54 protein-coding genes (2 of these 54 only partly in view) are annotated in these 56,401 nt (G+C 62.1%); 39 read left to right on the top strand and 15 right to left on the bottom strand.

All coding sequences use genetic code 11. The features are described from left to right. The 5 genes from M5G18_RS14995 to M5G18_RS14975 form a co-directional block, all read left to right on the top strand. Positions 1-732 carry the 3' end of a PqiB family protein gene (locus tag M5G18_RS14995; protein WP_273899523.1) on the top strand. The gene continues 924 nt to the left of window position 1, outside the view, so 732 of the gene's 1,656 nt are visible here — the last part of the coding sequence; its start codon lies beyond the left edge, outside the window; the stop codon is at positions 730-732. 16 nt (positions 733-748) lie between these two features. After that, the gene (locus M5G18_RS14990) at positions 749-1,300 is read left to right on the top strand and encodes a PqiC family protein (RefSeq protein WP_273899524.1); all 552 of its coding nucleotides are present in this window, start codon (positions 749-751) and stop codon (positions 1,298-1,300) included. A gap of 213 nt (positions 1,301-1,513) precedes the next feature. Further along, the gene (locus M5G18_RS14985) at positions 1,514-2,527 is read left to right on the top strand and encodes an iron ABC transporter substrate-binding protein (protein WP_273899525.1); all 1,014 of its coding nucleotides are present in this window, start codon (positions 1,514-1,516) and stop codon (positions 2,525-2,527) included. A 3-nt stretch (positions 2,528-2,530) separates the two neighbouring features. Further along, a complete protein-coding gene (locus M5G18_RS14980) occupies positions 2,531-4,126 on the top strand; it encodes an ABC transporter permease (protein ID WP_273899526.1) in 1,596 nt (531 codons plus the stop codon). Next, positions 4,123-5,175 (top strand): ABC transporter ATP-binding protein, encoded by a 1,053-nt coding sequence (locus M5G18_RS14975; protein WP_273899527.1) that lies wholly within the window; start codon positions 4,123-4,125, stop codon positions 5,173-5,175. The genes M5G18_RS14980 and M5G18_RS14975 overlap by 4 nt, the downstream gene beginning before the upstream one ends. On the opposite strand, the gene M5G18_RS14970 is transcribed toward M5G18_RS14975, so the two are convergent. Next, positions 5,176-6,066, bottom strand: a complete 891-nt coding sequence (locus M5G18_RS14970; RefSeq protein ID WP_273899639.1) for a site-specific integrase — start codon at positions 6,064-6,066, stop codon at positions 5,176-5,178. It abuts the gene before it with no gap. A 431-nt stretch (positions 6,067-6,497) separates the two neighbouring features. Here M5G18_RS14970 and arnB point away from each other — a divergent pair, with 431 nt between their 5' ends. The 10 genes from arnB to M5G18_RS14920 are packed head-to-tail and all read left to right on the top strand — an operon-like array spanning position 6,498 to position 17,469. Further along, positions 6,498-7,646, top strand: a complete 1,149-nt coding sequence (gene arnB, locus M5G18_RS14965; RefSeq protein WP_273899528.1) for a UDP-4-amino-4-deoxy-L-arabinose aminotransferase — start codon at positions 6,498-6,500, stop codon at positions 7,644-7,646. Next, the gene (arnC, locus tag M5G18_RS14960; protein WP_273899530.1) at positions 7,643-8,677 is read left to right on the top strand and encodes an undecaprenyl-phosphate 4-deoxy-4-formamido-L-arabinose transferase; all 1,035 of its coding nucleotides are present in this window, start codon (positions 7,643-7,645) and stop codon (positions 8,675-8,677) included. Before arnB ends, arnC begins: the two co-directional genes overlap by 4 nt. Next, complete coding sequence (gene arnA, locus M5G18_RS14955) at positions 8,674-10,665, top strand: bifunctional UDP-4-amino-4-deoxy-L-arabinose formyltransferase/UDP-glucuronic acid oxidase ArnA (protein WP_273899531.1); 1,992 nt, start codon at positions 8,674-8,676, stop codon at positions 10,663-10,665. The genes arnC and arnA overlap by 4 nt, the downstream gene beginning before the upstream one ends. Continuing rightward, the gene (gene arnD, locus M5G18_RS14950) at positions 10,665-11,549 is read left to right on the top strand and encodes a 4-deoxy-4-formamido-L-arabinose-phosphoundecaprenol deformylase (protein ID WP_273899532.1); all 885 of its coding nucleotides are present in this window, start codon (positions 10,665-10,667) and stop codon (positions 11,547-11,549) included. Before arnA ends, arnD begins: the two co-directional genes overlap by 1 nt. Beyond that, positions 11,546-13,195 carry a lipid IV(A) 4-amino-4-deoxy-L-arabinosyltransferase gene (gene arnT, locus M5G18_RS14945; protein WP_273899533.1) on the top strand — a complete coding sequence of 550 codons (1,650 nt, stop codon included), beginning with the start codon at positions 11,546-11,548 and terminating at the stop codon, positions 13,193-13,195. Before arnD ends, arnT begins: the two co-directional genes overlap by 4 nt. Beyond that, positions 13,192-13,536, top strand: a complete 345-nt coding sequence (gene arnE, locus M5G18_RS14940; protein ID WP_221534923.1) for a 4-amino-4-deoxy-L-arabinose-phosphoundecaprenol flippase subunit ArnE — start codon at positions 13,192-13,194, stop codon at positions 13,534-13,536. The genes arnT and arnE overlap by 4 nt, the downstream gene beginning before the upstream one ends. Next, positions 13,533-13,937, top strand: a complete 405-nt coding sequence (gene arnF / locus M5G18_RS14935) for a 4-amino-4-deoxy-L-arabinose-phosphoundecaprenol flippase subunit ArnF (RefSeq protein WP_273899534.1) — start codon at positions 13,533-13,535, stop codon at positions 13,935-13,937. Before arnE ends, arnF begins: the two co-directional genes overlap by 4 nt. Beyond that, on the top strand, positions 13,934-15,313 hold the full coding sequence (locus M5G18_RS14930; RefSeq protein ID WP_273899536.1) for a UDP-glucose dehydrogenase family protein: 1,380 nt from the start codon (positions 13,934-13,936) through the stop codon (positions 15,311-15,313). Before arnF ends, M5G18_RS14930 begins: the two co-directional genes overlap by 4 nt. Then, complete coding sequence (locus M5G18_RS14925) at positions 15,286-16,905, top strand: ArnT family glycosyltransferase (RefSeq protein WP_273899538.1); 1,620 nt, start codon at positions 15,286-15,288, stop codon at positions 16,903-16,905. The genes M5G18_RS14930 and M5G18_RS14925 overlap by 28 nt, the downstream gene beginning before the upstream one ends. A 36-nt stretch (positions 16,906-16,941) precedes the next feature. After that, complete coding sequence (locus tag M5G18_RS14920; protein WP_273899539.1) at positions 16,942-17,469, top strand: GNAT family N-acetyltransferase; 528 nt, start codon at positions 16,942-16,944, stop codon at positions 17,467-17,469. Here the strand turns inward: M5G18_RS14920 and M5G18_RS14915 are convergent. Next, positions 17,453-18,418: a LysR family transcriptional regulator gene (locus M5G18_RS14915; protein ID WP_207982816.1), complete on the bottom strand. Its 966-nt coding sequence runs from the start codon at positions 18,416-18,418 to the stop codon at positions 17,453-17,455. The genes M5G18_RS14920 and M5G18_RS14915 overlap by 17 nt on opposite strands. 298 nt (positions 18,419-18,716) lie before the next feature. On the opposite strand from M5G18_RS14915, the gene argH reads away from it, so the two are divergent. The 11 genes from argH (at position 18,717) to M5G18_RS14860 (ending at position 30,634) form a co-directional block, all read left to right on the top strand. After that, positions 18,717-20,144: an argininosuccinate lyase gene (gene argH, locus M5G18_RS14910; protein ID WP_273899540.1), complete on the top strand. Its 1,428-nt coding sequence runs from the start codon at positions 18,717-18,719 to the stop codon at positions 20,142-20,144. Between the two features lie 61 nt (positions 20,145-20,205). Further along, positions 20,206-21,084: an amino acid ABC transporter permease gene (locus tag M5G18_RS14905; protein ID WP_011334265.1), complete on the top strand. Its 879-nt coding sequence runs from the start codon at positions 20,206-20,208 to the stop codon at positions 21,082-21,084. Between the two features lie 10 nt (positions 21,085-21,094). After that, a complete protein-coding gene (locus M5G18_RS14900) occupies positions 21,095-21,859 on the top strand; it encodes an amino acid ABC transporter ATP-binding protein (protein WP_039768627.1) in 765 nt (254 codons plus the stop codon). A 39-nt stretch (positions 21,860-21,898) separates the two neighbouring features. Next, positions 21,899-22,723, top strand: coding sequence for an ABC transporter substrate-binding protein (locus tag M5G18_RS14895; RefSeq protein WP_102686101.1), 825 nt, complete (start codon positions 21,899-21,901; stop codon positions 22,721-22,723). A 337-nt stretch (positions 22,724-23,060) separates the two neighbouring features. Further along, on the top strand, positions 23,061-23,909 hold the full coding sequence (locus tag M5G18_RS14890; RefSeq protein ID WP_273899541.1) for a polysaccharide deacetylase family protein: 849 nt from the start codon (positions 23,061-23,063) through the stop codon (positions 23,907-23,909). After that, on the top strand, positions 23,902-24,792 hold the full coding sequence (locus M5G18_RS14885; protein ID WP_273899542.1) for a polysaccharide deacetylase family protein: 891 nt from the start codon (positions 23,902-23,904) through the stop codon (positions 24,790-24,792). The genes M5G18_RS14890 and M5G18_RS14885 overlap by 8 nt, the downstream gene beginning before the upstream one ends. Continuing rightward, entirely contained in the window at positions 24,789-26,141 is a 1,353-nt protein-coding gene (locus M5G18_RS14880; protein ID WP_273899543.1) for an MmgE/PrpD family protein, read from the top strand. The genes M5G18_RS14885 and M5G18_RS14880 overlap by 4 nt, the downstream gene beginning before the upstream one ends. Positions 26,142-26,157: 16 nt before the next feature. Beyond that, positions 26,158-27,336: an MFS transporter gene (locus M5G18_RS14875; protein WP_273899544.1), complete on the top strand. Its 1,179-nt coding sequence runs from the start codon at positions 26,158-26,160 to the stop codon at positions 27,334-27,336. A 159-nt stretch (positions 27,337-27,495) separates the two neighbouring features. After that, the gene (locus tag M5G18_RS14870; protein WP_273899545.1) at positions 27,496-28,182 is read left to right on the top strand and encodes an HPP family protein; all 687 of its coding nucleotides are present in this window, start codon (positions 27,496-27,498) and stop codon (positions 28,180-28,182) included. Between the two features lie 190 nt (positions 28,183-28,372). Next, a complete protein-coding gene (locus tag M5G18_RS14865) occupies positions 28,373-29,479 on the top strand; it encodes an enoyl-CoA hydratase/isomerase family protein (protein ID WP_273899546.1) in 1,107 nt (368 codons plus the stop codon). Between the two features lie 3 nt (positions 29,480-29,482). Further along, the gene (locus tag M5G18_RS14860; protein ID WP_201818501.1) at positions 29,483-30,634 is read left to right on the top strand and encodes an acyl-CoA dehydrogenase family protein; all 1,152 of its coding nucleotides are present in this window, start codon (positions 29,483-29,485) and stop codon (positions 30,632-30,634) included. A gap of 212 nt (positions 30,635-30,846) precedes the next feature. On the opposite strand, the gene M5G18_RS14855 is transcribed toward M5G18_RS14860, so the two are convergent. From M5G18_RS14855 to M5G18_RS14830, 6 genes are all read right to left on the bottom strand, one after another. Then, positions 30,847-31,620 (bottom strand): enoyl-CoA hydratase, encoded by a 774-nt coding sequence (locus M5G18_RS14855; protein WP_085603440.1) that lies wholly within the window; start codon positions 31,618-31,620, stop codon positions 30,847-30,849. A 14-nt stretch (positions 31,621-31,634) separates the two neighbouring features. Beyond that, complete coding sequence (locus M5G18_RS14850) at positions 31,635-32,762, bottom strand: acyl-CoA dehydrogenase (RefSeq protein ID WP_007951274.1); 1,128 nt, start codon at positions 32,760-32,762, stop codon at positions 31,635-31,637. A gap of 20 nt (positions 32,763-32,782) precedes the next feature. After that, positions 32,783-33,973: an acetyl-CoA C-acyltransferase gene (locus M5G18_RS14845; protein ID WP_273899547.1), complete on the bottom strand. Its 1,191-nt coding sequence runs from the start codon at positions 33,971-33,973 to the stop codon at positions 32,783-32,785. 13 nt (positions 33,974-33,986) lie between these two features. Next, on the bottom strand, positions 33,987-34,748 hold the full coding sequence (locus tag M5G18_RS14840; RefSeq protein WP_114883253.1) for an SDR family NAD(P)-dependent oxidoreductase: 762 nt from the start codon (positions 34,746-34,748) through the stop codon (positions 33,987-33,989). A 15-nt stretch (positions 34,749-34,763) separates the two neighbouring features. Further along, positions 34,764-36,428, bottom strand: coding sequence for an AMP-binding protein (locus tag M5G18_RS14835; RefSeq protein WP_085603433.1), 1,665 nt, complete (start codon positions 36,426-36,428; stop codon positions 34,764-34,766). A gap of 139 nt (positions 36,429-36,567) precedes the next feature. Continuing rightward, entirely contained in the window at positions 36,568-37,584 is a 1,017-nt protein-coding gene (locus M5G18_RS14830) for an AraC family transcriptional regulator (protein WP_273899550.1), read from the bottom strand. A gap of 179 nt (positions 37,585-37,763) precedes the next feature. On the opposite strand from M5G18_RS14830, the gene efeU reads away from it, so the two are divergent. The 4 genes from efeU to efeO (M5G18_RS14810) are packed head-to-tail and all read left to right on the top strand — an operon-like array spanning position 37,764 to position 41,977. After that, positions 37,764-38,603: an iron uptake transporter permease EfeU gene (gene efeU, locus M5G18_RS14825; RefSeq protein ID WP_273899552.1), complete on the top strand. Its 840-nt coding sequence runs from the start codon at positions 37,764-37,766 to the stop codon at positions 38,601-38,603. An 8-nt stretch (positions 38,604-38,611) separates the two neighbouring features. Then, positions 38,612-39,811: an iron uptake system protein EfeO gene (gene efeO / locus M5G18_RS14820; RefSeq protein WP_273899553.1), complete on the top strand. Its 1,200-nt coding sequence runs from the start codon at positions 38,612-38,614 to the stop codon at positions 39,809-39,811. Between the two features lie 17 nt (positions 39,812-39,828). Beyond that, positions 39,829-41,127 carry an iron uptake transporter deferrochelatase/peroxidase subunit gene (gene efeB / locus M5G18_RS14815; protein WP_273899554.1) on the top strand — a complete coding sequence of 433 codons (1,299 nt, stop codon included), beginning with the start codon at positions 39,829-39,831 and terminating at the stop codon, positions 41,125-41,127. 25 nt (positions 41,128-41,152) lie between these two features. Then, a complete protein-coding gene (efeO, locus tag M5G18_RS14810; protein ID WP_201818493.1) occupies positions 41,153-41,977 on the top strand; it encodes an iron uptake system protein EfeO in 825 nt (274 codons plus the stop codon). A 63-nt stretch (positions 41,978-42,040) separates the two neighbouring features. Here efeO (M5G18_RS14810) and pssA read toward each other — a convergent pair whose 3' ends face one another. After that, entirely contained in the window at positions 42,041-43,384 is a 1,344-nt protein-coding gene (gene pssA / locus M5G18_RS14805; protein ID WP_273899555.1) for a CDP-diacylglycerol--serine O-phosphatidyltransferase, read from the bottom strand. Between the two features lie 205 nt (positions 43,385-43,589). Between pssA and M5G18_RS14800 the strand changes: the two genes are divergently transcribed. Then, the gene (locus tag M5G18_RS14800) at positions 43,590-44,156 is read left to right on the top strand and encodes a TetR/AcrR family transcriptional regulator (RefSeq protein ID WP_273899556.1); all 567 of its coding nucleotides are present in this window, start codon (positions 43,590-43,592) and stop codon (positions 44,154-44,156) included. Between the two features lie 53 nt (positions 44,157-44,209). After that, complete coding sequence (locus M5G18_RS14795; RefSeq protein WP_273899557.1) at positions 44,210-44,689, top strand: nuclear transport factor 2 family protein; 480 nt, start codon at positions 44,210-44,212, stop codon at positions 44,687-44,689. Between the two features lie 39 nt (positions 44,690-44,728). Here M5G18_RS14795 and sfnG read toward each other — a convergent pair whose 3' ends face one another. Then, positions 44,729-45,823: a dimethylsulfone monooxygenase SfnG gene (gene sfnG / locus M5G18_RS14790; RefSeq protein WP_273899558.1), complete on the bottom strand. Its 1,095-nt coding sequence runs from the start codon at positions 45,821-45,823 to the stop codon at positions 44,729-44,731. Positions 45,824-46,081: 258 nt separating this feature from the next. Between sfnG and M5G18_RS14785 the strand changes: the two genes are divergently transcribed. Continuing rightward, the gene (locus M5G18_RS14785) at positions 46,082-46,861 is read left to right on the top strand and encodes a TSUP family transporter (RefSeq protein WP_207982832.1); all 780 of its coding nucleotides are present in this window, start codon (positions 46,082-46,084) and stop codon (positions 46,859-46,861) included. On the opposite strand, the gene nudC is transcribed toward M5G18_RS14785, so the two are convergent. The 3 genes from nudC to M5G18_RS14770 form a co-directional block, all read right to left on the bottom strand. Then, positions 46,829-47,659 carry an NAD(+) diphosphatase gene (gene nudC / locus M5G18_RS14780; protein ID WP_273899559.1) on the bottom strand — a complete coding sequence of 277 codons (831 nt, stop codon included), beginning with the start codon at positions 47,657-47,659 and terminating at the stop codon, positions 46,829-46,831. The two genes, M5G18_RS14785 and nudC, sit on opposite strands and share 33 nt — an antisense overlap. Before the next feature lie 6 nt (positions 47,660-47,665). Beyond that, positions 47,666-48,478 carry a crotonase/enoyl-CoA hydratase family protein gene (locus tag M5G18_RS14775; protein WP_273899560.1) on the bottom strand — a complete coding sequence of 271 codons (813 nt, stop codon included), beginning with the start codon at positions 48,476-48,478 and terminating at the stop codon, positions 47,666-47,668. A gap of 82 nt (positions 48,479-48,560) precedes the next feature. Then, the gene (locus tag M5G18_RS14770; RefSeq protein WP_273899561.1) at positions 48,561-49,334 is read right to left on the bottom strand and encodes a class I SAM-dependent methyltransferase; all 774 of its coding nucleotides are present in this window, start codon (positions 49,332-49,334) and stop codon (positions 48,561-48,563) included. Positions 49,335-49,492: 158 nt separating this feature from the next. Between M5G18_RS14770 and M5G18_RS14765 the strand changes: the two genes are divergently transcribed. From M5G18_RS14765 to pncA, 4 genes are all read left to right on the top strand, one after another. Beyond that, complete coding sequence (locus M5G18_RS14765) at positions 49,493-50,026, top strand: tetratricopeptide repeat protein (RefSeq protein WP_007951256.1); 534 nt, start codon at positions 49,493-49,495, stop codon at positions 50,024-50,026. A gap of 62 nt (positions 50,027-50,088) precedes the next feature. Next, positions 50,089-50,574, top strand: coding sequence for a sigma-70 family RNA polymerase sigma factor (locus M5G18_RS14760; protein WP_420793317.1), 486 nt, complete (start codon positions 50,089-50,091; stop codon positions 50,572-50,574). Beyond that, complete coding sequence (locus M5G18_RS14755) at positions 50,571-51,329, top strand: anti-sigma factor family protein (RefSeq protein WP_273899562.1); 759 nt, start codon at positions 50,571-50,573, stop codon at positions 51,327-51,329. The genes M5G18_RS14760 and M5G18_RS14755 overlap by 4 nt, the downstream gene beginning before the upstream one ends. A gap of 50 nt (positions 51,330-51,379) precedes the next feature. Further along, positions 51,380-52,006: a bifunctional nicotinamidase/pyrazinamidase gene (pncA, locus tag M5G18_RS14750; protein WP_273899563.1), complete on the top strand. Its 627-nt coding sequence runs from the start codon at positions 51,380-51,382 to the stop codon at positions 52,004-52,006. Positions 52,007-52,049: 43 nt separating this feature from the next. Here the strand turns inward: pncA and M5G18_RS14745 are convergent, their stop codons facing one another. Further along, the gene (locus tag M5G18_RS14745; RefSeq protein WP_273899564.1) at positions 52,050-53,351 is read right to left on the bottom strand and encodes an ATP-binding protein; all 1,302 of its coding nucleotides are present in this window, start codon (positions 53,349-53,351) and stop codon (positions 52,050-52,052) included. 4 nt (positions 53,352-53,355) lie between these two features. Continuing rightward, positions 53,356-54,057 (bottom strand): response regulator, encoded by a 702-nt coding sequence (locus M5G18_RS14740; protein WP_007960391.1) that lies wholly within the window; start codon positions 54,055-54,057, stop codon positions 53,356-53,358. A gap of 184 nt (positions 54,058-54,241) precedes the next feature. Here M5G18_RS14740 and M5G18_RS14735 point away from each other — a divergent pair, with 184 nt between their 5' ends. Continuing rightward, positions 54,242-55,399 carry an efflux RND transporter periplasmic adaptor subunit gene (locus tag M5G18_RS14735; RefSeq protein ID WP_273899565.1) on the top strand — a complete coding sequence of 386 codons (1,158 nt, stop codon included), beginning with the start codon at positions 54,242-54,244 and terminating at the stop codon, positions 55,397-55,399. 15 nt (positions 55,400-55,414) lie between these two features. Beyond that, positions 55,415-56,401 carry the start of an efflux RND transporter permease subunit gene (locus tag M5G18_RS14730; RefSeq protein ID WP_273899566.1) on the top strand. 2,112 nt of this gene lie beyond the right edge of the window, so 987 of the gene's 3,099 nt are visible here — the first part of the coding sequence; it begins with the start codon at positions 55,415-55,417; its stop codon lies off the right edge, out of view.

Genomic DNA, 56,401 nt, shown 5'->3' with positions numbered 1-56,401 from the left:
GTCGATGCACCGGTGGAATTCCTCGGCATGGAAATCGGTCGGGTGGTCAGCATCAACCTCGATTTCGACGCGAAAAAACGCAGCTTCCCGCTCAACGTCGGCATCGTGATCTACCCGGCACGCCTCGGCCAGGCCCACGTGAAGATGCTCAAGGTGCTCAATCACAACCCGGATGACGAAGCCGCGGCCGTGCGCCTGATCGGCACCTTTATCGACAACGGCCTGCGTGCCCAGGCCCGCAGCGGCAACCTGCTGACCGGCCAGTTGTACATCGCGCTGGATTTCTACCCGAAAGCCGAGAAAGTCGCGTTTGATCCAACCGCCCGCCCGATCAGCATTCCGACCATTCCCGGCAGCCTCGAACAGTTGCAGGAAAAACTCGAAGCGATGATCGACAAGCTCAACAAGCTGCCGGTGGAACGGATTGCCGGCAACCTCGACAGCAACCTCGTGGAATTGCGCAAAGGCCTGACCCAGTTCAACGCCAAGACCCTGCCCGGCGTGCAGAACACCCTCGCCGACGTGAGCAAGACCCTGCAATCGGCCAGTTCGACCCTGGCCGAAGATTCGCCGCAACGCGAACAACTGACCGAGACCCTCGACGAGCTCGGGCGCATGTCCCGTTCTTTGCGTGAGCTGTCCGATTATCTGGGCCGGCATCCGGAATCGTTGATTCGCGGCCGCCCCGACAACGCCGCGCCGCTGGACCTCAAAGGACCACCGCGCAATTGAGCACAGGAGCTGTCCCATGGCTTTAAAGCTGAAGTTCACCGTGCTCGCGATCGGCCTGCTGCTGGGCGCCTGCAGCAGCGCCCCGATCAGCTTTCACACCCTGACGCCGACGCAACCGATGGCCGGACGCGCCGGTTCGGAAATCGCTATCGAAAGCATCAGCGTGCCGCCGCAGGTCGACCGGCCGCAGATCGTGATCCGCCAGGGCAACAGCGGCCTGGCGATTCTGGAGACCGAATGGTGGGGCGCCAGCCTGAGCGATGAATTGCGCAGCGCGTTGGTGGATCAACTCAGTAATGCCGGCGGCCCGCGCAAAACCTCGGTGCGCATCGATGTGCAACGCTTCGATTCGATTCCCGGGCAATACGGGCTGATCGACGTCAAATGGCGCCTGCGTCAGGCCAACGCCGGGGACGACGCCCTGACCGCCTGTCGCTCGCTGCTGCAAACCCCGTCCGGGCCGACCATCGATGATCTGGTGGTGGCTCAGCAAAACAACGTCAAGCGTCTGGCTGCGTTGATCAGTCAGGCCTCCACCGGCTCACGCGGCTGCCCGCCCTCCTCCTGATCCCTCCTCCCATCGGCAAGACGTACGGCCGCCGTGCAAGCGGCCAGACGCTGCTAATCTGAATGGCAATGACATTTATTAACGATTTCTTTGACGTATTTTTCTCGTTTGCCGCCCTACATTGCCGCGACTCTATTTTTGCAAAGCATTCGCATTTGAATCCCCTGCGGATACTCGCAAACCATAACGTCTAACAACAGGAGCTGCCCCGCCATGAGTCCATCCGTTCCGTCCGTTCTGAAACAGGCCGCACTGGCGACTGCGCTGCTCGCTGCCGGGCAGGCCTTTGCCGCCGATTCCGTCGGCCTGGTGGTCTACAACGCACAGCACGAAACCCTGACCAAGGCCTGGGTCGCCGGCTTCACCGAAGAAACCGGGATTCCGGTCACGGTGCGCAACGGCGATGACACGGAAATGGGCAATCAGATCGTGCAGGAAGGTGCGGCGTCGCCGGCGGATGTGTTCCTGACGGAAAACTCCCCGGCCATGGTGCTGGTGGACAACGCCAAGCTGTTCGCGCCCGTGGCTCCGGCGACTCTTGAGCAAGTCGACGCGGCCTATCGCCCCGCCCACGGCCAATGGGTCGGTATCGCCGCGCGCTCCACGGTGTTCGTCTACAACCCGGCCAAATTGCCGGAAAAGGACCTGCCCAAATCCCTGATGGATCTGGCGAACCCGGCCTGGAAAGGTCGCTGGGCCGCATCGCCTGCCGGTGCGGATTTCCAGGCCATCGTCGCCGCCGTGCTGGAGCAGAAAGGCGAAGCCGCCACCCTGGAATGGCTCAAGGGCATGAAAGCCAATTTCACCGCTTACCGTGGCAACAGCTCGGTGCTCAAAGCAGTGAACGCCGGGCAAGTCGACAGCGGTGTGATCTACCACTATTACGCGTTCGTCGATCAGGCCAAGACCGGTGAAAACAGCAAGAACACCGCCCTGCACTACTTCAAGCATCAGGATCCGGGGGCGTTCGTGAGCATTTCCGGCGGCGGCGTGCTGGCCTCCAGCAAACACCAGGAGGACGCGCAGAAATTCCTCCAGTACATCACCGGCAAGCAAGGCCAGGAAGTGCTGCGCACCGGCAAATCCTTTGAATACGCCGTGGGCAAGGACGCTGCTTCCAACCCAAAACTGGTGCCGTTGAAGGATCTGGACGCGCCGAAAGTCGATGCATCGAAGCTCGACAGCAAGAAAGCCGTCGAACTGATGACCCAGGCAGGACTGCTGTAATTGATGCCTGAACCGCTGCCCGCGGAGATCGCTGCGGCGCCCTCCGCCCATTTGTCACGCCGGACCCGCGCCCTCAATGGACGCGGGAGCCCGTGGGTGGTCGTGCTGGCCATCGGGGGTTCGCTGCTGTCGCTGGTGCCGATCGGCTTTGTGATCGGCGTGTCGTGGTACACCGGGTGGGCGACCATCGAAGCGTTGGTCTTCCGCCCTCGGGTCGCCGAGCTGCTGATCAACACCGTGCTGCTGGTGCTGATCACCCTGCCGATCTGCATCGTGCTCGGCACCACTCTGGCTTGGCTGACCGAGCGCACCGACTTGCCGGGGCGAAGGCTTTGGTCACTGCTGGCGGTCGCGCCGCTGGCGGTGCCGGCGTTCGTGCACAGCTACGCGTGGGTCAGCCTGATTCCATCGATCAATGGATTGCCGGCCGGGGTGCTGGTGTCGGTGATCGCCTATTTTCCGTTTCTGTACCTGCCGATTGCGGCGACGTTGCGTCGTCTCGATCCGGCGATTGAAGACGTCGCCGAATCCCTCGGCCTCAAGCCGTGGGCGGTGTTTTTCCGGGTGGTGTTGCCGCAACTGCGGCTGGCGATCTGCGGAGGTGCGCTGCTGGTCGGCCTGCATCTGCTGGCCGAATATGGCCTGTACGCGATGATCCGCTTCGACACCTTCACCACGGCGATTTTCGACCAGTTCAAATCGACCTTCAACGGACCCGCCGCCAACATGCTCGCCAGCGTTCTGGCGCTGTGTTGCCTGGCGATGCTGCTGGTGGAATCCGGCGCCCGTGGTCATGCGCGATACGCCCGCGTCGGCTCCGGCAGCGCTCGTGAACAACGCACCGTGCGCCTGCACCGACGCACCGCCGCGCTGGGATTGTGCCTGCAAGGCCTGACCTGCCTGCTGGCCCTCGGCGTGCCGTTGCTGACCCTCGGCAAATGGCTGATCGCCGGTGGTGCCGAGGTCTGGCAAGGCAACGAATTGCTGCCGGCGTTGTTGCAGACACTGTCGTTCGGCGTGGCCGGCGCGCTGTTGACCAGCCTCGCGGCAATCCCGATTGCGTGGCTGTCGATCCGCGCCCCCGGCAAGCTGCAACGCCTGCTCGAAGGCTGCAATTACATCACCAGCGCATTGCCGGGGATTGTTGTGGCACTGGCGTTGGTGACCGTAACCATCCACTTCGCCCGACCGATCTACCAGACCACGATCACCGTGCTGCTGGCCTACCTGCTGATGTTTCTGCCCCGGGCGCTGGTCAGTCTGCGCGCCGGGTTTGCACAGGCGCCGGTGGAGCTGGAAAACATCGCGCAAAGCCTGGGCCGCTCACCGTTGCGTGCCCTGTGGCTGATCACCTTGCGTCTGGCGGCGCCCGGTGCGGCGGCGGGCGCGGCGCTGGTGTTTCTGGCGATCGCCAATGAACTGACCGCGACCCTGCTGCTCGCGCCCAACGGCACGCGCACCCTGGCCACCGGTTTCTGGGCCATGACCAGCGAAATCGACTATGCCGCCGCAGCGCCTTATGCGCTGCTGATGGTGCTGCTGTCGCTGCCGCTCACGGCCATCCTCTATCACCAATCCAGGCGCAGTGCCGGCCGATGAACGCTCTCGACATCATCAATCTCAGCAAATCCTTTGGCGCGCAAACGGCGCTGGATACCATCAACCTGTCCGTTCCGACCGGCAGCCGCACGGTGATCGTCGGTCCGTCCGGCTCGGGCAAGACCACCCTGTTGCGGATGATCGCCGGGTTCGAATTCCCCGACGCCGGCAGCCTGACGCTGAACGGCCAGACCCTGGTCGACAGCACCCACGCCGTGCCCGCTTACCAACGGCAGATCGGTTACGTGCCGCAGGACGGCGCGTTGTTTCCGCACATGACCGTGGCCGACAACATCGGCTTCGGGCTGGCGGAAACCGGCAACACCCGAACCGAGCGCATTCAGGCGCTGATGGATAGCGTGGCCCTGAACGCCGACATGGCCGCGCGCTGGCCTCACGAACTGTCCGGCGGCCAACAGCAGCGGGTATCACTCGCCCGGGCACTGGCCCAGCGACCACGCCTGATGCTGCTCGACGAGCCCTTTTCCGCCCTCGACACCGGCCTGCGCGGCGCCATGCGCAAAATGGTCGCGCGCCTGCTGGAGGATGCCGGCGTGACCACGATTCTGGTGACCCACGATCAGGGCGAAGCGCTGTCGTTCGCCGACCAGTTGGCCGTCATGCGTGATGGGCGGCTGGTGCAGTCGGGGCATCCGATGGACCTCTACCGCTACCCCGACGATGAACAGACCGCGCGTTTTCTCGGCGAAGCCGTGGTCATGCCCGCCCGGATCGAAGCCGGTTGGGCCCATTGCGATCTGGGCCGGGTGGCGGTCAACACCAACGGTTTTTCCGGCGCTGCGCAGATCATGTTGCGGCCCGAGCAGCTGCAACTGTCGGACATTCCCGCCGACCCGGACGGCTGCCACGCAGTGGTCACCGATCGGGACTTTGGCGGCAACGTCTGCACCCTGACCGTGGAACTTCGCTCTCAGGCCCGCCCCGGTCGCTCACTGCTGGTGCGCAGCTCCGGGATGCACGCGCCACCCGCTGGCAGCGCTGTGCAATTGTCCATTCTGGGAGCGGCCCACGTCTTTGCAACACCCTGACTACAGGTCGAAGCGATCCACCGCACGGCGCCGCTCGTTGTCGTCGCGCACGTCGTAATTGGCGGTCGTCTGGATGTTGCTGTGATGGGCCAGCTTCTGGGCGATCGACAGGTCATGCTCTTCGATCACCCGGGTGATGAACGAACGCCGGAAATCATGGGGCATGATCTTCACCCCGACCTGGGTGCCGCGCTGGCGGGCGATGTAATAGATCGCGTGCTTGGTGATGCGCTCGCGGGTGATGTGGCTGCCACGGCGAATACGGTTGAACAGAAACGCGTCGTCGCTCTCGCCTTCCTTGAGTTCCGAGCGACGGAACTCCAGCCAGGCATTCAGTTTGGCGAACGCCCAGGCCGGCGCGTATTTGATCAGCTGTTTATTGCCCTTGGCGGTGACGCACAAACTGCGTTCGGTGAAGTCCACCTGATTCAGATCCAGATCCACCGACTCCGACTTGCGCATGCCGGTGCCGTACAACAGCGCAATCACCGCCGCATCACGCAAACCCTGTGGTCGCGGATCGGCCGCGCAGACTTCCATCAATTCATGAATCAGCGTGCGCTTCAGATTGCGCCCTTGGGACAGGCGCGTGCCGGCAATGCCTTTGACCGAGCGCATCTTCAATAGATGTTCCTGGCTGATAAGACTCATGCGCCAGGCTTCATTCATCACACCGCGAATGGCGTTTACATACAGCGAAGAAGTGTTTGGTGCGTAGTTGTCTTCACGTAATGCGGCGACTAATGCAACGACATCTTCCGGCTGCAGCGCGTGCCAGGGAATGTCTTCGACGTTCATGTCTTCGAAGCCGAGACGGTCGGCAGCATCTTGTAAAACGTAACGCATGGTGAGCTGGCTGGAGGGAGCCAAACGCGCCAGATACACGGTCATCGGATTGGTTTTCAGGGTGTCGGGGGATGCAACGGGTAAGTCAATCAAACGTCGGGCCTTGAGTAAAAGCAGTTCAACACAGCAACTAACAACTGCAACATTCTTAATATAAGGGGAACACTTCCGTAGGACTTTTCTACTAAAAACCGCGATAAACGGTAGAAGTCTGAACAGTGGCTGTATGGGTTTCAGATAAACGATTCTCCGACCGGTTTTTCATGTTCCTTTCACAAAAACGGGCATAACCTTAATTCCACTGAGTCCTGTGCCGGCGCTGCCCAAGCTGCCGGGCAATGCCTGAAAAGTCAACCGAACCCGACGTTATGTCGTCTTGGCAACTTATTGATGCAAAGGATTTTTTCGCGTCTACGCTTTGATTGGATCCAACATTTCAATGGATCTATTTCTTTTTTCTTTGCAATGAGGTGTGCATGAGTCAGGCGTTTCTCCCCTTCTCCCGCCCCAGTATCGGTGATGAAGAAATTGCCGCCGTGGAGCAAGTTCTGCGCTCCGGCTGGATCACCACCGGGCCGAAAAACCAGGCTCTTGAAGAACAGTTTGCCCAGTACGTCGGTTGCCGCCACTCCGTGGCACTTTCCTCCGCCACCGGTGCCATGCATGTAACGTTGCTGGCGCTGGGAATCGGCCCCGGCGATGAAGTCATCACCCCGTCGCAGACCTGGGTGTCCACCGCCAACATGATTTCCCTGCTCGGCGCCACGCCGGTGTTCGTCGATGTCGACCGCGACACCCTGATGACCGACGCCGCGCGCATCGAAGCCGCCATCACCCCGCGCACCAAAGCGATCATTCCGGTGCATTACGCCGGCGCCGCGTTTGACCTCGATCCGCTCTACGTGCTGGCCGACAAGCACGGCATCGCCGTGATCGAAGACGCCGCCCACGCCGCCGGCACCCGCTACAAGGGCCGTCACGTGGGTTCGCAAGGCACCGCGATCTTCTCGTTCCACGCGATCAAGAACATGACCTGCGCCGAAGGCGCGATGTTCGTCACCGACGACGAAGCCTTGGCCAACCGTGTGCGCATGCTCAAGTTTCATGGCCTGGGCGTCGATGCCTACGACCGCCTGACCCACGGCCGCAAACCCCAGGCCCAGGTGATCGAGCCCGGTTTCAAATACAACCTGGCCGACATCAACGCCGCGATTGCGCTGGTGCAACTGGAGCGTCTGGACGCAATCAACGCCCGCCGCACCGAACTGGCCACGCAATACCTGCAAAAACTCGAAGGCCTGCCGGTGCAACCACTGGCCGTGCCGCCATACGCCCAACAGCACGCCTGGCACCTGTTCATCCTGCGCATCGACAGCGAGCGCTGCGGGATGGACCGCGAAACCTTCATGAAGGGTTTGCAGGAGCAAGGCATCGGCACCGGCATCCACTTCATCGCCACCCACCTGCACACCTGGTATCGCCAGCGTGATCCGCACCTGTACCTGCCCGACACCGAGTGGAACTCGGCGCGGCTGTGCTCCATTCCCTTGTTTCCCGACATGACCGACCAGGATCTGGACCGGGTCGTCGGGGCCATTGAACACCTGATGGGGAAACGCCCGTGAGACCTTATCCGATTCATTGCGTGTCGATCGTCATCCCGGTCTACAACGAAGAAGACAGCCTGCCGGAACTGCTGCGCCGCACCCAGGCCGCCTGCCAGCAACTGCGGCATGACTACGAAATCGTGCTGGTCGACGACGGCAGCCGCGACGCTTCCGCGCAATTGCTCGAAGACGCCGCGTCCGTCGTGGACAGCCCGTTCGTGGCCGTCATCCTCAACCGCAACTACGGCCAGCACGCGGCGATCATGGCCGGTTTCGAACAGTGCAAGGGCGACGTGGTGATCACCCTCGACGCCGACCTGCAGAACCCGCCGGAAGAAATCCCGCGCCTGGTGGCCGAGGCCGAAAAAGGCTTTGACGTCGTCGGCACGGTGCGCGGCAATCGTCAGGATTCGGCCCTGCGCCGCTATCCATCGAAACTCATCAACCTCGCCGTGCAGCGCTCCACCGGCGTCGCCATGAGCGACTACGGCTGCATGCTGCGCGCCTACCGCCGCACCATCATCGACGCGATGCTCGCCTGCCGCGAACGCAGCACGTTCATTCCGATCCTCGCCAACAGCTTCGCCCGGCACACCACGGAAATCCCCGTGGCCCACGCCGAGCGCGAACACGGCGATTCGAAATACAGCCCGATGCGCCTGATCAACCTGATGTTCGACTTGATCACCTGCATGACCACCACACCGTTGCGGCTGCTGAGCATCGTCGGCTTCGCCATGGCCGGGCTCGGCGTGCTGTTCGCGGCGGCGTTGATCGTATTGCGTCTGGCCTTCGGTTCCGGCTGGGCCGGTGACGGCATGTTCGTGCTGTTCGCGGTGCTGTTCGTGTTTACCGGTGGCCAGTTCATCGGTATGGGCCTGCTCGGCGAATACCTGGGACGCATGTACAGCGACGTGCGCGCCCGCCCACGCTTTTTCATTGAAAAGGTGCTGCGCAGCCACCCCGCCACTCCGGCGCCTGCGGTCACCGTGGATGGTCTTTCCTCTACTGCTTCTACAACTTCTACTACCGGTCAGGTTCTCTCATGAGTGCAAAAACTGTTGTCTTCGCTTACCACGATATTGGCTGCGCCGGCATTCAAGCCCTGCTCGACAGCGGCTACGACATTGCGGCCGTGTTCACCCATGCCGATGACCCGCAGGAAAACGCGTTCTACGCCTCGGTCGCGCAACTGTGCGCCAACAAAGGCATCGCGGTTCATGCGCCGGAAGACGCCAACCACCCGCTGTGGATCGAGCGGATTGCCAAGCTCGATCCGGATTACATCTTCTCCTTCTACTATCGCAACCTGCTGAGCGAACCCTTGCTGGCCACCGCCAAAAAAGGCGCGTTCAACCTGCACGGCTCCCTGCTGCCGCGCTACCGTGGCCGCGCTCCGGCCAACTGGGTGCTGGTCAACGGCGAAACCGAGACCGGCGTCACCCTGCACCGCATGGTCAAGCGTGCCGACGCCGGCGCCATCCTGGCCCAGCAACGCGTGGCCATCGAACGCAGCGACACCGCGCTGAGCCTGCACGGCAAACTGCGGACCGCCGCCAGCGACCTGCTGCGCGATGCACTGCCGGCGATGCTTCAGGGCAAAATCAGCGAAACCCCGCAAGACGAATCGAAAGCCACGGTGTTCGGCCGTCGAACCGCGGCAGACGGCAAACTGGTCTGGGCGCAACCTGCCGAAAAACTGTTCAATCTGGTGCGGGCCGTGACTCAGCCTTACCCGGGCGCCTTTTGCGCGGTGGGCGAGCACAAGCTGGTTGTGTGGAGCGCCGACGTGGTCAAGGGCAACGAAGGCCAGGCGCCGGGCCGGGTCATCAGCGTCGATCCGCTGCGCATCGCCTGCGGTGAAGACTCGCTGGTGATCAACGCCGGCCAGCGCAACGACAACGGCCTGTACCTGAGCGGCCCGCAACTGGCCAATGAACTCGGTCTGGTGGACGGCTCGCTGTTGCGCGGCGCCGAGTCCGGTCGTGGCCCACGCCGTACTCGGGTGCTGATCCTCGGCGTCAACGGTTTCATCGGCAACCATTTGTCCGAGCGTCTGCTGCGTGACGAGCGCTACGAAGTCTATGGCCTGGACATCGGCTCCGATGCCATCGACCGCCTGCGCAGTCATCCGCGTTTCCACTTCGTCGAAGGTGATATCAGCATTCACTCGGAGTGGATCGAGTACCACATCAAGAAATGCGACGTGGTCCTGCCGCTGGTGGCCATCGCCACGCCGATCGAATACACGCGCAACCCACTGCGGGTGTTCGAACTCGACTTCGAAGAAAACCTGAAACTGGTGCGCTACTGCGTCAAATACAACAAGCGCGTGATCTTCCCGTCGACCTCGGAAGTCTATGGCATGTGCCAGGACAAGCACTTCGACGAAGACAGCTCGAACCTGATCGTCGGCCCGATCAACAAGCAGCGCTGGATCTACTCGGTATCCAAGCAACTGCTGGACCGAGTGATCTGGGCCTACGGCGCCAAAGGCCTGAACTTCACCCTGTTCCGCCCCTTCAACTGGATGGGCCCACGGCTGGATCGCCTCGACTCGGCGCGTATCGGCAGTTCCCGCGCCATCACCCAATTGATCCTCAACCTGGTGGAAGGCACGCCGATCCGCCTGTTCGACGGCGGCGAGCAGAAACGCTGCTTCACCGACATCGCCGATGGCGTCGAGGCGCTCGCGCGAATCATCGATAACGACAACGACGTCTGCAACGGCCAGATCATCAACATCGGCAACCCGGACAACGAAGCGAGCATTCGCCAGTTGGGCGAAGAACTGCTGCGTCAGTTCGAGGCTCATCCGCTGCGTTCCAACTTCCCACCGTTCGCCGGTTTCCGCGACGTGGAAAGCAAGGCGTTCTACGGCGCCGGTTACCAGGACGTCGAGCACCGCAAACCGAGCATCGCCAACGCCAAGCGCCTGCTGGACTGGACGCCGACCGTGGAAATGCGCGAGACCATCGGCAACACGCTGGATTTCTTCTTGCGTGAGGCAATGGCCGAAATCGAGAGCAAGCGTTGATGCAGGCCGGTTTGCGCATCGACGTCGACACCTTTCGCGGCACCCGCGAAGGTGTGCCGCGCTTGCTGGAAATCCTCGATGAAGCGCAGATCAAGGCGACGTTTTTCTTCAGTGTCGGCCCGGACAACATGGGCCGGCATCTGTGGCGCCTGATCCGTCCGCAGTTCCTCTGGAAGATGCTGCGCTCCAACGCCGCCGGCTTGTACGGCTGGGACATCCTGCTGGCCGGCACTGCCTGGCCGGGCAAACCGATCGGCCGCGACCTCGGGCACCTGATGCGTCAGGCCCGGGCCGCCGGCCACGAAGTCGGCCTGCACGCCTGGGATCACCATGGCTGGCAGGCCAATGCCGGGCGCTGGAGCGATGCGCAACTGGTCGAGCAGATCCGTCAGGGCGTCGACACCTTGAGCGACATCCTCGGCGAAAAGGTTACGTGTTCGGCCGCCGCCGGTTGGCGTGCGGACGAGCGTGTGATCGAAGCCAAACAGGCCTTCGGCTTTCGCTACAACAGCGATTGCCGTGGGCAGCGGCTGTTCCGACCGTTGCTGTCTGACGGATCGGTCGGTGCGCCGCAGATTCCGGTGGACTTGCCGACCTTCGATGAAGTGGTCGGGCCGACTGTGGCGGCGAAGGATTTCAACGCCTTCATCCTCGACCGGTTCCGCCCGGACAACCTCAACGTCTACACCATTCACGCCGAAGTAGAAGGGATTCTGATGGCCGAAGATTTTCGTCGACTGCTGGCCGACGCACGCCAACGACATATCAATTTTCAGCCCCTGGGCAATCTGCTGCCCGCGTTTCTCAACACCCTGCCCGTCGGCCGCGTGCAACGCGGCGCCCTCGAAGGGCGCGAAGGCTGGCTGGGAGTGCAAGGCGCATGAGCAAACGCTGGGCATTGCCGCTGTTGCTGGGGATTTTCCTGCTGGCCTATCTGCTGCCGCTGGGCAGTCATGGTCTGTGGATTCCTGATGAAACCCGTTATGCGCAGATCAGCCAGGAAATGCTGCTGAGCGGCAACTGGGTGTCGCCGCATTTCATGAACCTGCGTTACTTCGAAAAACCGGCGGCCGGATACTGGATGATCGCTATCGGGCAGGCCGTGTTCGGACAGAACCTGTTTGGCGTGCGGTTTGCCTCGGCCCTGAGCACCGGGCTGAGCGTGCTGCTGTGCTTCCTCATCGCTCGCCGCTTGTGGAACGACCCGCGCAAAAGCTTCGTCTGCGCCCTGCTCTACATGAGTTTCACCATCGTCGCCGGCCAGGCTGATTACGCCAACCTCGATCCGCAATTCACCTTTTGGGTCAACCTGAGTCTGGTGGCCCTGTGGTTTGCTCTCGACAGCCGTTCCAATGGTCAGCGCCTGGCCGGTTGGGCGGTGCTGGGCCTGGCCTGCGGCATGGGGTTCATGACCAAGGGTTTTCTCGCCTGGCTGCTGCCGGTGCTGGTCGCCTTGCCGTGGATGCTCTGGCAAAAACGCTGGAAGGAATTGCTGCTGTACGGCCCGGTGGCCATTGCGGTGGCGATCATCGTCAGTCTGCCGTGGGCGTTGGCGGTGCACGGTCAGGAACCGGATTACTGGCGGTTCTTCTTCTGGCACGAGCACATCCGCCGTTTTGCCGGGGACGATGCCCAGCATGACGCGCCGTGGTGGTTCTACCTGCCGCTGCTGGTCGCGTTCAGTCTGCCGTGGGTCGGGATGTTGCCGGTGGCATTCAAGCAGGCATGGCAGAACCGCCGCGAAACCGGCATCGCGTTTCTCGGCCTGTGGCTGCTGATGCCGCTGCTGTTCTTCAGCCTGAGCAACGGCAAGCTGCCGACCTACATCCTGCCGTGCCTGCTGCCGCTGGCATTGCTGCTGGGCCACGCGCTGGCCGATCGCCTGCGCCTGGAGCAAGGCCGGGCTCTGGGCCTCAATGGCCTGCTGAATCTGTTTCTGGGACTGGTCACGCTCATCGCGCTGGTTTACGTGCAGCTCAAGCGTCCGCTGTACGACCACGAATTGCACAGCCTGGTGCTGGTGTTCATCGCCCTGACCGGCTGGATCATCAGCAACCTGCTGCAAGCATTCCGCCCGTTGCAATGCTGGGCGGCGCCGGCGGTGGGCAGTTTGCTGCTGATCGCGCTGCTGCCGGCAGCGCTGCCGAAATCGGTGGTGGCGAACAAGATGCCCGACCAATTCGTGCTCGCCCACCAGGCGGAACTGGCGGCCACCACGCACCTGTTGAGCAACGATCTGGGCGCCGCGTCGGCCCTGTCCTGGCGGGTCAAACGCCCGCAGGTGGCGATGTACAACACGATAGGCGAATTGAAATATGGCCTTGCCTATCCTGACGGCATTCACCAACGGGTCGATCCCGATCAGGTGCAACAGTGGATGCGCGAAGCCCGCAAGACCGGTTCGGTCGGCGTGGTGATGCGGGTCAAGGGGCAAGACGAACTGGACGAACTCGACAGACTGCCCAAGGACGGCGTTCGTTATGAGCAAGGCAATCTGGTGATCGTGATTCTTCCGCAGGAGGCGTCATGAGCCTGTGGCTGCTCTTACTCGCCTGCGTGCTGACCTGCCTGGGCCAGGTCGCGCAGAAATTCGCCGTCGAGAGCTGGCGCGGCGCGAGCCTGTCGTGGTCGCGCAAAGTGCGCTCGCCGTGGCTGTGGCTGGCGCTGTTTGCCCTCGGCACCGGTCTGCTGGTGTGGCTGTTGGTGTTGCAGCGCCTGCCGGTCAGCATCGCCTACCCGATGCTCAGCCTCAATTTCGTGATCATCACCCTGATCGCCCGCTTCGTGTTCAAGGAGCCCGTCGACGTTCAACACTGGTTCGGCGTGTTTCTGGTAATCGGTGGCGTGGCGCTGTTGGGGCAACAGTCATGAACCAGAGTCGTGGAATCTTCTTCGCCCTGGCCAGCGTGCTGCTGGTCAGCATGGCGCAACTGAGCATGCGCTGGAGCATGACGCGCCTGCCCCGACCCGATCAGTGGCTGGCCGTGCCCAGCGTCGATTCAACCGCGCTGGCCGTGGTGCTCGCGGCGATCTTCGCCTATGCGCTGTCGATGCTCTGCTGGCTCGCCGCCCTGCGCGATCTGCCGCTGGGCCGGGCCTATTCGCTGCTGAGCATCAGCTACGCACTGGTGTACCTGCTGGCGGCCAGCCTGCCGCTGTTCAACGAATCCTTCAGTTTCTCTAAATCACTGGGCGTGGCGCTGGTCATGCTCGGGGTCATCACCATCAACACTCGTCCGGCCCGTGCGCCCGAATTGAGGAGTTCGCCATGAAAATCACAGTGTTTGGTAGCGGTTATGTCGGCCTGGTGCAGGCCGCCGTGCTGGCCGAAGTCGGCCATGACGTGGTGTGCATGGACATCGACGAGAAAAAAGTCGAGCTGCTGCGCCAGGGTCACGTCAGCATTTTCGAGCCGGGGCTGGCCAGTCTGGTTCGCGAAGGCCTGGACGCCGGGCGCCTGCAATTCACCTGCGATGAACAACTTGCGGTGCAGCACGGCAAGGTTGCGTTCATTGCCGTCGGCACTCCGTCGAAGGAAGACGGCTCGGCCGACCTGCGTTACGTGTTGTCGGTGGGTGACGCCGTGGCCCGTCACCGTGAAAAACCGCTGATTCTGGTGGAGAAATCCACCGTACCCGTCGGTACCGGCGACACCTTGCGCACCCACCTGGACAAAGCGCTGATCAAGGCCGGGCGCCTGTTGCAGTTCGATATCGTGTCCAACCCGGAATTTCTCAAGGAAGGTTCGGCGGTCGCCGATTGCCGTCGGCCCGACCGGATCGTCATCGGCTGCGAGCGCGAAGAAGTGCGCGACGTGATGCGTGACCTGTATTCGCCGTTCAACCGCAACCACGACCGCATCATGTTCATGGACCTGCGCAGCGCCGAGCTGACCAAGTACGCCGCCAACTGCATGCTGGCGACCAAGATCAGCTTCATCAACCAGATCGCCGAACTGGCCGAACACCTGGGCGCGGACATCGAATCGGTGCGCCAGGGCATCGGCGCCGACAGCCGCATCGGTTACCACTTCATCTACCCCGGTTGCGGTTACGGCGGCTCGTGCTTCCCCAAAGACATGCGCGCGCTGATCCATAGCGCCGAAGAGGCGCACTGCTCCAGCGATTTGCTGCAAGCGGTGGAAGCGATCAACCAGCGGCAGAAACACAAGCTGTTTGAACGCATCAACGCGTTCTACAAGGGCGAACTGCGCGGCAAAACCTTCGCCCTGTGGGGCTTGGCGTTCAAGCCGAACACCGACGACATGCGCGATGCGCCGAGCCGGGTTCTGCTGGAATCGCTGTGGGCTGCTGGCGCCAGCGTGCGGGCGTTCGACCCGGAAGCGATGCAGGAAACCCAGCATCTGTACCCGGAAGAATCGAAACTGATGCTGATGGGCACCCCGGAATCGGTGCTCGCCGGTTCCGACGCGCTGATCATCTGCACCGAATGGCAGCAGTTCAAGGCGCCGGATTTCGACCTGATCCAGCAACGCCTCAAGGCCCCGGTAATCTTCGACGGCCGTAACCTGTACGACGCCGAACGCCTGGCCCGCAACGGCTTTCATTACTTCCCGATGGGCCGTGGCGAATCGCGCACCTTGCCGATTCCGTTGCAGCAATGGCCGCACGCCTCGGACGTGGCTTGATCGGTTTAACCCCTGCCCTGCGCCGGCAGTCCCTGATCGCAGGGCTGCTGGCGTTTCTGCTGTTCATCGCCGGCGTGTACGGGCAGGCGCCCATCGGTTTCGACTCGCGCTTCGTGTTGTTCGCCCAGGAAATGCTCCGCCACGGGCCCAGTGTGTTTCCCACTACTTATGGTCAGCCGTACGCCGATTATTCGTCGCTGTCGACCTTGTTCATCTGGCTATTGTCGTTGCCGTTCGGGACGGTCAACAGCCTGACGGCGTGGCTGCCGAGCGCTGTCGCCGGCGCGGTGATCGTGACGTTGATGTATCGCTTGCTCGCGCCCTCTTCGGTGCGCTGGGCGGTGGTCAGCATCGCGCTGCTGATGCTCACCAGCACCTTCATCACCGAGACCCGCGCGGTGTCGCAGGATCTGATGCTCGCCGCCGTGGCGTTTTCGGTGTTCTACCTCGGCTATGCCCACGACCATTTCGCTGCCGGTCGACGCTGGCCGCTGGTGTTCATTCTGTTGCTACTGGGGTTTGGCATTCGCGGGCCGATCGGGCTGGTGGTGCCGACCGGCATGCTGTGCAGTTACTACCTGCTGGATCGCCAATGGTCGCGCCTGTTGACCTTCGGTGTGCTGGCTTCGCTGTTGCTGGCGGCCTGCGTCGGGCTGTTGTTGTGGTTGGCGGATGTCAGCGGCGGGCCGGCGTTTCGGCAGGACGTGATCCGCATGCAGTTCATGGGGCGCATGGACGGCAGCGAGGGCGTCAGCGGTTCGCTGTATTACTTCACCAGTTCTTTGGGCAACTACGCGCTGGCGTATCCGCTGGCCTTGCTGGCACTGGCAGCGGCGTGGCTGAGCAAGCCCCGCCAGCGCGGCCCGGCCTTGCGACTGGTGCAGTATTGCGCCGCTGCGGGGTTGATCGTGATGCTCGGGCTGTCGATTCCCCAGGCGAAAAAGGCCCGCTACCTGCTGCCGATGCTGCCCATGGCGGCGATCATCGCGGCGTATCCGTTTCAGGTAGTGCATGGCCGGGTGTTTGCCTGGCTGCGCGTCGGCATGCAGGGATTGTGGTTGCTGATCCCTGCCTTGTTGATCGTCATGTTGTGGGTGGCGCAGCGACGGTTTCTCGAGTCGTTGACCGACCTGACGCCGGTAATGATCGTGCTCGGATTGCTGCAAATGGCCGCGTTGTCGCGGTTGTGGCGGCCGCGCTGGCGAACCGAAGTCCTTGCGTTCAGCGCCGTGCTGGCGGTCTGGTCGGCGTACGCGCTGGTGTTCGAACCAGTGGAGCGCCAGCTGTATGACACGCGAACCTTCAGCCAGGCGGCGCTTGCGCGAATCCACGAGCAACCCGCGCCGCTGGTGCTGCACGGCATGGGCAAGGACGCCAAGGCAATCAAGTTCATGGTCAACGTCGAGCAGGATCTGCAACCGCTGTTCACTGAAACCACGCAAGCGCTCGAAGCGCTCAAGGGACCGGCGTGGCTGATGATGGATCGCAGCGACTATCAGGCTCTGCAAGGCACGCCGCTCGGAACGCTGCAGCCGGCGCTGAGCGGGCGTTTCGACAAAAACGATTATGTGTTGCTGTGGCTGACGCCTTAACCTGCGCGACGTGATTTCGACAGGGACCGCTGACTGATGACCTTCACCGTGCGACAGGCCCTTGCAGCCGATGCCATCGCCCTCCCCGCCATCGAGCGCTCGGCCGCCGCGCTGTTTCGCCTCGACACGTCACTGGCCTGGCTGGCCGATGCCGCCGTGCCGCAGGCCTCGGCGCATTTACCGGCGATTGAACAGGGCGAACTGTGGGTCGCGCAAAACAACGACGGGCAACTTGCAGGTTTTTTAAGGGCGGTGACTGTCGACCAACAGTTGCACATTGAGGAACTGTCCGTCAGCCAACACTTTCAGGGCCGGGGCGTCGGTCGCAAGTTGCTGTTGGCGGCGATTGAACAGGCGCGTCTGTGGCAACTTCGGGCGGTGACGCTGACGACGTTTCGCGATCTGCCGTGGAATGCGCCGTTCTATCAACGCATGGGTTTTGCGCTATTGAACGCCGACGACAGCGACGCGCGTCTGAACCATGTATTGCGCGATGAAATCGCTCACGGATTGCCCGGTGAGCGACGTTGCGCCATGCGCCTGATACTCACGCCGTCGGCTTGAGATCAACCCCCAGCGCCTGGGCGAACGCCTTGACCAGCGGACTGCGCACGGTGTTGTGGCGCAGAATCAGATTGAACGGTGTATCGAAGTGGATCAGCTCCGGGCACACCGCGCGAAACTGCCCGGCGGCCACCAGCGTGGCGGCGTAGTGCTGGGGCAGAAAGCCCACGAAACGCCCGGTCTTGATCAGCAATGCCACCGCTTCGACCTGGGTCGCCGAGGCGGAAAAACTGTCGTAGCGGGCGAAGTTGAGCTTGTCACGATGGATCGCGTAGCGGTGGTTGATGCACTCGTAATCCTGCAACACGTTGCCGCCCATCTGCTCCGCCGGCATCTCGAACAACGGGTGGCCGACGGCGCAGTAAGCCTGCGAGCGTTCTTCGTAGAGCGGGTAATAATCGAACTCTTCGCGTTTCTGATAAACCGGGACTATTCCGGCAACCAAGCGACCTTCCACTACGCCTCTTTCCACTTCATCCAGTTGGGTGGCCTGAAGTTGAAACCTTACTTTCGGTGAATGTTCATTTATCTTTTTAAGCGCGGCAACTAACGGCGAATTATCGTCGGTAATCGTATTATCGATCACCCCCACTCCGAGATCGCCGATAAGTTCGTTCTGCGCTGAACTAAGCCGGTCACGAAAGTTGTCGACCGAGGCAAACAGATCAATCGACGCCTGATACACCAGACGCCCTTCTTCGGTCAGGTGAAACCCCTCGCGGCCACGGGTACACAGGCGCATGCCGATGCGGATTTCCAGGTCGGAGATCTGCTTGCTGATCGCGGCCAGGCCCACGTTCAGCTCGTTTTGCGCCGCGCTGAAGCCGCCGGCCTCGACCACCGCCTTGAACACCTTGAGCAGTTTGAAATCCAGTCCGCTGAGGGCCAAAGGTGCCCGGTGAGCGGTTTTGACCGGTGGGTTTCCGGAATTGGAAAGTGGGGTTTCCATAATGCTGATTTACCTCTGGCGCAATGTTCAACAATCTGTGTCCAACAACAAAAACATCGCCGGCTAATAATAATGATCACAGAAAACAAGCCTTGGCAACCGCCAAAAAATTCCGAACATCAGTGCCAACTCACTGATCGCCAAACATTAAAAGCTGACACTTCGATCAGCTCTTGTCTCTTTGCAACTGCCCTCTTGAAAACTGCTTTGGCCTGATTCCGCCCGCTGATTGTTTGGCGCGATATTCAGGGCCCAGCACACCGATTTCAGTTCGCGTTACCGACGAGGAAAACAACAAATGTCTCAAACCACCGACCGTCTCTGGGGTGCCCGTTTCAAAAGCGGCCCGTCCGCAGCCCTGGCGGCCCTGTCCCGTTGCCCCGAGCGCTATTTCCGCCTGACGCCGTACGATCTGGCCGGCTCCAAGGCCCACGCCGGGGAACTGCAACGTGCCGGCCTGCTGGATGAGCAGGAAACCCGCACGATGATCGAAGCCCTGGACGGCATCGGTGCCGATTTTGCTGCCGGGCGCATCGCCCCGACCCTGGACGACGAAGACGTTCACACCTTCATCGAGCGCCTGCTGACCGAACGCCTTGGCACACTGGGCGGCAAGCTGCGCGCCGGCCGCTCGCGCAACGACCAGACCGCCAACGACCTGCGCCTGTTCCTGCGTGATCACGTCCGCACCCTGGCCGTGGAAGTGCTGGCCCTGCAAACGGCGCTGGTGGATCAGGCCGAGCAGCACGTCGAGAGCATCTGCCCGGGCTTCACCCACTTGCAGCAGGCGCAGCCGATCGTGTTCGCCCACCACCTGCTGGCCCACGCCCAATCGATGTTGCGTGACGTGCAGCGACTGGTGGACTGGGACAACCGCACTTCGCTGTCGCCCCTCGGTGCTGCGGCCATGGCCGGTTCCGCCATCGCTCGCCAGCCGCAACAGTCGGCCAAGGAAATGGGGTACGCCGGGGTCTGCGAAAACTCCATCGACGCCGTGGCCAGCCGCGATCACGTCGCCGAGTTCCTGTTCATCGCCAGCATGCTCGGGATCAACATCTCGCGTCTGGCCGAAGAGTTCTGCCTGTGGTCGTCGCGCCAGTTCCGCTGGGTCGATCTGGATGACGCCTACGCCACCGGCAGCTCGATCATGCCGCAGAAGAAAAACCCCGACATCGCCGAACTGGCCCGGGGCAAGGCTGGGCGTCTGATCGGCAACCTGACCGGCCTGCTGTCGACGCTCAAATCCCTGCCGCTGTCGTACAACCGCGACCTGAGCGAAGACAAGAACGGCGTGCTCGACAGCGTCGACACCCTGCTGTTGGTGCTGCCGGCGATGGCCGGGATGGTCGCGACCATGACCGTCAACGTCGAGGAACTTCGGCGTCAGGCGCCGCTGGGTTTCACCCTCGCCACCGAAGTCGCCGACTGGCTGGCGGTGCGCGGCGTGCCGTTCAAGGAAGCCCACGAAATCACCGGTGCGCTGGTGCAGGCCTGCGAAAAACACGACCTCGAATTGTGGGAAGCCTCGCCGGCGCTGCTGGCCGAGATCGACCCGCGCCTCACGGCAGACGTGCGTGACAGCCTGACCCTGGAAGCCGCCATCGCCGCCCGCAGCGGCTGGGGCGGCACCGCGCCGCAACAGGTGCGCGAGCAGATCGGCCGCCTGAAAACCGCCCTCGCCGCACAGCAACAGTGGACCGAAAACTACCAGGGCTTCCGCCTCTAAGCCGGGTCCCCCTCCCACCGGGAGGGGGTTGATCGACAAGTACAGTGTACGGAGAAACACCATGAGCCAGACTCAGGCAGAACGACTCCAGGCGGAGCGCAAACTGGCGGAAAACCAGTTCGACATTACCCAGTACCAGCACGTGCCACGGCGTTACTACGGGCGGATCTTCTTCGCCACCGTGATCGTCATCGCGATCATCGGTCTGGTGCGGGCCTTCGCCGAAGGCAAGATCGAATGGTCGTACATCGGCCAATTCCTGACCTCCGAAGCGATCATGTGGGGCCTGTTCAACACGATCATCATGGCCGTGCTGGCGATGGCGCTGGGCATCGTGTTCGGGGTGATCACCGCGATCATGCGCATGTCGGCCAACCCGATCCTGCGCTACGTGGCAGTGACCTACACCTGGCTGTTTCGCGGTACGCCGCTGATTCTGCAACTGCTGTTGTGGTTCAACCTGGCGCTGATCTTCCCCACCATCGGCATTCCCGGCCTGTTCGAACTCGACACCGTGAGCCTGATGACCCCGTTCGTGGCCGCCCTGCTCGGCTTGAGCATCAACCAGGGCGCCTACACCGCTGAAGTGGTGCGCGCCGGCCTGCTGTCGGTGGACACCGGCCAGTACGAAGCCGCCAAGTCGATCGGCATGCCGCGCCTGCAAGCACTGCGCCGGATCATCCTGCCCCAGGCCATGCGGATCATCATTCCGCCGGTGGGCAACGAATTCATCGGCATGGTGAAAATGACCTCGCTGGCGAGCGTCATCCAGTACTCGGAACTGCTCTACAACGCCCAGAACATTTACTACGCCAACGCCCGGGTCATGGAGCTGCTGATCGTCGCCGGTATCTGGTACCTGGCCACCGTCACCGTCCTGTCTTTTGGTCAAAGCCGTCTGGAGCGTCGTTTCGCTCGCGGCGCCGGCAAGCGTTCTTGAGGAATCCGTCATGAGAAACATCGTCAAGGCCGTGAGCCTGAACAAATATTACGACCAGTACCACGCGCTCAAGGACATCAACATCGAGGTCGAGCAAGGCGAAGTGCTGTGCATCATTGGCCCGTCCGGCTCGGGCAAGAGCACCCTGCTGCGCTGCGTCAACCAGCTGGAAAAGATCGACAAGGGCGGCCTCTGGGTCGACGGCGAACTGGTCGGCTACCGCGTGGTCGGGCACAAGCTGCACGAACTCAACGAATCGCAGATCGCCCGCCAGCGCCTGGCCACCGGCATGGTGTTCCAGCGCTTCAACCTGTTTCCGCACATGACTGTGCTGCAAAACATCATCGAAGGCCCGTGCCAGGTGCTCAAGCGTTCGCCCAAGGAGGCGCACGAAGAAGCCCTGGAACTGCTGGCCCGGGTCGGCCTGGCCGACAAACGCAACAGCTACCCGATCGAGTTGTCGGGCGGTCAGCAGCAACGGGTGGCGATTGCCCGCGCTCTGGCCATGCGCCCCAAGCTGATGCTGTTCGATGAACCCACTTCGGCACTCGACCCGGAACTGGTCGGTGAGGTGCTGTCGGTGATGCGCGATCTGGCGCAGACCGGCATGACCATGATCGTCGTCACCCATGAACTGGGCTTCGCCCGGGAGGTTTCCAACCGCATGGTGTTCATGGACGGCGGGCAGATCGTGGAGGCTGGAAGCCCCGAAGAAATACTAATAAGTCCGCAAAACCCGCGCACCCAAAGCTTCATTTCTGCCGTTCGAACCTGAGGCCCCTTTGGCCTTCACAACACTCATAAGAGAACGTCCATGAAGAACTTCGTCATTCCAGCAGTACTCACCTCCCTCATGTCTTGCGGTTTCGCCGTGGCCGCCGAGTTGCCGGCCAGCATCAAGGAAAAAGGCGAGATCGTCGTCGCGATCATGCCCAATTATCCGCCGATGGATTTCAAGGACCCGGCCACCAACAAGCTCACCGGCCTTGACTACGACCTGGGCAACGCCCTGGCCGAACGCCTCGGGGTGAAGATCAAGTGGCAGGAAACCGGCTTCGAGCAAATGATCAACGCCCTGACCACCGACCGCGTGGACATGGTCCTGTCGGGCATGACCGACACCGCCGAGCGTCAGGCCAGCGTGACCTTCGTCGACTACTTCACCAGCGGCCCGCAGTTCTACACCTTGCAGAAAAACGCAGCGACCAACGAAATCATCGACCTGTGCGGCAAGAAAGTCGGCACCAGCCGCCGCACCACCTTCCCGGCGGAAATCGCCGCGTGGAGCAAGGAAAACTGTGAAGCGGCCGGCAAACCTGCGATCAACGTAATCGGCACCGAAGGCTCGGCCGACGCCCGTGCCCAACTGCGCCAGAGCCGTATTGATGCGGCAATGCAGGGCAGCGAAACCCTGTCGTACCTCAAGACCCAGGAAAAGGACATGTACAAGACGGTCGGCCAGCCGATCTCCGTGCAGTTCACCGGGCTGGGTGTGAGCAAGAAGAAGCCTGAGCTGAGTGAAGCGGTGAAAGTGGCGCTGCAAAGCATGGTGGATGACGGCAGTTATGGCGCGATTCTGAAGAAGTGGGATCTGGAGTTGGGTGCGATCAAGGACGTGACCATTAACGCGGGCAAGTAAGACTCGAGATCGCTCCCCCTCACCCCAGCCCTCTCCCCCAAGGGGGGCGAGGGGGAAAGGGAGCCGATCTTCATGTTGTTCAAAAGCTGAGTTCGACTGAATTTTTCAGAACCTGAGGTCTGACTTGGCTTTTCAGAATCCAAGTTCGACTTGATTTTTTCAGGTCCTGAGTTCGATTCGTTTTTTTAGAACCTGAGTTCAACTCGATTTTTCAGGTCGATGTACCCCTGAAGAACACCCCGATCGGCTCCCTCTCCCTCCGGGAGAGGGCTGGGGTGAGGGCTCGATCTGATCAACACCCAGGATCCAACTGACCAACCCCCGGAGCGTCACAACCATGTCCGCCCCTCAACAACCCACCTGGCCCGACCAGCACAAAGCCTGCCTAGCCCTGGCCTTCGACCTCGACGGCCCGACCGGCGATGCCATGCTCAACAACTCGATCTGGCACAAACCCGAATACTTCGGCTTCGGCGGCTACGGCCCCTACCGCGCCCTGCCACGCCTGCTGGATCTGCTCGACGCCTTCAAGATCCCGACCACCTTCTTCGTCCCCGCCTGGGTCGTGGAGAACTGGCCGAAACAATGCCAGGCGATCGTCGAGCGCGGTCATGAAGTCGCCTACCACGGCTACAAGCACGAATCCTTCTACGCCCTGACGCTGAACCAGCAGCAGGCCGTGATGAACAAATCCCGCGACGTGTTCTGGCAATACCTGCACATCCGCGCCGAGGGCTTTCGCACCCCGTCCGGCGACTGGCGCGCCGAAACCCCGGCGATGCTGGCGGACGACGGCGTCATCTATTCCAGCAGCATGCGCGGCGATGATCGCCCGTATCTGGTCAACGTCCCCGGCCACGACACACCGCTGGTGGAAATCCCCGGCCGCTGGGAAATGGACGACTACGCCTCCCTCGCCTACACCCGCGCACCGAACTTCCCGTCCGGGCTCGACCGCACCGCCAGCTATGAGCTGACCCTCGACAACTGGCAGCGCGAGTACGACGGCGCGATGGACGAAGGCCTGTGCCTGACCACCCTGTTCCACCCGAAAATCACCGGCAAACCGGGGCGCATCCTGTTGCTGGAGAAACTCTTCGAACACATGCGCCAGCGCGATGACGTGTGGTTCGCCACCTGCCGCGACGTCGCCCGCTGGTGGCTGAAGGAGCATCACCATGGCTGACGCTGACAACCACTGGCCCGCCGGCAAACGCTGCGCGGTGGTGCTGACCGTCGATTACAACGACATCCACGGCATTCTCACCCAGGCCCCGGAAGTCGCCGGACGCGACAAGACGCTGTCGGTGTGGCGCTACGGCACGCAACGCGGCGTCGAGCGTTTGCTTGGCCTGTTCAGGGAACTCGGGGTGCGCAGCAGCTGGTTCGTGCCGGGTATCGTTGCCGAGGAAAACCCGCAGCACATCGCGGCAATCCAGGCTGACGGCCATGAAATCGCCTGCGCCGGCTACCGCCACCAGGATTACGACACGCTGGATCTGGCGGCGCAGAGCGCGGAAGTCGCCAAGGGTTGTGCAGCGCTGGAAGCCCTGACCGGCGTGCCTCCAACCGGTTTCCGGATTCCGGCGGGCAACGGTGCGCCGGGATTCATTGAAGCCTTGAGAGACCACGGCATTCGCTGGTCGTCATCATGGCGTGGCGATGATCTGCCGTTCTTGCACCCGACCGCGCCTGAAGTGGTCGAGTTGCCGCTGCATTACGAACTGGAAGACGAGCCTTACTTCGCCTTCAACCTGAGCCCGGCCGTGCCGCCAGCGCAATCGCGGATCGCTTCCTACAGCCACACCCTGGGCAACCTGCAAATGGACTTCGCCGGATTTCACCGCTTCGGCCTGTGCTACGTGCTGCGCCTGCACCCGGAAATCATCGCCACACCGGGACGCATCGGCGTGCTGCGCGAATTGCTGCAAGGCATTCAGCAGCATGACGACGTGTGGATCGCCACCGGCGCCGAAGTCGCGCAGTGGTGGGCGCAAACGGCGGCGCCGGTTGCGCAGGATCATCCGGCGTCGGTGTATGAGCGCCATTATCGGGACTACCTCGTATGACGGAGCGCATGCAGCGGCTGGCGCAGTTTTGCGTCGAAACGCGGTTTGAAGATCTGCCGCCGGCTTTAGTGGAGCAGGCCAAGCGGCACATTCTCGACACCTTCGGCGCGGCACTGGCCGGGGCCGACAGTGCGGTGGCGCTTCAGGCGCGGCAGGTGTTCGGCGCCGAGCCGGGCACCGCGCTGGTCTGGGGTTCGTCATTGCGCGTCGGCGCGGGGCATGCGGCGTTGCTCAACGGCATCGCCGCCCATGCGCTGGAGCTGGACGACACCGGCGGTTGCGATCACTCCGGCGCGGTGGTGTTGCCAGCGGTAATGGCCGCGCTGTCGCTGGTCGATCGGCCGGTGGACGGTCGCGAGTTCATCACCGCCGTGGTGATCGGCTACGAAATCGGCCGGCGGGTGCTGGAAGCCTGCGGCAGTTATTCGGCGCACAACGGCGCCGGTTGGCACTCCACCGCCACCTGCGGCGTGTTCGGCGCGGCGGCGGCCTGTGCGCGGATTTTTGCGCTGGATGTCGGGCAAACCGTGTCGGCACTCGGCATCGCTGGCAGTTTCAGTGGCGGGTTGTGGGCGTTCATTCATGACGGTTCGCAAAGCAAGAAACTGCACAGCGGCCGGGCGGCCGAGGGTGGTTTGCTGGCGGCGCGTTTTGCTCGCGAAGGCGTCAGCGGGCCGTCGGTGTTGTTCGAGGATGTCTGGGGTGGATTTCTCAAGACCCTGGCGCCCGGCAGCGCGCAGCCGAATGCGCTGGATGCCGATTTGGGAAAGGTCTGGAAACTCGCGCGCTGTTCGATCAAACCCTACGCCGCCTGCCGTGGCACCCATTCGGCCATCGATGCGCTCGGCTTGTTGCTGGAGCAATTGCAGGTCGGTGCCGATCAGGTTGAAGACATTCAGGTTCACCTGTGCGGGTTTCTGCTCGACATGTGCGGCGGTCGCGACATCCAAAGTCTGGCCGCTACGCAGATGAGCCTGCCCTATGCCCTCGCCGCGCGACTGGTGCACGGCCATTGCCGACTCGAGGCTTACGACGAACAGCCACGAAACGATCCGCGCATCGCTCACTGGCTGACGCGCATTCGCCTTGAAGTGGATGAGCGACTGTCGGAGGATGGCGAACCGGTGGTCGTGGTGCGAACCCGTGACGGGCGTGAGGCGAGTCTGTGTGTCGAGGTGCCGCTGGGCGCGCCGGGCAATCCGCTGAGCGAGGCGGCGCTGGAGGAGAAGTTTTTCAGTCTGGCGTTGCGGGTCATTTCACCGGTCAAGGCCGAGCCGTTACTGGCGCAGCTGCGGCAACTGCAAACGCTGGATTCCGTGCGCGATCTAGAGCACCTGTTAACCGAATAAGGACATTTGATTTTCCGTGGCCACCTACTCGCTCGTTATCCGCCGCCTGATGATCGTCTCGCTGACCATCGTCGTCAGCCGCGCCATCACCAGTCCGTTGCTCACCTTGTTCTTGAGCAACAAGCTCGGCCTCAACCAACAGGACGTCGGGTTGCTGCTGGGAATCGCGGTGTTCATCGCCACCCTGCTTGCGCTGTACGGCGGCTACATCATCGACCGGCTGGAAAAGCGCCGGTTGCTGATTCTGGCGATGCTCTCCAGCTCCATTGGTTTCGTATTGCTGACCTTCGCCAAAGACCTGTACCTGACCACCGCGACTCTGGTCATCACCGAAACCGCCTCGGCGCTGTTCCTGATCGGCTCCAAGGCGATCCTCAGCGAAAAACTGCCCATGGGCCAGCGGGCCAAGGCGTTTTCCCTGCGCTACACCCTGACCAACATCGGCTACGCCACCGGCCCGATGCTCGGCGTGGTGATCGCCGGGGTCTACCCGATTGCGCCGTTCCTGATTGCCGCCGGCATCGCTTTCGGCAGCATCTTCCTGATGATCGGCATTCCGAAGGACGCCAGCCCGGTCGCCGCCATCGGCCAGCCGCAAAGCTTCCTGAAAACCCTGATCACCCTGAAAAACGACCGCACGCTGATCATGTTCACCTGCGGTTGCCTGCTCAGCACCGTGGTCCACGGGCGTTTCACGCTGTACCTGTCGCAATACCTGCTGGTGGTCGAGGATTCGCAACGCGCGTTGCAAACCATGGCCGCCCTGCTCGCCTGCAACGCCATCGCAGTGATCCTGCTGCAATACCAAATCGGCCGCTTCCTCAACCGGGAAAAACTGCGCTACTGGATCGCCGCCGGCACCAGCCTGTTCATCCTCGGTTTGATCGGCTTCAGCCTCGCCGACAGCCTGGTGACGTGGTGCATCGCGATGTTCATCTTCACCCTCGGCGAGATGATCATTTACCCGTCGGAATTCCTGTTCGTCGACACCCTGGCCCCGGAAGAACTGCGCGGCAGCTATTACGGCGCGCAGAACCTCGCAGCATTGGGCGGTGCATTGAGTCCGGTGATCTGCGGTTTCCTGCTGATGCACACGCCGGCGCCGACCATGTTCTACGCCCTCAGCGCATTGACGGCGATGGGCGGCTTCCTGTGTTTCATGAGCGGGCGGCGCGTAGCTTTACTTCATAAATAATGCACTGAAACTGCATTTATATGAATTTGTCAGCATCGTGAATGATTGGCACACTGTGCGCGTTCCTCCCCCAATAGTTGGAACACTTCGAAGGACTTTCCGGATTGACGGACAAGTCCTTTTTTTTGCCTTCAGTTTCCCCAAGAGGATCGGTTCTTCATGCTCGCTCGCTGGTTGCCCGCCGCCATCAACACCCGCCCCACCGAATGGAGCCGCGCCGCCATCGGCATGGCCCTGGGCACGTTGTTCAGCGTGTGGGCGTGCAGTCAGGTGTTCGGCATTGAAGTGGCCTACCACCTGATCGGCCCGCTGGGCGCCTCGGCGGTGCTGCTGTTCGCGGTGTCCTCCGGCGCCCTCGCCCAGCCGTGGTCGATCATCGGCGGCTACCTGTGTGCAGGCGTCGTCGCGTTGCTGGTGGCCCACGTCCTCGGCCGAACCTTGGGCAGTGCGTGCCTCGCCGCAGGCATGGCGCTGATCCTGATGTGCTGGCTGCGCTGCCTGCATCCGCCGGCCGGCGCGGTGGCATTGACGATGGTGCTGGCCGACCCGATGACCATCGCCATGGACTGGAAAGCCCTGGAACCGGTGATGCTCAGCGCCGCCTGCCTGCTGCTGGCCGCACTGGCCTATAACAACCTCACCCGCATCCGCTACCCGAAACGCCCTGCCGAACCCACGCCGGCCTTGGCACCAGTGGATATTCAGTCCATCACGGCCGAGGATCTGAAACTGGCACTGGCCGATATGGAGGCGTTCATCGATGTCACGCCGGAGGATCTGGAGCAGTTGATTCATGCCAGTGAGTTGCATGCCAAACGGCGGAGCATTGGCCAGGTGTTCCGCTGAGTCCAGAGCCTGTCCCTGTCAGCGTTGTCGATTGAAAAGAAGCCGCGATCCCGTGCATTTGGCCTAAGGTAAAAATGCAGACAGCCCATGCACATATCCCCGTTGTACACGGCAAATTTGCACTGTTACGATCCGGTAACGCTCGCGCGCGAGCTTCTCGAATAAAGACAATAAAAGCAGGGAGTTAGTGATGACTGCTCAGGCTTCATCCCCGCGGACTTCGTCCATGGATGCCACGCCACACGAAGTGCTGGCCGAGGTTCGCAATCACATCGGTCATCTGACCCTCAATCGCCCCGCCGGCCTCAATGCTCTGACCCTCGACATGGTGCGCCAGCTCCAGCAACACCTGGACGCCTGGGCCGCCGATGCCGATATCCACGCGGTGGTGCTGCGCGGTGCCGGCGAGAAAGCCTTCTGTGCCGGTGGCGACATTCGATCGCTGTACGACAGCCACAAAAGCGGCGACACGCTGCACGAAGATTTCTTCGTCGAGGAATACGCCCTCGACCTGACGATCCACCACTACCGCAAACCGGTGCTGGCGCTGATGGACGGTTTCGTTCTCGGCGGCGGCATGGGCCTGGTGCAAGGCGCTGATTTGCGGGTTGTCACTGAGAAGAGCCGTCTGGCGATGCCGGAAGTGGCGATCGGGTATTTTCCGGATGTCGGCGGCAGTTATTTCCTGCCGCGCATTCCCGGTGAACTGGGGATTTATCTGGGCGTCAGCGGCGTGCAGATTCGTGCGGCGGATGCGCTGTACTGCGGCCTCGCCGACTGGTATCTGGACAGCAGCAAATTCGGCACCCTCGATGAGCAACTCGATCACCTGCAATGGCACGATACGCCGTTGAAGGATCTGCAAAGCCTGCTCGCCCGCCACGCTGTGCAAACCCTGCCGGATGCGCCGCTGGAAACCTTGCGTCCGGCCATCGACCACTTCTTCGCCTTGCCTGACGTGCCGAGCATCGTCGAGCAACTGCGCGCCGTGACCGTCGCCGACAGCCACGATTGGGCGACCACCACCGCCGACCTGCTGGAAACCCGCTCGCCGCTGGCCATGGGCGTGACCCTGGAAATGCTGCGTCGCGGCCGGCACCTGAGCCTGGAACACTGCTTCGCCCTCGAACTGCATCTGGATCGCCAATGGTTCGAGCGCGGCGACCTGATCGAAGGCGTGCGTGCCTTGCTGATCGACAAAGACAAATCACCACGCTGGAACCCGCCGACCCTGGCTGCGCTGCACGCCGAGCAGGTCGAGAGTTTCTTCCACGGTTTCGAAGAGAGCGGGAGCTGAGCCATGCACGATCTCGAATTGACTGAAGACCAGGTAATGATCCGCGACATGGCCCGGGACTTTGCCCGCGGCGAAATCGCCCCCCACGCCCAAGCCTGGGAAAAGGCCGGCTGGATCGATGACGGTCTGGTGGCGAAGATGGGCGAACTCGGTCTGCTGGGCATGGTGGTACCGGAAGAATGGGGCGGCACCTACGTCGACTACGTGGCCTACGCGCTGGCGGTGGAAGAGATTTCCGCCGGTGACGGCGCCACAGGCGCGTTCATGAGCATTCACAACTCGGTGGGCTGCGGGCCGGTGCTCAACTACGGCAGCGAAGAACAGAAACAGACCTGGCTGGCGGATCTGGCCAGCGGCGCGGTGATCGGCTGCTTCTGCCTGACCGAACCCCAGGCTGGCTCCGAAGCGCACAACCTGCGCACCCGCGCCGAACTGCGCGACGGGCAATGGGTGATCAACGGCGCCAAGCAATTTGTCAGCAATGGCAAGCGGGCGAAACTGGCGATCGTGTTTGCGGTGACTGATCCGGATCTGGGCAAGCGTGGGATCTCGGCGTTTCTGGTGCCGACTGATACGCCGGGTTTCATCGTTGATCGTACCGAACACAAGATGGGCATCCGCGCTTCTGACACCTGTGCGGTGACGCTGAGCAATTGCAGCATTCCTGAAGCAAATCTGTTGGGTGAACGCGGTAAAGGTTTGGCGATTGCCCTCTCCAACCTTGAAGGCGGACGCATTGGCATTGCGGCGCAAGCATTGGGCATCGCCCGTGCGGCGTTTGAAGCGGCGCTGGGTTACGCCCGTGATCGGGTGCAGTTCGGCAAGGCGATTGTCGAGCACCAGAGCATCGCCAACCTGCTGGCGGACATGCAGATGCAGATCAACGCGGCGCGCTTGATGATCCTGCATGCGGCGCGGCTGCGTACGGCGGGTAAACCGTGTCTGTCGGAGGCTTCGCAGGCCAAGCTGTTTGCTTCGGAAATGGCCGAGAAGGTGTGTTCGTCAGCGATTCAGATTCATGGCGGGTATGGGTATCTGGAGGATTACCCGGTGGAGAAATACTACCGGGATGCGCGGATTACCCAGATTTATGAGGGGTCGAGCGAGATACAGCGGATGGTGATTGCTCGGGAGTTGAAGAACTATCAGTTGTGACCGTGTCGGCCCCTTCCCCCTCACCCTAACCCTCTCCCAAAGGGAGAGGGTTAGGGTGAGGGATATTCGCGAGTTGCGCCGACTTGAACGATCGCTGGTGAATCCATAATCGACTCGGCCTCTCAGGTCGATGTCAGACCTGAGACACCTCGGTCGGCTCCCTCTCCCTCCGGGAGAGGGCTGGGGTGAGGGCATTTTGTAAGTTCGCCGCGTTATTTGCCTTGAAATTCAGCAGGCCGCTTGGCCACAAACGCCGCCATTCCTTCCTTCTGATCCTGCGTCGCAAACGCCGCATGGAACACCCGGCGCTCGAAGCGCACGCCTTCAGTCAGGTTCACTTCAAACGCGCGGTTGACGCTTTCCTTGACCATCATCGCAATCGGCAACGATTTGCTGGCGATCACCGCCGCCACTTTCAGCGCTTCATCCAGCAGCTCGGCACTCGGCACGATCCGCGCGACGATGCCGCAGCGCTCGGCTTCCACCGCGTCGATCAAACGCCCGCTCAGGCACATTTCCATGGCCTTGGCCTTGCCCACGGCGCGGGTCAGGCGCTGGGTGCCGCCCATGCCTGGGAGCACGCCGAGGTTGATTTCCGGCTGGCCGAACTTGGCGTTGTCGCCCGCCAGGATGAAGTCGCACATCAGCGCCAGTTCACAGCCGCCACCCAAGGCAAAACCGTTGACCGCCGCGATGATCGGTTTGCGGCGGTTGGCCACGCGGTCGCTGTCGCTGAACAGGTCGTCCATGTAGATCTGCGGGTAGGTCAGATCGGCCATTTCCTTGATATCGGCGCCGGCGGCGAAGGCTTTGGTCGAGCCGGTGATGACGATGCAGCCAATGTTCGCGTCGGCTTCAAAACCATCGAGCGCGCGGTTCACTTCGCTGACCAGTTGCGCGTTGAGGGCATTCAGCGCCTGCGGGCGATTGAGGGTGATCAGGCCGACGCGGCCATGGGTTTCCAGCAAAATCGTTTCGTAACTCATGTGCAGATTCCTTCTCAAAGATTGCGCGAAATGACCATGCGCTGAATGTCGCTGGTGCCTTCGTAGATCTGGCAGACCCGCACGTCGCGGTAGATGCGCTCCAGCGGGAAGTCGTTGAGGTAACCGTAACCGCCGAGGGTTTGCAATGCCATGGAGCAGACCTTCTCGGCCATTTCCGAGGCGAACAGTTTGGCCATCGACGCCTCGACCAGCGCCGGCTGACCGCTGTCGCGCAGGGCGGCGGCGTAGTGCACCATCTGCCGCGCCACGGCGATCTGGGTCGCCATGTCCGCCAGGCGGAACGCCACGGCCTGATGCTCGATGATCGGCTTGCCGAAGGTGTCACGTTCACGGGCGTAATCGCGCGCCGCTTCGAACGCGGCACGGGCCATGCCCACCGATTGCGAAGCGATACCGACACGGCCGCCTTCAAGGTTGGCCAGGGCGATCTTGTAGCCCTCGCCCTCCTCGCCCAAACGGTTGGCCACCGGCACCTTCACGTCTTCGAACAGAATCTGGCAGGTGTCCGAGGCGTGCTGGCCGAGCTTGTCCTCGATGCGGGCGACTTTGTAGCCCGGCGAATCGGTCGGGACGATGAACGCGCTGATCCCGCGCTTGCCGGCGCTCGGGTCGGTGACCGCAAACACGATCACGATTCCGGCGTTCTGCCCGGAGGTGATGAACTGTTTGCATCCGTTGAGCACGTAGTGATCGCCTTCCAGCCGAGCGCGGGTTTTCAGGCTGCTGGCGTCGGAGCCGGCCTGGGGCTCGGTCAACGCGAAAGCGCCGAGCATCTCGCCGCTGGCCAGCGGTTTGAGGAAGCGCTCGCGCTGATCGTCGTTGCCGAATTTGAGGATCGGCACGCAACCCACCGAGTTGTGCACGCTCATGATCGTCGAGCAGGCGCCGTCGCCGGCGGCGATTTCTTCCAGGGCCATGGCGTAGGCCAGGTAACCGGTGTCGCAACCGCCCCACTGCTCCGGCACCAGCATGCCGAAGAAGCCCAGCCCGGCCATTTCGCCGATGGCTTCTTTCGGGAAGCGGTGTTCGCGATCCCACTCGGCAGCGAACGGTTTCAGCCGTTCCTCGGCAAACTGCCGGGCCATGTCGCGGATTTGTTGTTGGTCGTCATTGGGAATCATGGCAAATCCTTAACTCGGGTTCAGACGCACTCGACAGCCATCGCCGTGGCTTCGCCGCCGCCGATGCAGATCGCCGCGACGCCGCGCTTCAGGCCTTTCTGGCGCAGGGCCGAGAGCAAGGTCACCAAAATCCGCGCGCCAGACGCACCGATCGGGTGACCGAGGGCGCAGGCGCCGCCGTGGATGTTGAGTTTGTTGTGAGGAATTTCCAGGTGGGTCATCGCCGCCATGCCAACCACGGCGAAGGCCTCGTTGACTTCGAACAGATCGACCTGATCCAGCGACCAGCCGGTTTTCTTCATCAGCTTCTTGATCGCGCCAATCGGCGCCACCGGGAACAGGCCCGGGGTGTCAGCGAAGGCTGCGTGGCCGTGAATCACCGCCAGCGGTTTCAGACCCTGTGTCTGCGCTTGCGACTGACGCATCAACACCAGTGCGGCGGCGCCGTCGGAGATCGAGCTGGAGTTGGCTGCGGTCACGGTGCCGCCCTCGCGGAACGCCGGTTTCAGCGAAGCGATCTTGTCCAGTTTGGCCTTCGGTGGCTGCTCGTCGTTGCTGATCACCACTTGTTCTTTGCCAACAGTCACGGTCAGCGGAACGATCTCGGCCTTGAAGCTGCCGTCCTTGATCGCCTGCTGGGCGCGGGTGGTCGAGGCGATGGCGAAAGCGTCCTGAGCCTCGCGGCTAAAGTCGTTGGTTTCAGCGCAATCCTCGGCGAAGGTGCCCATCAGACGGCCCTTGTCGTAGGCGTCTTCGAGGCCGTCGAGGAACATCGAATCCAGCACCCGGCCGTGGCCCATGCGGTAACCGGCACGGGCGCGATCCAGCAGGTACGGCGAGTTCGACATGCTCTCCATGCCGCCAGCGATCACCACGTCGGCGCTGCCGGCCAGCAGCATGTCGTGGGCCAGAATGGTGGTTTCCATGCCCGAGCCGCACATCTTGTTGACGGTGGTGCAGCGGGTGGATTTGTCCAGCCCGGCGCCCAGTGCAGCCTGACGCGCAGGCGCCTGGCCGAGGCCGGCCGGCAATACGCAGCCGAACAGCACTTCATCGACCGCATCGGCGGCAACACCGGCGCGTTCAACCGCAGCTTTGATCGCCGCCGCACCGAGTTGTGGCGCGGTCAGGCTTTTCAATTCGCCCTGAAAACCGCCCATCGGGGTGCGGACGGCGCTGACGATAACAATCGGATCGTTGGAGATGGTCACGAAAAAATCCTCCTTACTTGGCGGCCATGCGCAAGGCACCGTCGAGACGGATCACCTCGCCGTTGAGCATGCTGTTTTCAATGATATGCCGCACCAGCGCGGCGTACTCGGCCGGTTTGCCCAGGCGTGGCGGGAACGGCACGCCGGCGGCCAGCGAGTCGCGCACTTCCGGGGTCATGCCGGCCATCATCGGGGTTTCGAAAATGCCCGGGGCGATGGTCATCACGCGGATGCCGAAGCGCGCCAGTTCACGGGCGGCAGGCAGGGTCAGGCTGGCGATCGCGCCTTTGGACGCGGAATACGCGGCCTGGCCGATCTGGCCGTCGAACGCAGCGACGGAGGCGGTGTTGATGATCACACCGCGTTCGCCGTCGGCGTTGGCTTCGCTTTCGGCAATCGCCGCCGCTGCCAGACGCAGCATGTTGAAGCTGCCGATCAGGTTGACGTTGATCACCTGCGCGAAGCTCGCCAGCGCATGCGGGCCGTTCTTGCCGAGGATCTTCTCACCGCGAACGATGCCGGCGCAGTTCACCAGACCATTCAGGCTACCGAAGGCTTTAACGGTCGCCTGCACGGCGGCTTCGGCGGCGGCTTCGTTGCTGATGTCGGCCACCACACTCTGCGCACCGAGGCGCTGGGCCTGGGCGGCGACGGCGTCGGCGTTCATGTCCACCAGCATCACTTTGGCGCCGGCGTTTACCAGCAATTCAGCGGTGGCGGCACCCAGGCCGGATGCGCCGCCGGTGACGATAAAAACCTTGTTCTCGATCTGCATGACTGACTTCCTGATTCAAGCTGAAACGTTGTGCGCCGCGGCCTCTTGAGCCTTGGCGATTTCCTGGTTGCGCAAGATGAAGCGCTGCAATTTGCCGCTCGGGGTTTTCGGCAACTCGCTGACAAATTCGATTTCACGGGGGTACGAATGCGCGGCCAGACGCTTGCGCACGTGTTGGCGCAGTTCTTCGGCCAGCGCCGGTTCCGCGCGGTATTGCGGGTTGAGTACGACGAACGCCTTCACCAGTTCGGTGCGCTCCGGATCGGGTTTGCCGACCACCGCGGCTTCAACGACGGCCGGGTGTTCGATCAGTGCGCTTTCCACGTCGAACGGGCCGACCCGGTAGCCGGAAGTGGTGATGACGTCGTCGCTGCGGCCGACGAAGCTGATGCTGCCGTCCGGGTTCCACTCGACGGTGTCGCCGCTCAGGTAGTAATCGCCGACGAAGGCCTTGGTCGGTGCGCCTTGGTAACCGGCGAACCAGCACATTGGCGACTGCGTGCGATCAATGGCGAGGATGCCGGGCTGGCCGACGCCGAGTTCGTTGTTCTGCTCGTCGAGCACCACGATGCGATGGCCCGGCGAGGCAAAACCGGCAGCGCCGAGGTGGATCGGGTGTTCGAGGCCGTGGTGGTTGCACAGCACCATGCCCAGTTCGGTCTGGCCGTAGTGATCGTGAATAACCACGCCGAGGTTGTCGGCGAACCAGCGGATCACTTCCGGGTTCAACGGCTCGCCGGCGCTGCTGACGATGCGCAGTTTGCCCTTGATCGACTTGGCGAACTCATCGCCGCCGGCAATCAGCAGGCGATACGCCGTGGGCGAACCGGTGAGGTTGGTGATCCCGTATTTGTTGATCACCCGGCAGGTACTTTCGAGGGTGAACGGGCCATCGTAGAACGTGATCGGGTGGCCCATCGACAACGGGCCGGTGACGCCAAAATAGATTCCATAGGCCCAACCCGGATCGGCGACGTTCCAGAACGCATCTTCCGGGCGCAGATCCACGGCATCGCGGGTGTAGCTCTGGAACGCCACGACGGCCTTGAGCGGCACCGACAGCGCTTTCGACGGCCCGGTGGTGCCCGAGGTGAACATCAGCAGGAACGGGTCTTCACCGGTCAGCATCACCGGTTCGCAGACATTGGAATGGTTGGGCAACTCGGCCCAGAAACTGAAATCGCCACGGACGATGCCCTGGCCTTTCGGACCGCCGACGGTGACCAGCGTCGGGCAGTCGGCGACTTCGCTGAGTTTCGGTCGGTTGGCGGCGTCGGTCACCACCACTTTGGCGCCTGAGCTGTTCAGGCGATGTTCGAGAGCTTTAGGGCCAAATGCAGTAAACAGCGGTTGATACACCGCGCCGATGCGCCAGGTGGCGAACACGGTGATCAGCAATTCGATATTACGCGGCAGCAGGCCGGCGACCTTGTCGCCCTTCTGCACGCCCTGGGCGAGAAGGAAATTGGCGAAACGCGCGGCTTTGTCCTGCAGGTCGCTGAAGGTGTATGTCGCACTGGCGCCGTCGCGGCCCTCCCAGAACAGCGCGATACGCCCCGGCAAGGCGTGGCGGTCACAACACTCGACGCAGGCGTTGAGCGCCTCGAGCGTGCCGCTGAGCGCGGCGTCCACGGTGTGCTGATAATCAAACTGTGCGGTGGCAGACAAGTAATCGCGCATTGCCAGAATCCCTCTGTTCTTATTAGGTTGGGGAACCGTAAACAACAGAGGAATACTCGCGCCATGCGGGGTGCGGGGCAATGGTCAAAGCCATCAAGATGGATGACTGGTTTGGCCAAGGTTTGCGTGGAATCGAGGATCAGACCGCTTCGTTGAGGATCAAGCTGCGATAGTGCCCAGGATTGGTCCCCGACCACTTGCGAAACGCCTTGTAGAACGAGCTCGCATCGGCAAACCCCAAGCGGGTGGCGATCTCGGCAAAACTGATCGAAGGCTCCGCCAGCCAGATAATCGCCAGTTCCTTGCGCACGCTGTCCTTCAAACCCTGATACGTCTGCCCTTCTTCAGCCAGACGCCGACGCAGGGTCGAGGCCGACATGCACAACTGCTGGGCCAGCGCGTCGGTTTCCGGCCAGTGTTCGGCGGGCAACTGCCGCAGATCCTGCTTGATCCGACTCGCAAGGCTTTCCGGGTCGCGGTACTTCACCAGAATGTTGGCCGGGGCATGGGCCAGGAAGCGTTTCAACTCTTCGGCGCTGCGCTTGATCGGCAGATCCAGCACATCAGCGGCGAAGATCATCCGCGTGCGCGGTCGGTCAAAACGCAGGTTTTCCGAGAACATCACCCGATAGTCATCACAGAAATCCGGCGCCGGGCAGCGCAGCTCGATGGCCAGGATCGGGATCCGCCGCCCCGCCAGCCAGCACGCCACGCCGTGGACAATCATCCAGTAGGTGAAGTAGGTGAAGGCGCGACGCGGTTCCGGGTCGTCTTCGAGCAGGACAATCTCCGCCAGACTCTGCTGGTGCACCAGTTGCGCCGGCATGCGTTCGAGCATCAACGACAGGAAATTCAAACCGGCGCTCAGCCCCGCAGCCAGGTTCGGCTGGGCCATCGCGCTGCGGCAGAGGAATTCCAGGCTGCCGGATTTCAGCTTGCGCGGATCCATGCCAAAGAACTCGTCATCGCCGCGCCGGGCCAACAGTCGCCATAACCGCGCGTACTGGCTGGCCGGGACGCGCGCGTCATCGGTGGACAGCAGCGCGGGATCGATCCCGACCTTGCTCAAGACTTCTTCCGTGGCCACGCCCGGGGCACAACTTTGCAGCAGTGCTTCGCGCACCAATTGAATGGCGATGGTGTCTTTTTCCGACATGGAACGCGCGCAATCCTGTTGTTGTTCGAGTGGCGGGCATCTTAGCGCAGCTGGCTGGGCGACGTGGATGTTCAGACTCGTTCAGCTGAGGTTCAGGTAAATGTCAATGGATGCCATGTGAGAATGACTTTCATTATGTTACAACTTGTAACCTCATTTCGTTACACAGTGATCGTCGAATGCTCGTTCCCTTTTTGATCATGTTGCGCGAAGGCATCGAAGCCGCGCTGATCGTTGGCATCATCGCCAGCTACCTGCAACAGACCGGCCGTGGCCAGTGGATGCCGGCGGTGTGGATCGGAGTATTTCTCGCTGCTGCGCTGGCGTTGCTGGTCGGCGGTGGCCTGGAACTGGTCAGCGCCGAATTCCCGCAGAAACAGCAGGAACTGTTCGAAGGCGTGGTCGGCCTCGTCGCTGTGGGCATTCTCAGTTCGATGGTGTTCTGGATGCGCAAGGTGGCGCGCTCGATCAAGCATTCGCTGCAAGCCTCCCTCGATCACGCGCTGACCGCGTCGAAGCATCAGGTCATCGCCCTGATCGCCATGGTGTTTTTCGCCGTGGCCCGGGAAGGTCTGGAAACCGTGTTTTTCCTGCTCGCCGTGTTCCAGCAGAGCGAAGGCCCGGCCGCGCCGATCGGCGCCCTGCTCGGCCTGATCCTGGCGATCATCGTCGGCTTCCTGATCTACAGCGGCAGCATGCGTTTGAACCTGTCGGCGTTCTTCCGCTGGACCGGGCTGTTCATCCTCGTGGTCGCCGCCGGGATTCTCGCCAACTCGGTGCAGGCCCTGCATGAAGCCGGGGTGTGGAACCACCTGCAAACCGTGCTCTTCGACTTCAGCGCGACGCTGCCGATGGATGGCCCGCTGGGCTCGGTGCTGGCCGGCATGTTCGGTTATCAGGACGCACCGACCGTCAGCACCCTCGGCGCGTACCTGGTTTATCTGGTGGTGGCGCTGGTCATGTTCTTCATGCCGGCGCCCAAGCCTGCTGCCCAATCGTCTTCCGTTTCCAGCCAATAAGGGCCTTCATGTCAAAGCCTAATATTCCTCAGGCCTCGCCTCCCCGCGCCTTGCGCTGGGCGGTGGCCGGTTCGGTGGTCGTGATGATCGCCGCCGGTGGCCTGTTCTACTACGCCTCGAAAATGGCCGCCGCCAAACGTCAGCACAACCGCGACGAAGTGGTGGTGAACATCCATCCGCACAGTTGCGAACCGAACGCCCTGACGGTGCCGGCCGGCCGCGCCAGTTTCCGCATCGTCAACCGCTCCGACCGGGCGGTGGAATGGGAAATCCTCGACGGCGTACTGGTGATCGAAGAGCGCGAGAACATCGCGCCGGGCCTGAGCCAGGTGATCAACGCCAACCTGCAACCCGGCGACTACGCCATCACTTGCGGCCTGCTGAGCAACCCGCGCGGCACCCTGCACGTGACGCCGACCGCCGCTTCGGATGCCGCCGCCAAGGCCAAGCCGTCGATGGTTGCCTTCGTCGGGCCGCTGTCGGAGTTCCGCGTCTACCTGGCGAGCCAGGGCAGCGCGCTGATCAAAGCCGTGACGGCGCTGAATCAAGCCATCGACAGCGGCGATCTGGCCCAGGCCCAGACCTTGTATTTGCCGGCCCGCGCCGCGTATCAGCGTCTGGCCCCGGCCGCACAACGTCTGGCAGAGCTGGACAACAGCATCAACGCCCGCGCCGATTACTTCGAAAAGCGCGAGCAGGATCCGGCCTTCGTCGGTTTCCACCGCCTCGAATACGCGCTGTTCCAGCAACGCAAACTCGACGGCCTGACACCGATTGCCCAAGGCTTGCTCGACAACGTCACCACGCTGAAACAACAGCTGCTGGCCCAGTCGCTGCCGCCGGAGCAACTGGTGGAAATCGTCGTGCGCAACCTCAACACCCTCGCCGACGTGCGCGCCGCCAGCGGCGAAGAGGAACGCTACAGCCACAGCGATCTCAACGGCTTCGCGGCCAATCAGGAAACCGCGCACAAAGTCGTCGAACTGCTGCGTCCGCTGCTGAGCAAATCCGCCGCCGACCTGCTGCCGAAAATCGACGGCGCGCTGACTGATTTCGATACCACGCTGAACGGCTTCAAAGTCAAGGACGGCTACGCCAGTTACGACACCGTCAACGGTGAGCAACGCAAGCAGATCGCCGACAAGGCCAAGGCCCTGGCCGACGCCCTCGACGCCATTGATCCCGCCCTCGGCCTCTCCGGCCTGTAAGCAGAAGACGAATACCGATGAACGATTCCGAACACTTCAACCTGCAACGTCGCCGCGTACTGATGGGCATGGGCGCCGCCGGTGTCGCACTGGCCGGCACGGCGTTGAGCTGCCCGGCGATGGCCGCCGCGCCCGCGCAAGTTACCGAAGCGCCGAGCAGCGACAAGACCCAGGATCACCACGACTTTCATGGCGTACACCAGAGCGGCATCGTCACCCCACGCCCGGCGGCCGGCATGCTGGTGTCGTTCGATGTGCTGGCCAGCGACCGTGAAGACCTGGAGCGTCTGTTCCGCACCCTCAACGAGCGCATCGCGTTCCTGATGAAAGGCGGCCCGGTGGCGCAGATCGATCCGAAGCTGCCGCCGCCGGATTCCGGCATCCTCGGTCCGGTGGTGACACCGGACAACCTGACCATCACCGTGTCGGTGGGCGAATCGCTGTTCGACGAGCGTTTCGGCCTCGCGTCCGCCAAACCCAAGCGTCTGATCCGCATGGTCGGTTTCCCCAACGATGCGCTGGAAGCCGATTGCTGCCACGGCGACTTGAGCCTGCAGTTCTGCTCCAACACCGCCGACACCAACATCCACGCCCTGCGCGACATCGTGAAGAACCTGCCGGACCTGCTGCTGGTGCGCTGGAAACAGGAAGGCAGCGTGCCGCCGCAAGCCCCGGCCAAGCTCGGTGTGCCGGCGCAATCGGCGCGTAATTTTCTGGGTTTCCGCGACGGTTCGGCCAACCCGGATTCCAACGACGGCAAAGCCATGGACCGTATCGTCTGGGTGCAACCGGGCAGTGACGAACCGGCCTGGGCGGCCCACGGCAGTTATCAGGCGGTGCGGATCATCCGCAACTTCGTCGAGCGCTGGGACCGTACGCCGTTGCAGGAACAGGAAAGCATCATCGGCCGGGTGAAAACCACCGGCGCGCCGATGGGCGCCAGCCATGAGACCGAGGTGCCGGATTACAGCAAGGACCCGGAAGGCAAGCTGACCAAGCTCGACGCGCACATCCGACTGGCCAACCCGCGCACCGCCGCGAGCCAGGCCAACCTGATCCTGCGCCGGCCGTTCAACTACTCCAACGGCGTGAACAAGAACGGCCAGCTCGACATGGGCCTGCTGTTCATCTGTTACCAGGCCGACCTGGAAAAAGGCTTCATCACCGTGCAGACCCGACTCAACGGCGAGCCGCTGGAGGAATACCTCAAGCCGGTCGGCGGCGGTTACTTCTTCACCCTGCCGGGTGTCACGGGCGACAAGGACTTCATCGGTCGCTCGCTGCTGGCTGCCACACAACCCAAAACAACTGCATAACAACAGTCATATCAGGAGCCGCCCCATGAAAAAAACGCCACTCGCGTTATTGCTGACCCTCGGTTTGCTCAACACCCCGCTGTCGGCGTTCGCCGCGACCGCGCCTCTGGATCTGGTGGGGCCGGTGTCGGACTACAAGATCTACGTCACCGAACAGCTGGATGAACTGGCCAGCCACACCCAGCAATTCACCGACGCGGTGAAAAAAGGTGATCTGGCCACCGCGCAAAAGCTGTACGCGCCGACCCGCGTTTTTTATGAGTCGATCGAGCCGATTGCCGAGCTGTTCAGTGACCTCGACGCCTCCATCGACTCCCGCGTCGACGACCACGAGCAAGGCGTGAAAGCCGAAGACTTCACCGGTTTCCACCGCATCGAATACTCGCTGTTCTCGGAAAAGAGCACCAAGGATCTCGACGCTCTGGCGGACGGCCTGAACAAGGACGTGAAAGACCTGCAGACCCGCGTCGCCGGCCTGACCTTCCCGCCTGAGAAAGTCGTCGGCGGCGCCGCTGCGCTGCTCGAAGAAGTCGCCGCGACCAAGATCTCCGGTGAAGAAGACCGTTACAGCCACACCGACCTCTACGACTTCCAGGGCAACATCGACGGCGCGAAGAAAATCGTCGACCTGTTCCGTCCGCAGATCGAGAAACAGGACAAGGCCTTTGTTGCCAAAGTCGACAAGAACTTCGCCACCGTGGACAAGATCCTGGCCAAGTACAAGACCAAGGACGGTGGTTTCGAGACTTACGACAAGGTGAAGGACAACGACCGCAAGGCGCTGGTCGGCCCGGTCAATACCCTGGCTGAAGACCTGTCGACATTGCGTGGCAAACTCGGTCTGAACTGAGTCCGCGCATAAAAAAATCCCCCGGACGCGTGCTGCGTTCGGGGGATTTTTTGTGGGCCGGTTTTAGAGAATGCGATAGAGCAATCGCTCGACCCGCACCCGGCTCACGCGCTTGAGGAACTTGGCCACGCCCGCCGGGTAGTCCGGCAAGGCTTCCAGATCCTGGAAGCGAGCGATGCGCGTGGTGTGAACGAAGATGTTCTCCAGCTCCGCTCGACGCGGTACCAGCCACTCGCCTTTCGGATCATCGATCAGCAAGGCGTTTTCCAGATCGAGACGGAACGCCCGTGGGTTGAGGTTGTTGCCGGTCAGCAGCGTGTAGCGCTGGTCGATCCACATGCCCTTGAGGTGATAGCTGTTGTCGCCTTCACGCCACAGGTGCAGGTTCAACTGGCCGCTGTCGATGTTGCGCTGATGACGCTTGGCGAAACGGCGCAGGCTGATCTCGTAAAGATACGGCAGCGCGGCGATCACCTTGAACGGCTCGGTCGGCGGGATGTAGAAGTCGTTGGCGGTCTTGTCGCCGACCACGATGTCGATTTTCACGCCGCGCGCCAGCGCCCGGTTGATCTCGCGGATCACCCCCAGCGGCAGGTTGAAGTACGGCGTGCAGATGGTCAGTTGCTTCTGCGCGCTGGCGATCAGCTCCAGGATCACCCGGTTCAGCGGGTTGTTCTTGCCCACGCCGAGCAACGGACTCACCGACAGACCGGTATGCGCCGTGCTGCCGGCACTGGTGTCGTAAGCTGCATATTTGAGGCGGCTGCGCAGGTCGCCGATGTCGTTGCGCAGGCTGCGGGTGGTCGGCAGGTTCGGCAGGTCGAGGCGATGCACCGCTTTCGATTCGATCAGGCCGTGCTTGACCAGGTGGTGCATCGAGTCCGCCAGTTCGCGGCTTTGCAACACGTGATAACGGTCGAAACGGTATTTGTCGAATTTGTGCAGGTAGACGTTGTTCAGGCTCGCACCGCTGTAGACCACGCAATCGTCGATCACGAAACCCTTGAGGTGCAGCACGCCGAACAGCTCGCGGGTCTGCACCGGCACGCCGTAGACCGGCACCACGCTCTGGTGGGTGCGGGTCATTTCCTGATACCACGCCGAGTTGCCCGGCTGTTTGCCGGCGCCGATCAGGCCGCGCTGGGCCCGCAGCCAGTCGACGACCACCGCGATTTCAAGCTCGGGACGCTTGAGTTTGGCGGCGTGCAAGGCATCGAGGATTTCCTGGCCGGCTTCATCGTTTTGCAGATAAAGCGCGACGAGGTAGATGCGCTGGGTCGCCTGGGCGATTTTCTCCAGCAGGCAACGGCGGAAATCGGCGGCGCCGGGCAGGATCGTCACGGCCTCGGCGGTCAGCGGAAAGCTGCGCAGTTTGGGCAGCAGAGAGCGTTTGAAAAGCAACGGCATAGGGCTCGCAATGGGTCGAATCCGAAGAACCCGAGAGCTTACACCATCAACTCCTTCGGGTCTTGTGAGTGTCTGTAATGACTTCATCGCCAGCAGCCTGGTTTCCACGTGAATCGCATTTCAAATGTGGGAGCGAGCCTGCTCACGAAAGGCATTTCAAAATCAGCGCTTGACCAAGGAGAACGATCGTTCTACTGTTCGCCACATGAACGAAATCACAAGCAACGACACGACCCGAGACATCATTCTGGATGTCACCGAAAAGTTGATCTACAAGAGTGGCATCGCTGCCACCGGCATGGATCTTCTGGTGAAAACCGCCGGTGTTTCCAGAAAGAGTATCTACCGCTACTTCGCCAACAAGGAGGAGTTGACCGTCGCCGCCCTGCAACGCCGCGACGTGCGCTGGATGCACTGGTACAGAAGCGCCGTCGATCAGGCCGAAACCCCGGCCGACCGCCTGCTCAACCTGTTTACCGTGCTCAAGGGCTGGTTCGCCTCGGAAGGCTTCCGGGGCTGCGCCTTCATCAACACCAGCGGTGAGACCGGCGATCCCGAGGATCCGGTTCGCCAGGTCGCCAAAGACCACAAACAGAAACTGCTCGACTACGTGTGCGAGCTGTGTACCGAACATGGGGCCGAGGACCCGCAACTGTTAGCCAAGCAGCTGCTGATCCTGATTGACGGCGCCATTACCGTAGCGCTTGTGATGGGTGATCACAGTGCCGCCGATAATGCGCAATGCATGGCGCGAAAGTTATTGGACCTGTAACGCCTTAATAAGCCTGACAAGTTGTTTAACTGTTAATAGATCGGGAGACAAACATGTCTACTGCAGCCGAAATTCGTCCGCCATTGCCACCGTTCAACCGTGAATCGGCCATTGAAAAAGTTCGTCTGGCCGAGGATGGCTGGAACTCCCGCGACCCGCAGCGCGTGTCGCTGGCCTACACCCTGGACACCCAATGGCGTAACCGCGCCGAATTCGCCAACAACCGCGAAGAAGCCAAGGGTTTCCTGACCCGCAAATGGGCCAAGGAGCTGGATTACCGCCTGATCAAGGAACTCTGGGCCTATTCCGACACCCGCATCGCCGTGCGCTACGCCTATGAATGGCACGACGACTCGGGCAACTGGTTCCGCTCCTACGGCAACGAGAACTGGGAATTCGACGACAACGGCCTGATGTTCCAGCGTTATGCCTGCATCAACGACATGCCGATCAAGGAAAGCGAACGCAAGTTCCACTGGCCACTGGGCCGGCGCCCGGATGATCATCCGGGGCTGTCCGAGCTGGGTCTGTAATTCAACCGATCCCTCCTGCATAAAATGCAGGAGGGATTCTCAGGCAACTTCGGCAGTCGGGACCGATTGCGCTTTGGCTTCCAGCTCCCGTACCAACGGCAACACTCGCTTGCCGAAATACTCCACCTCTTCCTGAAAATGCAGGAAACCCGCCAAGACCAGATCAACCCCCACCGCTTTCAACGCCACAATCCGCTCAGCAATCTGCTGCGGCGTACCGATCAGGTTGGTCTTGAAGCCGTCGTTGTACTGCACCAGATCTTCAAAGGTCGATTTGGCCCAGTTACCCTCACCTTCCGGCGACGCCCTGCCCGCCTGTTTCGCCGCATCACCAAAAGCATTCACCGCTTCCGGGTCAGCCTGATCGATGATCTGCGCCAGCACCGCTTTGGCTTCTTCCTCGGTATCTCGGGCGATCACAAAAGCATTCACCCCGACCTTCACCGAATGATGGTTCGCCGCCGCTTTGGCGCGAATATCGTCGACCTGCGCCTTGATGCCCTCGACGCTGTTGCCGTTGGTGAAATACCAGTCCGACACCCGCGCCGCCATGTCCCGCGCGGCACGGGAGCTGCCGCCCTGAAAGATTTCCGGGCGACCCAGCGGCTTCGGTTTGAGGCTGTAGTTGTCGAAGCGATAGAAATCGCCACGGAAGGTGAAGTTGTCCTGACTCCAGATCCCTCGCAATGAACGGATGAACTCTTCCGAGCGACGATAGCGCTCGTCGTGTTCCAGCCAATGCTCGCCAATCGCCTGAAATTCACCCTTGAACCAACCGCTGACGATGTTCACCGCGATCCGGCCGTTGGTGAGTTGATCGATGGTCGCCAACTGTTTGGCCGCCAGCGCCGGTTGCCACGGACCGGGCAGAATGGCGGCGATGACTTTGAGTTTGCTGGTGGCAGCGAGCAACGCGTGGCTGAAGGCAACCGACTCATGCTGGAACTCGGCGCCGTAACCGGCGGTGAAGCGAATTTGCGTCAGGGCATATTCGAAACCCGCTGCCTCGGCCAGTTGCGCCAGTTTGCGGTTGTAGTCGATGCCCCAGTCGGTCCGTTGCTCGATCTTGCTGACCACCAGCCCACCGCTGACGTTCGGCACCCAGTAGGCAAATTTCACGGCTTGCTGACTCATTGGCGTGTCCTCGGGACAGTTGATGAAGGTGAGTGAGCCAGAGCAGCAAGCGTGCCAGCGGCGGGAGACCCGGTTTTATTGGGGTTTCAGGCGATAGGAGTGCATGGTCGGAGGGTGATTTGTTGGGTGTGTGTTGGGTGGGCAACAGTTGAGCCGTCGGTGGTCGCCTCTTATGGGTCGCCGCAACATTCGGAAATGAGTAACATGACTGCCCTCCCCGCAGCCCTGTTCTGCGCCCTGCCGAAATAAGCCGATTCCATGCCTTTCGAACTCAGCGTTGACCTCACCACCCTGGCCGTTCTGGCCCTTGTCGCTTTCATTGCCGGATTCATCGACGCCATCGCCGGCGGTGGCGGTCTGTTGACTACCCCGGCGCTGCTCACCGCCGGCCTGCCGCCGCACCTGGTGCTGGGCACCAACAAACTGAGTTCGACCTTCGGTTCGGCGACCGCCAGTTTCACGTTCTACCGACGCAAGCTGTTCCACCCCAAACAGTGGATGCACGCCATCGTCGGCACGCTGGTCGGTGCGCTGACCGGCGCCGTCGTCGCCCACTATCTGCCGGCCGAATGGCTGAACAAGATGCTGCCGGTGATCGTCTTCGCCTGCGGTCTGTACCTGTTGTTTGGCGGCACGCCGAAAGCGCCGCTGGACAGCGACGCACCGATCAAGAAGAAGTGGCAATCGACCCAAGGCTTCAGCCTCGGTTTCTACGACGGCGTGGCCGGCCCCGGCACTGGGGCGTTCTGGACGGTCAGCAGCCTGCTGCTCTACCCGATCGATCTGGTCAAGGCCAGCGGCGTGGCGCGCAGCATGAACTTCGTCAGCAACATTGCGGCGCTGTCGGTGTTCGTGTTTTCCGGGCAGGTGGACTGGATCATCGGCCTGAGCATGGGCCTGTCGGTGATGGTCGGCGCATTCTTCGGGGCGCGCACCGCGATCAGCGGCGGCGCCAAGTTCATTCGTCCGGTGTTCATCACCGTGGTGTTGGGGTTGACCGTGCGTCTAGCCTGGCAGCACTGGTTCAGCGTGGCCTAAGCGCCGCGCCACGTAGACGTCGATCAGGTAACGGGCAATCGATTTGGACGCCGGCAACGGCGGCAGATCGTGCACGTTGAACCACTGGGCGTCTTCGATCTCGTCTTCCTGACAGACAATCTCGCCACTGGCGTATTCGGCATGGAAGCCGAGCATCATCGAGTGCGGGAACGGCCAGCACTGGCTGCCCATGTACTGGATGTTCTTCACCTCGATCTGCACTTCCTCGCGCACTTCTCGGATCAGGCAATCCTCGGCCGACTCACCCGGTTCGGCAAACCCGGCCAGCGTGCTGTAGACCCCGGTGACGAAACGCGGTGAACGCGCCAGCAGCACTTCATCGCCACGGGTCACCAGCACGATCATGCTCGGCGAAATCCGCGGATAACTGCGCAGATCGCACGGCTGGCAATACATCGCCCGCTCCCGTGGCACCTGGGTCATGGCCTGACCGCAATTGCCGCAGAAACGGTGTTCGCGCGCCCAAGTGCCAATCTGTGCGGCGTAGCCCAGCACTTTGTAGATCGTGTGATCGCCGTCGAGCATGAACGCCCGCAGGCCTTTCCAGCTGCAACCCGGCACCTCGCTGGTGCTGCGCAGTTCCAGCAGATACACCGGTTCGCCATCGAGATGACCGATACCGTGCTCGGCAAGGATCGACAAGTCCTGGCGCTTGAGCCATTCCCGGGGGAACAGCGCGCCGTTGTCATCGAACAGGAAACCCTCGGGGCTGCGCGCCACGGCCCAGCCGCCGGGTTGATCGGTGTCCAGTACTGCAGTGGTCCAGCGAGATGTCATGGTTTCTCAATCCAGAAATTCGGGTTTCTGTTTGCTCATATGGGCGGCCATGGCCACGCGCAAATCGTTGGATTGCAGCATGGCGGCGTTCCAGGTGGCAACGTACTCGAGACCGTCGTCGATGCGATGGTCGCGCATGTAGCTGATCATTTCCTTGGTGCCGGTGATCGCGATCGGCGACTTGCCGGCGATGTCCCGGGCAATGTCCATCACACCTTCGATCAGACCGTCCTTGTCGCTGTAGACGCGGTTGACCAGGCCGATGCTGCGCGCCTCTTCGGCACCAAAGGTGCGACCGGTGTAAGCCAGCTCACGCAGCATGCCGTCACCGATGATCCGTGGCAACCGTTGCAGGGTGCCGACGTCGGCCGCCATGCCGATGTCGATTTCCTTGATCGAGAATTGCGCGTCTTCGGCGGCGTAGCGCATGTCGCAGGCGGCGATCAGATCGATGGCGCCGCCCAGGCAATAACCCTGGATCGCCGCAAGTACCGGTTTGCGGCAATTGTCCACGGCATTGAAGGATGCTTGCAGGGTCAGGATCTTTTTGCGCAGCAGGCGCGCATTGCGGCCGACGTCCTTGCCCAGTTCATTGGCCACGCCGGCCAGCATCATCAGGTCGATGCCCGAGGAAAAGTGTTTGCCGGCGCCGCTGAGCACCACCACCCGCACTTCGTCGGTGTCGTCGATCCACTGGAACACCTCGACGATTTCGCTCCAGAACGCGGCGTTCATCGAGTTGATCTTTTCCGGACGATTGATCTGCACATGGGCGATGTTGTCGGCCAGTTCGACGCTGAAGGCGGTGTATTGAGTCATGGCAGAAATCCTTTACCGGGCTGAAAATGAGGCCCGAACTATAACAAGGCATCAGCACGGCGGTTCGGCCAAAAGCGGGACTCTAGCCGTTCTTCACCGCGACGAAGGCCGCCGTCTCGTAAGGCACGGTCACCTCCTCCCTGCCCCGCAGCTGCGGCTCGCCGGCAATCAGCTCAGCAATCTGCTCGTCGATCTTCGCGCGCTGCTGGTCACTCAGCGCCGCAATGAAACTGGTAGAACGCACCCGGTTGAAGATCACATCTTCCGGCGAGCCGGTATGACCGTGTTGAAAGTGCTGAGCCTGCAACGGCCCGAACGCCGGATGGGGAAAGGCCTTGCGCCATTCGCCGGTGTAGAAGCGCGGCGTGTCGCCTTCCAGCGCATTCACGATGGCGTCCAGCTTGGGCACCCAGTCGATCCGGGTGTCGCGCAGGTTCCAGATCAAACCCAGTTTGCCGCCCGGTTTGAGCACCCGGGCGATTTCATCCAGCGCCTCGGTGCTGGCAAACCAGTGAAAGGCCTGTGCGCACACCACCGCGTCCACCGAGGCATCGGGCAGCGGCAAATCCGTCGCCGTACCGCTGACGGCCAACACTTGCGGCCAGGCCAGTGACAGTTTTTCCAGCATCTGCGCCACCGGTTCCACGGCAATTACCTGAGCGCCGGTCGCCACCAGCCGTCCGGTGAACTTGCCGGTGCCGGCGCCGAGGTCGATAACGGTCTTGTGGCCATCGAGGCCCAGTGTGCCCGTCAGCCAGTCGCTGACGGCCGGCGGATAGTCGGGCCGGCCTTTGACATAGGTGTCGGCAGCGGTCTTGTAGCCGCTGGCGGCCGAGTGGTGAACCTGATCTTTCATGGCCAAACTCCCATGGTAGAACTGCAGATCGACAACGAATGCTGACGAGCATAGCGCCGGAAAAAGGGCTTTCCTTTAACAAAGCCTGACAAAGCAATGAATAAATTTTCACCCTGCGGTGTTCAAAGTGAAACATGACCCCCTGTGGAGCCTTGCCCATGACTATCCGTTCCGTTATGTTCGCCGCCCCGTTGCTGGTGGCCGCCGTTTTCGCGAGCCCCCTCGCCTTCGCCAATGGCGATGAAGAGGCGCCCGTTCAGAAACCCAACTGCCCCAAAGGCCAGGTGTTCGACACCAAAACCCAGAAGTGCGTGATGCAGACCAGCCATCTGGTGCCCGACGCCGATCGGACCGATTACGCCTACCGTCTGGCCAAGGCCGGCCGTTATGAAGAAGCGCTGGCCCTGCTCGACACGCTGGAACAACCGAACACCGCCAAGGCCCTCAACTATCGCGGTTACGCGACGCGAAAACTGGGACGCACTGACGAAGGCATCGGCTATTACCTGCAATCGGTGAAACTCGATCCGCAGTACGCGCAAGTCCGCGAATACCTGGGCGAAGCTTATGTAATCAAGGGCCGCGTCGATCTGGCGCAGGAACAGTTGCAGCACATCCAGAAGATCTGCGGCACGACCTGCGAGGAATACCGGGACCTGGCCGAAGCCATCAACGATTCATCGAAAACCTGACACGACACGCGGAGGCGAACATTTTCAGCGATCAGGCCTTCAGAGCCGAACTCGGGCAACACCTGGCGCGCCTGTGGCGTTACGGCTTGCTGCTGTCGCGCAATCGGCACGTGGCCGAGGACCTGGTGCAAGCCACCTGCGTACGGGCGCTCGAGCGTTCGGGCCAGTACGTGGCCGGCACGCGCATGGACCGCTGGCTGCTGAGCATCCTTCATTCGATCTGGCTCAACGAAGTGCGCGCCCGCCGGGTGCGCCAGGGCCAGGGTGCGGCGGATGCCGAAAGTCAGCTGACCTTCGATGGCGAATACGCCGCGCAGACTCATGTGATGGCAGCGCAGGTGATTCGACGGGTCGATGCGCTGCCGGAAACCCAGCGTGAAACGGTTTATCTCGCTTACGTCGAGGGACTGTCCTACCGCGAAGTCGCCGATATCCTGCAAGTGCCGATCGGCACGGTCATGAGCCGCCTGGCCACCGCGCGCCTGAAACTGGCCGAATACCCACCGCTGCAAGCGGTACCGAACACCCCCGCAGGAGACCGGCAATGAATGCGCCTTCCGACGAGCAACTGGTGGCGTATCTGGACGATGAACTGGACCGCGAACAGCGCAGCCAGCTCGACAGCCTCATCGCCGACGATCCGCTGCTGAGTTTGCGGGTGCAATGGCTGAGTCGCAGCAACCTGCCGTTCAAAGCGGCCTACGACGAACTGGCGCAACAGGCGCCGCTTGACCGTTTGCAGGCCCGGCTCGATGCTGCGCCGTCACCGCAGAAACCCGGTTTCAGCCGACGCTGGTTCATCGGCGCAGCGGCAGCGGGCGTGGCGCTCGCAGGTGTCGCGGCGGACCGCTTGTTCCTGGCCTGGCAAGCCCAGCAATCGCATAACTGGCGTGAACTGGTGGGCGATTACATGGCGCTGTATGTGCCGCAGACCCTCGAACATCTGCCCACCGATGAAGCCTCGCACCTGGCGCAGTTGCGAACCGTCGATGCGCGGTTGGGCGTAAACCTGTCGCCGGCGAAACTGAAACTGCCCGGCGCACAATTCAAACGCGCGCAATTGCTCGAGTATGACGGCGTGCCCATCGCCCAGATGACCTGGCTCGACGCCACCCATGGCCCGCTGGCGCTGTGCGTCACGCGCACCAACAGCGGCAGCCAGCCACTGGCCCATGAACGTCGGCACGGGATGAACGTGGTGTACTGGACCGAGCGTGAACACGCCTGGATGCTGATCGGCCATCACCCGGCTTCCGAGCTGGAAGACATGGCGAAAATGTTTAAAACCCGGCTGAACGTTTAAAGAACTTTGTCACTATGCTGCTCGGGTGATTTTCCAAGAAGGATGGATTTATGCCGATTTCGCCACGCACAGCCCTGCTGGTCATCGACGTGCAGAACGACTTCATTCCCGGCGGCCAGTTGGCCGTGCCCGAAGGTGACCTGATCGTTCCGCTGATCAACCGGCTCGCCGGGCAGTTCAAGCAAGTGGTCATTGCCCAGGACTGGCACCCGGCCGGGCATGCTTCGTTTGCTTCCAGCCATCCCGGCCGTCAGCCGTACGACGTGATTCAACTGCCGTATGGCGAGCAGACGCTGTGGCCGGATCACTGCATTCAGGGTTCACGCGGTGCCGAGTTTCATTCGGGACTGGATTTGCCCCACGCGCAATTGGTCATCCGCAAGGGCTGCAACCCGGACATCGACAGCTATTCGGCGTTTCTCGAGGCGGATCGCGTCACGACCACGGGTCTGGCGGGTTATCTGAAGGAACGCGGGATCGATACGGTGTACATGGCCGGCCTGGCGCTGGATTTCTGTGTGATGTTCTCCGCGCTGGACGCGCGGGCGGCGGGATTCAATGCGTTTGTGGTGCTGGATGCGTGCCGGGCGATTGATTTGAATGGCTCGCTGGCGACGGCGTTCGAGCGGATGCAGGTCGCCGGGGTTGGATTGATCCAGTCGACTGAACTGCTCTGATAATCCCGGCTCCCACGCTGAGCGCTCAGTGTGGGAACGATCATCAGGTCGGAGTTGGCAGCCAGAGCCTGAACCGCGCCCCACCCAGCGGCGAGCTTTCCACCGTCAACGTCCCGCCCTGCGCTTCCAGCGCCCGCCGGCTGATCGCCAGTCCCAGGCCAAACCCGCCGGTCGCCCGATCGCGGCTGCGATCCAGTCGATAGAACGGCTCGAAAATCCGCTCCCGCTCATCTTCCGGAATGCCGATCCCGTCGTCATCCACCCAGATCTCACAGCCTTTCGGGCAGACCTGCACGCCGATCTGAATGCGTTTTTCGCAGTAGCGCATGGCGTTGCGCAACAGGTTCTGAATCGCACGGGCCGTCAGACGTGGGTCGAGGGAGAAGCGTTCCAGCTGGTTGTGCAGCAATACATCGATGACGATTTCCGGGGATTCCAGTTCTTCGTCGACGCTGCCCAGAATGCTGTCGATGAACTCGTCCAGCGACACTTCGACCTGCTCCGGCAACTTCGCCGGATTCTGCAGACGGCTGTAGGACAGCAACTCCAGCACCAGTTCATCGAGTTCACGAATGTGCGCGACCAGCCCCTGCAGGCGTTCGCGGCTGGCCTGCGGCAAGTCATCGGACAACGCCAGTGCCAGGCCGAAGTCCAGACGGGTCAGCGGCGTGCGCAGCTCGTGAGACACGGCGTTGAGCAGGTCCCGCTGCTGGTTGAGCAGGTTTTCGATATCGCCGGCCATGGTGTCGAACACATTGGCCAGACTGCCGATGTTGGAGCTCGGGCCAATCTGCGTTCGCTCGCTCAAATGGCCCTTGCCGAAACGTTCGGCCGTGCCCTTGAGGCGCTCCAGATCACGCCAGTGCGGACGAAACCAGAGCAACAGGCACGCCAGCAGACTCGCGCCGATCAGCACGTTGATGCTCCAGTACAACAGGTTCACGTCCATCGGATCCGGCGGCACGACCATCTGCACCGCCATTTCGTCGTTCAGCGGCGTGACCGCCAGCGTGCGCCAGCCCCAGTCGCCCACCCGGACCATGTTTTCGCCGCGCCGCAGACGTTCTTTCTCGATGTCGGTGAAGCCGGCGTCATCGATACGGGCGAGCACGATGTGCAGCGGCTGGAAATCCTTGTCCATCGATGCTGCCAGCGCCGGCCACTGATCCTGCGGCACCGCGCGAAACTGCTTGGTGATCAGCGATTGCAGGCCACGGGAATAGTCGAGGTTGTAGGTGACGAACCGCTGTTTGAACGCCATCACCACCAGATCCGGCACCAGATAGATCGCCGCACTGTAGGAAACGATCGTCACCAGGTAGAGGCGAAACAGGATCCTGAACATCGAATCAGCATTCCCACTCGGAACGGCTGAACAGATAACCCTTGCCCCACACGGTCTTGATTTTGCGCGCCTCGCCGGCGTGGTCGTCGAACTTGCGCCGCAGCTTGGAGATTGCCACGTCCACCGAGCGGTCGGTGCCGTTGAATTCGATGCCGCGCAGGCGTTGCAGGATCTGGTCGCGGCTCAGCACTTCGCCGGCATGACGGGCCAGCACCACCAGCAGGTTGTATTCGCCGCTGGACAGCTCGACCGGTTGCTCGCGCCAGGTCACCGTGCGTTCCGACAGGTCGATGCACAGGTTGCCCATCAGGATCCGGTCGTTGGCGGTCATCGGTTCGCCGAGGCTGCTGCGCCGCAGCAAGGTGCGCACCCGCGCCAGCAGGACGCGCGGCTCGCAGGGTTTGGTGACGTAATCGTCGGCGCCCATTTCCAGGCCCAGCACCTGATCGTGGCTGTCATCGCGGGCGGTGAGCATCAGGATCGGCAGCGTTGCCGAGTCGGCGCGCAGCAGGCGACAGACCTGCAAGCCATCCAGGCCCGGCAGCATCAGGTCGAGAATCACCAGATCCGGCGGATTGAGCCGCGCCCGCTCGCGCACATGGTCGCCACGGCCGATCACGCTGACGGAGTAACCGTTGCGTTCCAGATAGCTGGAAATCAGTTCGGCGAGGGCGGTGTCGTCTTCGACCAGAAGAATGTTGGGCATTGAGGTGATCCAGAACAGGCGGTGGCGACTGCTGTGTCGCAATAAATTTCAAGGCCTAAAGGATATACGCCCTCACTCGTCCCTGAGCAAAACCCTTACACAATTTCACACAGCGCCTACAAAGCTTCACCGCTACCCTCGGCGACTGTCCGTAGGATGCGCAGATCAATATTGGGGGTTGTACATGTCGAAGAATCTGCTGGCCGGGCTCGGCCTGATCGCATTGGCGCTGACGCTGAGTGCCTGTGATAAATCCTCGAACGCCGAGGAACAGGCGCCGCCGGCCACCGTACGGATCGAAACCCTTGAGGCGCGCCCCCTGTCGATCAGCAGCGAACTCAGCGGGCGGATTGCCGCGCCGCGCATCGCCGAAGTCCGCGCCCGGGTTGCCGGCGTCGTGCTGCAACGCACCTACCGTGAAGGCAGCGACGTGAAAAAGGGCGACGTGTTGTTCCGTATCGACCCGGCGCCGTTCAAGGCTGATCTCGATAGCGCCGAAGCGGCCCTGCGCAAGGCCGAGGCCAATGCGTTCCAGGCGAAGTTGCAGGAGCAGCGCTACGCCCAGTTGATCGACGACAAGGCCATCAGCGCTCAGGACTACGACAACGCCCGCGCCAACGCCCGGCAGACTGCCGCCGACGTCGCCGCCAACAAGGCAGCCGTCGAGCGCGCGAAGCTGAATCTGGGCTACGCCACCGTCACCGCGCCGATCTCCGGGCGTGTCGGTCGCGCTCTGGTGACTGAAGGCGCGCTGGTCGGCCAGAACGAAACCACGCCCATGGCGCTGATCCAGCAACTGAACCCGATCCACGCCGACCTGACCCAGTCGACCCGTGAATTGAATGAACTGCGCCGGGCATTCCGTTCCGGCCAGTTGCAGCAGGTCGGCCAGGATCAGATCAAGGCCACGCTGATTCAGGACGACGGCAGCCTCTATCCGCTGCCGGGCAAACTGCTGTTCAGCGACATCACGGTCGATCCGGGCACCGGGCAGATCATTCTGCGCAGCGAGTTTCCCAACCCGGATCTCGATCTGCTGCCGGGTAGCTATGTTCGCGTGCGTCTGGAGCAAGGCGTGATCCAGCACGGCCTGACCGTGCCGCAACGCGCGGTGCAGCGCGACAGCGCCGGTGTGGCGCAAGTGCTGACCGTCGACGATCAGATGCGCGTCGCCCAGCAGCCAGTGCAACTGGGCGCGGTGCAAAACGACCGCTGGATCGTCACCGGTGGCCTGAAGGCCGGCGACCGCATTGTCATCGAAGGCCTGCAACACGCCCGTCCGGGCGAAGTGGTGCAGATCGACGACACCCCTCTTCCACTTGCCCAGACCTCTGGTCAGTAAGCAGGACGCTCTTCTATGCCGCAGTTCTTTATCGACCGCCCGGTGTTCGCCTGGGTCGTCGCATTGTTCATCCTGTTGGCCGGTGCGCTGGCCATCCCGCAATTGCCGGTGGCGCAATACCCCGACGTCGCGCCGCCGCAGATCGAAATCTATGCCGTGTACCCCGGTGCCTCGGCGCAGACCGTCGACGAAAGCGTGGTCAGCCTGATCGAGGAAGAGCTCAACGGCGCCGATCACCTGCTGTATTTCGAGTCGCAGAGCAGCCTCGGCAGCGCCACGATCAAGGCGACTTTCCAGCCGGGCACCAACCCGGAACTGGCGCAGGTTGACGTGCAAAACCGTCTCAAAGTGGTCGAGTCGCGCCTGCCGCAAGCGGTCAACCAGCAAGGCTTGCAGGTGGAGAAAGTCTCCGCCGGTTTCCTGCTGCTGATCACCCTCACCTCCAGCGACGGCAAGCTCGATGACGTAGCGCTCAGCGATTACCTGGCGCGCAACGTGATGAACGAGATCAAGCGCATCGACGGCGTCGGAAAGGCCCAGCTGTATGGCGCCGAACGGGCGATGCGAATCTGGGTCGACCCGCAGAAGCTGATCGGTTTCAACCTGACGCCGGCCGACGTAAACGCCGCCATCGTCGCGCAGAATGCCCAGGTCTCGGCGGGCAGCATTGGCGATCTGCCAAACCCGAGCACTCAGGAAATCACCGCGACGATTCTGGTCAAGGGTCAACTGTCGACGCCGGAAGAGTTCGCCGACATCGTGCTCAAGGCCAATCCGGACGGCTCCACCGTGCGCATCAAGGATGTGGCGCGGGTCGAGATCGGCAGCCAGGAATACCAGTTCGGCACCCGTCTGAACGGCAAGCCGTCCACCGCCGTCGGCGTGCAACTGTCGCCGGGCGCCAACGCCCTCAGCACCGCGACCTTGATCCGGGCGAAGATGGATGAACTGTCGCGCTATTTCCCGGCCGGCGTGGAATACAAGATTCCCTACGACACCTCG

It is taken from the genome of Pseudomonas aphyarum (genome assembly GCF_028657055.1).
GTDB classification, from domain to species: Bacteria; Pseudomonadota; Gammaproteobacteria; order Pseudomonadales; family Pseudomonadaceae; genus Aquipseudomonas; species Aquipseudomonas aphyarum.
Note: the sequence above shows the minus strand (reverse complement) of the source record. Positions and strands in the feature narration are given on the sequence as shown.

Excerpts from the sequence above, each read along its gene's own strand:
- M5G18_RS14990 (WP_273899524.1), top strand. The coding sequence starts at position 749 with ATGGCTTTAAAGCTGAAGTTCACCGTGCTCGCGATCGGCCTGCTGCTG.
- M5G18_RS14985 (WP_273899525.1), top strand. The coding sequence starts at position 1,514 with ATGAGTCCATCCGTTCCGTCCGTTCTGAAACAGGCCGCACTGGCGACT.
- M5G18_RS14980 (WP_273899526.1), top strand. The coding sequence starts at position 2,531 with ATGCCTGAACCGCTGCCCGCGGAGATCGCTGCGGCGCCCTCCGCCCAT.
- M5G18_RS14975 (WP_273899527.1), top strand. The coding sequence starts at position 4,123 with ATGAACGCTCTCGACATCATCAATCTCAGCAAATCCTTTGGCGCGCAA.
- M5G18_RS14970 (WP_273899639.1), bottom strand. The coding sequence starts at position 6,066 with ATGACCGTGTATCTGGCGCGTTTGGCTCCCTCCAGCCAGCTCACCATG.
- arnB (WP_273899528.1), top strand. The coding sequence starts at position 6,498 with ATGAGTCAGGCGTTTCTCCCCTTCTCCCGCCCCAGTATCGGTGATGAA.
- arnA (WP_273899531.1), top strand. The coding sequence starts at position 8,674 with ATGAGTGCAAAAACTGTTGTCTTCGCTTACCACGATATTGGCTGCGCC.
- arnD (WP_273899532.1), top strand. The coding sequence starts at position 10,665 with ATGCAGGCCGGTTTGCGCATCGACGTCGACACCTTTCGCGGCACCCGC.
- arnT (WP_273899533.1), top strand. The coding sequence starts at position 11,546 with ATGAGCAAACGCTGGGCATTGCCGCTGTTGCTGGGGATTTTCCTGCTG.
- arnE (WP_221534923.1), top strand. The coding sequence starts at position 13,192 with ATGAGCCTGTGGCTGCTCTTACTCGCCTGCGTGCTGACCTGCCTGGGC.
- arnF (WP_273899534.1), top strand. The coding sequence starts at position 13,533 with ATGAACCAGAGTCGTGGAATCTTCTTCGCCCTGGCCAGCGTGCTGCTG.
- M5G18_RS14930 (WP_273899536.1), top strand. The coding sequence starts at position 13,934 with ATGAAAATCACAGTGTTTGGTAGCGGTTATGTCGGCCTGGTGCAGGCC.
- M5G18_RS14925 (WP_273899538.1), top strand. The coding sequence starts at position 15,286 with ATGGCCGCACGCCTCGGACGTGGCTTGATCGGTTTAACCCCTGCCCTG.
- M5G18_RS14920 (WP_273899539.1), top strand. The coding sequence starts at position 16,942 with ATGACCTTCACCGTGCGACAGGCCCTTGCAGCCGATGCCATCGCCCTC.
- M5G18_RS14915 (WP_207982816.1), bottom strand. The coding sequence starts at position 18,418 with ATGGAAACCCCACTTTCCAATTCCGGAAACCCACCGGTCAAAACCGCT.
- argH (WP_273899540.1), top strand. The coding sequence starts at position 18,717 with ATGTCTCAAACCACCGACCGTCTCTGGGGTGCCCGTTTCAAAAGCGGC.
- M5G18_RS14905 (WP_011334265.1), top strand. The coding sequence starts at position 20,206 with ATGAGCCAGACTCAGGCAGAACGACTCCAGGCGGAGCGCAAACTGGCG.
- M5G18_RS14900 (WP_039768627.1), top strand. The coding sequence starts at position 21,095 with ATGAGAAACATCGTCAAGGCCGTGAGCCTGAACAAATATTACGACCAG.
- M5G18_RS14895 (WP_102686101.1), top strand. The coding sequence starts at position 21,899 with ATGAAGAACTTCGTCATTCCAGCAGTACTCACCTCCCTCATGTCTTGC.
- M5G18_RS14890 (WP_273899541.1), top strand. The coding sequence starts at position 23,061 with ATGTCCGCCCCTCAACAACCCACCTGGCCCGACCAGCACAAAGCCTGC.
- M5G18_RS14885 (WP_273899542.1), top strand. The coding sequence starts at position 23,902 with ATGGCTGACGCTGACAACCACTGGCCCGCCGGCAAACGCTGCGCGGTG.
- M5G18_RS14880 (WP_273899543.1), top strand. The coding sequence starts at position 24,789 with ATGACGGAGCGCATGCAGCGGCTGGCGCAGTTTTGCGTCGAAACGCGG.
- M5G18_RS14870 (WP_273899545.1), top strand. The coding sequence starts at position 27,496 with ATGCTCGCTCGCTGGTTGCCCGCCGCCATCAACACCCGCCCCACCGAA.
- M5G18_RS14865 (WP_273899546.1), top strand. The coding sequence starts at position 28,373 with ATGACTGCTCAGGCTTCATCCCCGCGGACTTCGTCCATGGATGCCACG.
- M5G18_RS14860 (WP_201818501.1), top strand. The coding sequence starts at position 29,483 with ATGCACGATCTCGAATTGACTGAAGACCAGGTAATGATCCGCGACATG.
- M5G18_RS14855 (WP_085603440.1), bottom strand. The coding sequence starts at position 31,620 with ATGAGTTACGAAACGATTTTGCTGGAAACCCATGGCCGCGTCGGCCTG.
- M5G18_RS14850 (WP_007951274.1), bottom strand. The coding sequence starts at position 32,762 with ATGATTCCCAATGACGACCAACAACAAATCCGCGACATGGCCCGGCAG.
- M5G18_RS14840 (WP_114883253.1), bottom strand. The coding sequence starts at position 34,748 with ATGCAGATCGAGAACAAGGTTTTTATCGTCACCGGCGGCGCATCCGGC.
- M5G18_RS14835 (WP_085603433.1), bottom strand. The coding sequence starts at position 36,428 with ATGCGCGATTACTTGTCTGCCACCGCACAGTTTGATTATCAGCACACC.
- M5G18_RS14830 (WP_273899550.1), bottom strand. The coding sequence starts at position 37,584 with ATGTCGGAAAAAGACACCATCGCCATTCAATTGGTGCGCGAAGCACTG.
- efeU (WP_273899552.1), top strand. The coding sequence starts at position 37,764 with ATGCTCGTTCCCTTTTTGATCATGTTGCGCGAAGGCATCGAAGCCGCG.
- efeO (WP_273899553.1), top strand. The coding sequence starts at position 38,612 with ATGTCAAAGCCTAATATTCCTCAGGCCTCGCCTCCCCGCGCCTTGCGC.
- efeB (WP_273899554.1), top strand. The coding sequence starts at position 39,829 with ATGAACGATTCCGAACACTTCAACCTGCAACGTCGCCGCGTACTGATG.
- efeO (WP_201818493.1), top strand. The coding sequence starts at position 41,153 with ATGAAAAAAACGCCACTCGCGTTATTGCTGACCCTCGGTTTGCTCAAC.
- pssA (WP_273899555.1), bottom strand. The coding sequence starts at position 43,384 with ATGCCGTTGCTTTTCAAACGCTCTCTGCTGCCCAAACTGCGCAGCTTT.
- M5G18_RS14800 (WP_273899556.1), top strand. The coding sequence starts at position 43,590 with ATGAACGAAATCACAAGCAACGACACGACCCGAGACATCATTCTGGAT.
- M5G18_RS14795 (WP_273899557.1), top strand. The coding sequence starts at position 44,210 with ATGTCTACTGCAGCCGAAATTCGTCCGCCATTGCCACCGTTCAACCGT.
- sfnG (WP_273899558.1), bottom strand. The coding sequence starts at position 45,823 with ATGAGTCAGCAAGCCGTGAAATTTGCCTACTGGGTGCCGAACGTCAGC.
- M5G18_RS14785 (WP_207982832.1), top strand. The coding sequence starts at position 46,082 with ATGCCTTTCGAACTCAGCGTTGACCTCACCACCCTGGCCGTTCTGGCC.
- nudC (WP_273899559.1), bottom strand. The coding sequence starts at position 47,659 with ATGACATCTCGCTGGACCACTGCAGTACTGGACACCGATCAACCCGGC.
- M5G18_RS14775 (WP_273899560.1), bottom strand. The coding sequence starts at position 48,478 with ATGACTCAATACACCGCCTTCAGCGTCGAACTGGCCGACAACATCGCC.
- M5G18_RS14770 (WP_273899561.1), bottom strand. The coding sequence starts at position 49,334 with ATGAAAGATCAGGTTCACCACTCGGCCGCCAGCGGCTACAAGACCGCT.
- M5G18_RS14765 (WP_007951256.1), top strand. The coding sequence starts at position 49,493 with ATGACTATCCGTTCCGTTATGTTCGCCGCCCCGTTGCTGGTGGCCGCC.
- M5G18_RS14755 (WP_273899562.1), top strand. The coding sequence starts at position 50,571 with ATGAATGCGCCTTCCGACGAGCAACTGGTGGCGTATCTGGACGATGAA.
- pncA (WP_273899563.1), top strand. The coding sequence starts at position 51,380 with ATGCCGATTTCGCCACGCACAGCCCTGCTGGTCATCGACGTGCAGAAC.
- M5G18_RS14745 (WP_273899564.1), bottom strand. The coding sequence starts at position 53,351 with ATGTTCAGGATCCTGTTTCGCCTCTACCTGGTGACGATCGTTTCCTAC.
- M5G18_RS14740 (WP_007960391.1), bottom strand. The coding sequence starts at position 54,057 with ATGCCCAACATTCTTCTGGTCGAAGACGACACCGCCCTCGCCGAACTG.
- M5G18_RS14735 (WP_273899565.1), top strand. The coding sequence starts at position 54,242 with ATGTCGAAGAATCTGCTGGCCGGGCTCGGCCTGATCGCATTGGCGCTG.